Here is a 56008-nt window from a genome sequence, read left to right on the forward strand (position 1 = left end):
AGCGGGGCAGCGGGAAGCGCGATGATCGACGGTGCGGTCATGTCACGATCCAGGCCCGGATACAGCAGCACCTGCGCACAGATCGCCGGGCCGGAACGGTCACGTGCGGCCAGCGCAACCGCGGCCGCCAGCGACCCGCCTGCGCTGTCGCCGACTACCGCGATGCGGCCGGCATCGAGGCCAAGGTTGTCTGCGTTTCGCGATACCCACTCGGTGGCGGCGTAGGCATCGTCGAATTGCGCGGGCGGCGGCGATTCCGGGGCCAACCGATAGTCGACGGCCACGACGGTGGCACCCGACGCCGATGCAAGCTCGCGGGCCAGCGGTTCAAAAGAATGGTTGGAGCCCATGACGAGTCCGCCGCCATGAAAGTAGACCAGCGCGGGCTGACCGGAACCGCCTGTAGGACGGTAGATCCGGACGGAAATCGATCCGGCGGGGCCGGGTATTGCGGCATCGCCGATGCTTGCCATCGCGGGCATTTCATCGGGCAGCGGCGCGGATTCGACTGCGGCGCGCACGGCAGCCAAGCCGCGCTCGCGCATCGGCGGTATCGCTCCGAACGCCGCCACCCGCGCGGCGGCGTCGGGATCGAGTCGCGGTGTCATCTCAGCGCCGGACGGCGTTGTGCAGCAAGCACATTCGCGCGGTCTGCCATGGCTGACGCGACGGACTGCTGGGTGAGCAGATAGAAGCGGCCCGCCGCGGCCTGCTCGAACACCGTCTCGGCGGCCGCCAGCGGATCCATGGCCGTGGCCTTGATGTCCAGCATCGCGGAGCGCTGCGCCTCAGCGGCAGCGACATCACCGGCGTTCGAGTCGACGCCGCCCGCCGACTCGAAGATGTTGGACACCACCGCGCCGGGAAGCACCGCCTGCACGTGGATGTGGTGGTCGTGACCCGCCGATTGAACATCCAGGTGCAGGCATTCCGTCAGCGCGAGCACGGCGTGTTTGCTCATGATGTAGGGCGCCTGCAGCGGGATTGCGCGTACTGCACCGACCGATGCCAGGTTCCACACCCAGGCCTGCTCGTCGGTGGCCATCATCTTCGGGAGGAACGCGCGCACCCCGAAGAAGACTCCGCTGATGTTGATGTCGACGACGCGCCGCCAGTTGGGTACCGGTGTGTCCCACAGGTAGCCGAACTGTTCGACGCCGGCGTTGTTCACCAACAGACGTACCGGTCCGACTTCGCGGTAGACGCGGTCGGCGAGTTCTCCGACGGCGTCCGGGTCGGTAACGTCGCACTCGATGTCCAGCGCGCGGCCGCCCGCTGCGCAGAGTTCGCCGCGCAGCGCGGCGATGGCGACGGCGTCGATGTCGGCCAGGACCACGGTCATGCCCAGGCCGCTCGCATATCGTGCCAGTCCGGCGCCGATCCCGGCGCCGGCACCTGTGATGACGGCGACGCCGCCAGAGAATGTTTCGCGTGCGCTCACGAACCTGTGGCGCTGTCGGCGGCCAACTCCGATAGCAGGACGGAGTTTGTGGCATCGAGCACGACGTCCATCTCGGTGAACACCAGCCCGGTGGGTTCGCGCCGGACGCCGACGTTGACGACGCCGCTGGACACGGTGAAGGGTACGAAGTTGGCGATTTGGTTGACGAGGATATAGAAACGCGCGCGGGTGACGTCACCTTCGGTTCCGGTGCGGTGCACGTTGGTGGCGTGGTGGCGCAACGGGTATGGGCTCTGCTTGCGATGATCGGACAGCCATTCCATCACCGCGTCGCGTCCGTGCAGTTCCGGTGACATCAAGTCCTCGAACGGGCTGGCTCCGGAATCGCTGCGCGTCAGGTAACGCACGTCCTCGGCGTAGCTGGCCGCCAGCTCGTCGTAGTGCGCTTCGTCGTAGTGGTACCAGAAGCCGGCGATGAACTCTTGTAGCTCTGGCAACGCGATGTCGTGGCTCATGGAGCGAGTCAACCTCGGTGCGGCCCCGATAGGACCGTGGATGCCCGGTGAGTGGAACGGCGATCAGGTTGACGCAAGGGGTGACAGCGCGCCGACGATCACCTCGATGCCGGTGCGCAAAGCCCATCTCAAGTGGTCGAAGTCACCGTCCTCCACCCAGTAAACGTAGGCTTGCCTGCAGGTTTGGATCACCAGGTGAGCCGGCAGCTCGCGGCGGAACGGGTCGGCGCCGAGGTCGTAACGGGCGGCGAGAAAGTCTGAGATGGGGGCAGCGAGCCCTTCCCCCCAATCAAGCCAGCGCAGTCGATACTGCGGAGCTCGAAGCATCAGCTCTAAGAACCTTCGGTCGATCTCGACTTGTCCGCGCCGGGGTACCTCAGTGGCAAACGCCTCGACCAAGGTGTAAACGGTGTCGCTGTCGGGCGGGGCTTGTTGGAGCGATTGGACGCTCAGCCTGCCGAATTCGCGAAACAACGGCATGACAACGTCCTCTTTGACCGGAAAGTGTCGGTGGAACGTGCGGGGCGCAATGCCTACCGCCTCGCAGATGCGCTCGACGGTTGCCGAGGTCGAAGCTTCGGCAAGGAAGATGTCGCGCGCAGCCATAGCGATGTCCAACCGGAACTGCTCAGCGCGCCGTTCGCTCAGTGTGGGCCGGCCTTGCGCAGTCACGTCACGCTCCTTTGCTGCTGTCTGTCCCACTCAGTGGAAATGCCGCGTGATGCTCGAGGGCCCCCGTGCCTAGCATCGCTGTCAGATTATGACAGATTGTGCAGAATCTGACAGCCTCGCTGCCGAGGAAGGAACTGAAATGGCCACTGAAGAAGCCGACTTGAGCTACGACGACTACACACACGACTTCATGGGCAAAGTCGGTAACATCCAGGACTTCTCGCGCGACTTCCTGCTGGGACTGGCGCGTGTGTTCGAGGACACCTTGAACTTCGTTCCCTACGCGCACGTAACCACCTACGCCGACAAGGTCGGCATCAACACCGCGATGGACGTTGCCGCCGAGGTGTCACGCGCGGTCATGCGCCAGGTGATGCCGATGGGCCGCTTCATCGCGCCGCCCGGGTGGGATTGGAAAAACGCTCAGTACCAAGCGATTCCGTTTGACCTACACACCGACGACCTCACCAAACCAGCTCTGATGCGGCTGATCAAAACGTACTGGGATCAATACCTCAAGGGACACAACTACTTCATCGACCAGTGGACCAAGATCATCCCCGAAGACGAGGTGTGGCTTGGGTTGCCGGACATGTACCAGCTCATCATCGACTATGAATACCCGAAGCTGGCCAAGGTGCTCAAGATCGAACCCGTGCACGTCGTCGACTTCCTCAAGCTGGCGTGTCTCAGTATCGACGGCACCCTCGGCTACGGCGGCGAATACATCGTGCACAACCCGGATCACGTTGTGCTCAACATGCGCCGATGCGAAGTACTGCAGAAATACACCGACGAAGGCCTTTATCCGCCGGCGCGAGCCTGGATGAATTGCACGTTCGAACAGCGGATCTCCGCGCCGTTCTTTCCCGGCTGCAAGCTCGACATCAACCTGCCGCCAAAGGATTTCAAGTTCGCCCAAGGCGAGCCCTTCTGCGTGTGGACGTACACCCGGGGCGAGGAAAATCATCAGGCAGCCGCGGCCGCGCCGGATCCCCGTGCCAGCGCCATGAAGAAGATCCCCATCCTCCCGGTGTGAAGGGGATCGGTCACCTCATCGCTGATTCGACAGCTGTTGGTTGAGGCTGAAGCGTTCGCGCAGTTCGCGTTTGAGCAGTTTTCCGCTGGGGTTCTTCGGCAGTGCATCGACGAAGAAGATGCATTTCGGTGTCTTGAAGCCGGCCAGGTGCTCCCGGCAGTGGATCACCAGATCGTCCTCGGTCAGGGTGACTCCATCGCGGGGGACCACCGCGGCCACCACAGCTTCCACCCAGACCGGGTGCGCCACGCCGAATACCGCGACTTCCTGGACACCGCTGTGCCGGTACAGAACTTCCTCGACTTCGCGGCTGGCCACGTTCTCGCCACCGGTTTTGATCATGTCTTTCTTGCGGTCGACCACGTGCAGCAGGCCGTGTTCGTCGAAGTAGCCGAGATCGCCGGAATGGAACCAGCCGGCACGGAAGGCCTCGGCGGTGCGTTCAGGATCGTCGAGGTAGCCCAGCATCAAATGCGGGCTGCGGTGCGCGATCTCGCCGACGACACCAGTGGCCACCGGGATGTCGTTCTCGTCGAGAATTGTCGTTTCGACATTGATCACGGGGCGACCGGCTGCACCGGCGTGGGCGTCCTGCTCAGCCGGGCCGAGGGCTGATGCCAGTGGCGCTATTTCGGTCTGGCCATAGAAGTTCCACAAACTCAGATTGGGTAGCCGGGAGCGGATCTCGCTGAGGATCTCGATGGGCATTGCCGAGGCGCCGTAGTATCCCTTCCGCAGGCTGGACAAGTCCACCTCGCCAAAGACCGGGCAACGCAGCAGGCTGATCCATACCGTCGGCGGCGCAAAGTAATTGGTCACGCCGTAGCGTGCGATGGTGCGCAGCACCAGTTCAGGGTCCGGACGCGGGAGGATGATGCTGGTCGCGCCGAGATAGATGTCTGTGGCCAGAAAGTTGTCGAGCTGCGCGCAGTGGTAAAGCGGCAGCGAGTGGATCTCGATGTCGTCACCGGTCATCGACCCGGCGACGACGGTGCTGACATATTGCCACATCAGGCCGCGGCTGGAGTGCATGGCCGCCTTGGGCCGGGACTCGGTGCCGCTGGTGTACATCAGCCGCACGAGCCGGTCGTCGTCGATGGGCGGGTTGGGGGCCGCGGCGGTGGTCGTCAACCACGCCGCGAAATCTGCCCAGCCCGCCGGAGCGGTTGCCCCTACCGGCAGGACCCCGACTTTTGTTGTGACTGAGCCGTCCATCCGCATCGCTTGTTCGGCCGTCGCGATCAGCTCCGCTTCGACGACGAATCCGCGGACTCGGCTGTGGCCGAGAATGTAGCCGATCTCCTCAGCGGTGAGCATGAAGTTGATCGGCACCAGAACCACCGCGGCGCGGGCCGTCGCGAACGCCAGCACGGCGTACTGCCAGCAGTTGTGCGCCAGCAGCGCGATGCGATCGCCGGGTGCAAAGCCGTTGTCGTGCAACGCCGCCGCCGCTCTGTCGACCAGATCATCGAACTCGGCGAAGGTCAAGACCGTGTTTCCGTCAATGATCGCGGTCTTGTCCGGCTGGCGGCGGGCCGACCTGCGCGGAATATCGCCGAGTGAATGACTCCGAGCTTGGGCGATCACGGTGCCCAGCCGTTCGTCGAAGCGCACCCGGTCCATGTGTTGGAGGGTAGGCGAGGGGTGCCGCCGCGGGCCTACTCGTGTCCCGCTCAGTAGAAAGGTGGCCGCACGACACTCCCGGCCGACTCGATACTCGACGGTATGACCGCCGCCGCCAGGGAATCGACGTCGCCCACCGGTCCCGCCGCTCCTGACCCCGGCGAACTGCGGGACAACTTGCGCCAGGCTGACCCGGGCGTGCTGGTGGCGGTGCTGGCTCAGCTGACCGGCGACCCGTCGGTGATCGACGCGTACGCGCCCAGAATCTCGCACGTTCCCGACCCGCCCGAGCGGGCCGGCGTCACCGACCCCGATACCGCCGACGCACTGGTGAACGCCCTCATCGAGGCGCTGGAACAGCCCCGGCGCGCCGACCCGGTGGCCGCCGTCGACCGGGATTTGTTCGCCCGGCTGCTGCCGGTCGCACTGGGCTCGGAGGTCGACGACGAGCAGGTGGACCTGCTGCTCGAGCAGGGCGGCTTTCACCGCTCACAGCCGACGTTGCCGCGCACGGTGCCGATCCCGGACACCGTGAACGTCGCCATCGTCGGCGCGGGCATCGCGGGGATGAGCGTCGCGCTGGCGGCCGCAGCGGAGGGCGTGTCCTACGAGATCTTCGACCGTAACGAGGAAGTCGGGGGCACCTGGCTGACCACCACCTATCCGGGCATCGGCGTCGACACGCCGTCGGCGTACTACTCGCTGTCTTGGGAGGTCAACCCCGAGTGGACCAGCTACTACCCGCAGGGTGCGGAGTACCAACGCTATCTGGTGGCTCTGGCCGACAAGTACAAGCTGCGCGAGCGGACCCGGTTCGGCACCGAGGTCGACGCGTTGTGGTGGGACGCCGAGCGCAACCAGTGGCAGATCCATTCCGTCAATGCCGACGGCCGTCGCGACGTCAGCTACGCCAGCGTCGTGGTCACCGCGGCCGGCTACCTCAACCGTCCGCGCTGGCCCGATGTCAAGGGCCGGGAGGCATTCGCGGGCACCAGCATTCACTCGGCTCAGTGGGATTCATCGCTGGATCTCACCGGCAAGAGGGTGGCGATCATCGGGGCCGGCTGCACGGCGGTGCAGATCGTCGACGCATGCGTCGACCAGGTCGACCATTTGACGGTTTTCCAGCGTCAGCCGCACTGGGTGGCACCGCGCAAGCGGCCCACCGACGAGGTCCCCGCGCACAGGCGCTACCTTGGGCGCCACCTGCCGTACTACGCGAATTGGAACCGGCTGAAATCCTATTGGGGCACCGCGGACAACAACTATCCGGTCATCCTGCAGGATCCGGAGTGGGCCAAGGACCACCTGTCCATCTCTGCGGCCAACGACGTGCTGCTGCAGATGTGTCTGGAGTACATCGAGCAGACTTTCGGCAAGGACGCGGAGCTGGCCAAGAAGGTCACGCCGGACTTCGCGCCCTACGGCAAACGGATCATTCGCGATCCGGGCGGTTACTACGCGGCGTTGACCCGCGATCACGTCGACGTCGAGGCCAGTGAGCCTGCCGAGGTCAACGCGAAAGGCATTGTCACACAGGACGGTCGGCAGATCGATCTCGACGTGATCATCTACGCCACCGGCTACTACCTGGACTTCCTGTCCACCATCGACATCCGCGGCCGTGACGGCAAGAAGCTGGCCGAGGAGTGGGGCGACAGCCCGCGCGCCTACCGCGGCGGCACCGTGCCAGGCTTCCCCAACCTGTTCACCATGTCCGCGCCGAACTACAGTCCCGGTCACGGTGCGGGCGCGAACTTCTCGATGGAAGTGCTGGCGCACTACATCATCGAATGCCTGCAGTTGATGGCGCTGCGCGGCGCCACCACAATGGAAGTCACTCAACAGGCCTACGACGAGTATGTTGCGGCGATCGACGAGGCGATGAGCGGCACCGTGTGGTGCCATACGCCGAATGCACACACCTACTACCGGTCGGGATCGGGCCGGGTGGTGGTGGCCACGCCGTATCGACTGGTCGACGTCTGGCATCAGCATCGCGCGCCGATCGAAGACGATTTCACCTTACGATGAGCCAATTGCTCGCCGGTAAAACGGCTTTGGTCACCGGCAGCAGCCGCGGCATTGGCCGCGCAATCGCTCAGCGCCTGGCGGCCGAGGGTGCGACCGTCGCGGTCACGGCGCGCGCCTTCCAGCCGTCGCAGTCGAACCGGGCCGGGATCACTTCGGCGATACCGGGGACCATCGACGAGACCATCGCCCTGATCGAAGGGGCTGGTGGATCGGCGTTCGGGCTGACCGCCGACCTCGAAGACGGCGCCGCACGTGACAGTCTGGTCGACGCGGTGCTAAACCGGACCGGACGCATCGACATCCTGGTCAATAACGCCGGTTTCGCCGACTACTCGGTAATCGAGGACATGTCGCTGGAAACCTTTGACCGAACCATAGAGCATTACCTACGGACGCCGTTTGTGTTGACCAAAGCTGCTGTACCGCATATGCGTAAACAAGGCGGTGGGTGGATCGTCAACATCGGGTCGGTCACCGGTGTGGCCCCGGTGCGGCCATACCGTGACTACAACAAAACCTCCGGCGACGTCGTCTATGCGTCGTGCAAGGCGGCCCTGCACCGCTTCACCCAGGGCGTGGCTGCCGAGTTGCTCGACGCCAACATCGCCGTGAACTGCGTCGGCCCGTCGACGGCCGTTCGCACACCCGGTGCCGCACAGTTGATCCCGGAGACATTCTTCACCGAGCCGGTCGAGTATCTCGCCGAGACCGTGCTCGCAATGTCTTATCTGCCGGCCGCGCAGCGTACCGGCCTGGTGGCCTTCAGCCTGCACTACCCCTGGTCGCAACACCTACCGGTGCACAGCCTCGATGGGAAGTCCGAGCTGCCGCCGCTGGAGCCACCAGCGTCCGCCAACCCCAATGTCCTGCCTGCCGGCCTATAGCATCGACGTCTTCAACAGCTAGTCGGGCAAGGCAGCGTCGCATCGACAGAAGCTGTGGCACACCCGATCCCGCACGATCACTTCTGGACATTCCGGATCGAACCATCGGTCCACCACCGCCCAGTGGAACGGATGCATCAGGTAGGGGCCCATCAGTCCGTCGAGATCGCAGAACTCCTGCTCGAATACGTGCGTCCATTGCGACGTCCCGATCGCATCGTCGACACGGCTCAGCTGCCACGCTGTGATGGCCGGTATGTAGTGGGGCATCGAGGACAGCTCGTCTTCGAAACGTCCGCGGGTGATGGCGTCGGCGTCTGGTAGGACCCGCAACAACAGGGCGCGATAGACGGTGCCCGCGCCTGCGTCGCTGCGTGCCGGAACGCCGGGGTAAGTCGCTCCATTGATGCGGGTAATCGCTGGATCCATCAGCGTAGTAGCGAATTCATCTGCGGCCGAGAGCCATTGACTTCGTGAATTGAACCTCAAGTGGACCAGGACGTCGCCCCCGTTGCGCGACCCCGGCAGCGTCGGCTCGACGAGCCGGTGGTGTGCGTCGGTCGCTTCGGCTCCCGAACGTACGGCCGCCAGCACGCGATCCCGCTCTCCTTCGGCGATGTCGATGAGTCTGGTGACGCTATACATCGCAGAGGCCATCGACGTCGTCGGCGGCACCGGCGAAATGCCGGGACCGCTCGGTGACCAGTTCGCTGATCTGCGACCACCATTCGCCCAGTGCCGGGTCCGGCCGGCCCTTCCAGGTCATCTCCCACCAAGCCTGCGCGCTGGGCAGCGTCCAGCTGATAATGACGGTGTTGACGAGGTCTTCCGACCAGATCGGAGGACTGACGAGGACGTCGCGCAATGTCATACCGCGGGAACGCGCACCGGGCGCATATTCGGCGAGGTAGGTGTCGACGAATGTCCTGGCGCATCCGGGCTTCGTCACCACCCGGTCGATCACGAATACCTGACCGCCAGCCATGGCCCGACCGTAGCCGCTTGGCCGGACCTTGACGGGGTGTGTTCCCGGCCATCGGGAGAACCTCGTTGACCCCGACCTGGATGCGGGCGACGGTGGTCGGATGAGCGATCCGTTTAGCCCCGTTCAGCTCGGCCCCGTCACGTTGCGCAACAGGATCATCAAGGCCGCCACGTCCGAAGGGCGATCACCCAAGGGGCTGGTCACCGACGATCTGATTGCATTCCATCGGTCGTTCGCCGACGGAGGGGTCGGCATGACCACGGTCGCCTACTGCTGTGTATCGCCCGAGGGTGCCAGCGCACCCGGCCAGATCGTGATGAGTCCACAAGCTCTGCCGGGGTTGCGCAGGCTCACCGATAACGTTCATGAGGGCGGCGCCGCGATCTCCGCCCAGCTCGGCCACGCCGGGGTGGTGGCACCGAAGGCGCTGACCGGGGTAACGGCGGTCGCGCCGAGCCGGTTCATAAACCCCACGTCGTTCGCGTACTGCCGCGCCATCACCCGTGACGAGATCAGGACTGTCATCAATCAGTTCCGCACCGCGGCGCAGGTTGCGATCGATGGCGGATTTGACGCGGTCGAATTGCATTTCGGGCACCTGTACTTGCCGAGCTCCTTCATGAGCCCGCTCATCAACCGCCGCAAGGACCAATACGGCGGGTCCATCGACAACCGATCCCGCTTCGCACGTGAGATCGCCGAGCGTGTCCGCAACGTGGCGGACGGCCGGATCGCTGTCATCGCCAAGCTGGACATGGACGACGGACTGCCGGGCAGCATATGGATCGATGAGGCCTTGCGGACCGCGCAACTGCTCGACGCCGACGGCACGCTCGACGCGATCGAGCTGACCCAGGGCTCCTCGGTTTTCAAGCCGATGTACCTGTTCCGAGGCGACGTCCCGGTGCGGGAGTTCGCCCGCGTGATGCCAGCCGCCTTGCGGCCCACCGTCAGGTTGGCTGGAAAGCGAATAATGGGCAGCTACCCCTATACCGATCTCTACATGCTCGAAGCGGCACGGCAATTCGTACCGGTTGTGCGCAACACCAAGCTGATTCTGCTGGGCGGCATCACTAACCGCGAACATATCGAGACCGGGATGCGCGAGGGATTCGACTTCATGGCGATGGGCCGGGCGCTGCTGCGCGAGCCCGATCTGGTCAACAAGATGATCGTTGATCCCGCCACACGCAGCCGGTGCAACCATAACAACAAATGCATGGTCACTGTTTTCGGGCGCACGCACTGCGTACTCGATCCCGAACAGCGCTACGGCCCGGTGCTCGCGAAGGTCGCAGGCACTGCTGCGACTTCGGTTGCCGCGCGGCCGATCGATACCTGACCGGTTGAGGCGGGCCGTGGAAGGCACGTCCCGATGCAATCTCTCCGGTGATCGGCACAAACGTCGAATGCATCCCAGCCAGGGGATCGACCCTCCGTCGACTGGATTGGAATTGTTAGCGTGGCGGCCAATCATGTTGAGGGAGAAATGATGGACGCGTCAGATATCGATACGCCGGAGATCGCCAAATTCGATCCACTGTTGGTGGCACCCTCTCAGCGAAGCAGTTGAGCCAACTCCAGGCACGCCTGCCGCCGGGCTTGGTGCGCAATGTCGAGCATCGGCATCGTCATGAACCCGTGGATGCCGCCGTCGAAGGGGCATCGCACCGTGATCACACCCGCAGCTTCGAGTGCGTCGGCGTAGGCGTTGCCCTCGTCACGAAGTGGATCATGACCCGCGGTGACGATGACTGCGGGCGGCAGTCCGGCCAGGTTGGCTCGAAGCGGCGAGGCGTATGGGTCTTCCCGATCGGCAGGCGCCGGGACATACTGATCCCAGTACCATTGCAGCGCCGACTTCGGATTGTAGAAACCGTTGCCGAACAAGCGATAAGACTCGTTGTCGAAGTCGGCGGCGATCACCGGATAGATGAGCAACTGGCCCGCGATCGGGGGACCGCCGCGATCGCGCGACATCAACGCCGCGACGGCAGCCAGGTTTCCGCCCGCGCTGTCGCCGCCCACCACAACGCGCTGTGCATCGCCGTCAACCGCGTCGGCATTGTCGGCCGCCCACCGGGTGACGGTGTAGACGTCCTCGGCGGCGTCGGGCCACTGGCTTTCCGGCGCCAGCCGGTAGGCGACCGAAATGACAACTGCTGGAACATGATTGGCGATAGCACGGCACAGGCCGTCGTGACTTTCCAGGTCACAGAACACAAAGCCGCCACCGTGGGCGTACACCAGAATCGGCAGGCTATCGCCGTCGGGCCGATAGATCCGCACCGCGATGTCGCCGCCGGGCCCCGAGATGGATTCGTCTCGCACCTCGGCAACGGGCTCGAGCTTGGCGGGTGGCACGAAGCGGGAGCGGATGGTTGCCCTTGCCTGCGCACCGGTCATGGTGTGGACCGGCGGGAAGCCGGCGTCCAGCGCCTCGATTAGCGGTGCGATCTGTGGATCGAGGTTCACGCGTACTGCATCGAGGGCCGCGGCGCGGGCCGGGCAAGGCGCAACGGCCGCAGCGGCTGCAGCGTCGGCGCCACTCGCTGTGGGCCGCCTTCGACGTTGCGCCAGATCGCCATCGCCGTCATGCGTGCCGGGGCGGCCAGGCGCTGATCGAACATCATGCGATTCATGGGACCGCACACTGACACAGCCGCGACGGCCTCGCCCGGGCTCCCGATCGGCGCTGCGACACAACCGAATCCGAGCAGCGACTCCTCGCGCTCGAACGCGATGCCGTGTGCCCGCACCTTGGCCAATTCGATCGCCAGTTGAGAGCCGTTCGCGATCGAGTACTTTGTCTTGCGGATCTGCAGGTCCACCTCGGCATCCTCGTCACGGTAGGCCAGGATCGCCTTGCCGACGGCGGTGCAATGCGCGGGCTGACGGCTGCCCACGCGCGTGGGTATCGGCGCCAGCGGTGAGTCGCCCACCTTCTCGAGATAGACCACGTCGGGTCCGTCCAGAACCGCGAGGTGCACGACGAGCCCGGTGGCGCGGTGCAACTCGCCCAGCAACGGGCCCGCGGCGCGCACCAGGCGGTCCTGATGCACGGCCAGCGAGCCCAACTCGACCAGGCGCATGCCCAGTTCGTAGTCGCGGCCGCTGCGGCGCAGCCAACGCAGCTGCACCAGGCGCTCGAGCATGCGATGTGCCGACGAGCGCGGCAGGCCGGTGCGGCGCACGATCTGGGCCAGGGTGAGCCGCCCAGGCCCATCGAACGCGTCGAGCACCAAGGAGATGCGGTCGATGACAGCCGTGGGGGTGGCTGATTCGACGGTGTCAACGGTCGCGGTCATCGGCCCTCCAAGGCATTGCTATATCAAGATGGAATATTCCTATTAGGAATATATGTAGCACACCGGTGTGGCCGTTGTCACTCACCGCAAGAAAAGACCCCGCCGGGCGGGGTAGCGGCCGGCGGGGACGGGGGATTAGCGCGGGTCAGCCCTTGGCTGCGGAGCGGCCGGCGCGGCGACCGTAGAAGCTGCCGTCACCCAGCGAGACGCCGCTGGCATAGCCCCACGCGGCCAGGCCTGCGGTGCAGCGGCCGGCGGCAAAGAGTCCCGGAATGGGCGCGCCGCTGACGTGCAGCACCTCGGCGTCCAGCGTCGTGGCCAGCCCGCCCAGGGTGAACCCACCGGTGTTCTCGCGCAGGTCGACGGCGCCGACGGGGGAGCCGATCGGCTTGATCCACTCCGGCTTCTTGTGCAACAGCGGATCCTCGCCGCGCGCGGCGCCCTCGTTGTAGGCGGCAACGGTCGCCTGCAGCGAGCCGGGCGGCAGCCCCATGTCGCGTTCCAGGTCGGCAACGGTGTCGGCCACCCAGGTCGCCGGGCGCAGCATGAACTTCGGCGACCACGAGGCCATCGCCTCCTCCTGCGCATCGCCGTCGATGATCAGGTAGGCGACGTTGTCCTGCTGGTAGAGGGTGAGCTGTCCGATCCGGCCCGGGTAGGTGTCCTCGGCGACGTAGCGCTGACCGCGGCCGTTGACCAGGATGCCGCGCACCAGCTGCTGCGGGTCGATGAAGATCGCGACCTCGGTGGCGTCCATGTGAGCCAGGTCCGCGCCAAGGGCCTGCGCCATCCGGATCGCCTGCCCGTCGTGCTGCTCGATCGAGGCGGCGGGCCGGCCGGCGATCCGCGGCGCGTAGCGCTGGACCATCGCGTCGTTGTACGCGAAGCTGCCGGTCGCGAGGACCACCCCGGTGCGCGCCCGGATGTTCACCTCCGTGCCGTACTTTCGGGCGCGGATGCCGACCACCCGTCCGTCGGATTCGGTGATCAGTTGCTGCACCCGCACGTCGTACAGCGCCCGCACGTCGGCCGCGGTCGCGGTCTCCACGAGGGGTTTCATCAGCATGTAGCCGGCGCTGGCTTCGCCCTGCTTCTTGTTCTGCATCTGCGGCACGTGTCCGCGCGGGGCGGGGGAGGCGATGGTGTTGAACGGAAAGGAGTTTTCGCCGCCGCTGTACATCAGGCCCTGATCGCCCATCGGCTCCCACCCGGGCTCGGAGAAGAACTCCGCCTTGAACGGCACGCCACACGCGACCAGCCATTCGAAGTGGGCGACGCTGCCGGCGCAGTAATCGGCGATCCGGTCCTCGTCGGCGCCGGGCCCCATCGCCACGTTGAGGAAGGCCGCCATGTTGTCGACGGAATCATCGAAACCACAAGCCTTTTGGATGGGGGTGCCACCGCCGAGGTAGATGAACCCACCCGCCATCGACGCCGCGCCGCCCCAGGAGCCGGTGCGCTCCAGTACCAACACGTCGGCGCCGGATCGGGCCGCTTCGACGGCCGCGGCCGCACCCGCGATGCCGTAGCCGGCGATGACGACGTCGGCCTCGTCATCCCACGAGGTGATCGAGGACGCCGCAACCGGCGTCACGTCCATGTCGGTCATCGGGCGTCGAAATCCCTTCTATCGCTCGGGTCACCGGGAGGCGAGGTGTGACATTTTGCCCGCCTCTGAGCGACGACGCACGCCTGCGCCCGACGTGTCTTCGAATTGTCGCTCGCAGGCGGGCGCATTGCCATATCCCCGAACTCTGTGGCGCATGGGGTTTTGCGGCCCATCGACAGCGCAGGCGTCACAGCCGCATGGCCGCGGGCATTTCGCCGACCCACTGATGACCCCAGTAGCTGTCGGCGGTGATTTCCTCTGCGGTGTAATAGGTCTCGTCGACCCGCATCCCGTCGGTGCCGAATTCGATGTCCCAGTCGCCGGGCGCGCGGACGTAGAACGAGACCATCTTGTCGTTGGTGTGCCGTCCCAGGGTGGACGAGAGTTGGAACCCCTCGGCGTTGACCCGGTCGAGCGCCTGCCCCACGGCGTCCAGGGTGTCGACCTCCACCATGATGTGGACCAGGCGCGGGTCGCGCTGGTGTGCGGCCGGGACGATCGCCAGGCTGTGGTGTCGCTCGTTGATGCCGAGGAACCGAACCCTTACCGGGCCAAACTCTTTCGGTAGTGGCACCCGGAACGCCCCGCGGGCGCGGAACCCGAGGACCTCGGTGTAGAAGTCGAAGAGGCCGTTGGGGTCGGTCGCCGGTACCACCACGTGGCCCATGCCTTGGTCGCCGGTGACGAACCTTGCGCCGAACGGCGTGACGACCGGACTGTGATCGAGCACCGCGCCGTGGAAGACCTCGAGCGTGGTGCCGGCCGGATCCTCGAAGGTGATCACCTCTTCGACGCGCCGGGCCTCTGCCTCATCCGGGGACAGCTGTTTGTAGGCCACGCCCGCGCCGTCGAGGGTCGCCTGCACTCGCTGCAGGGCCGGGTGGTCGCGCACCTCCCAGCCGACGGTCAGCACTCGGTCCGTCTCACCCGGCACCACGATGAGCCGGGCCGCGCGCTCGTCCATCCGCAGATACAGCGCGGACGGATCCGGCCCCTTGCCCTGGGCGAAACCCAGCACGCCAAAGGCGAACTGTCGCCAGCGGTCGATGTCGTTGGTCGAGATGGTGATGTAGCCAAGGCTTTTCAGGTCGCTCACGAATGGGTCTCCTGCTCAGATCAGGGCCCGCAGCGGACCCTCGGGCGGGTCGATGCCGATCGAACTCAGCGCCGCCGCGTGGTAGGTGGTGCCGGGGACATGGATGGCATGCATCTGCCCGACGTGCACGTCGCGCCAATACCGTTGCAGTGGCTTGTCCATCCGGGCCGCGTTTCCCCCGGAGCGGGCGAAGATCTCGTCGACCGCCGACACGGCTCGCCACACCGCGCGCACCTGCGTGCGGCGGCCCGCCGCCCGGTCGGCGAACGACACCTCCTTGCCGGCGGCGACCATGTCGTAGATGCGGTCGGCGTTGGCCAGCAGCTCCTGGCGGGCGGCGTTGATGTCGGCGGCGGCCTCGCCGATGGCGTGCATGACGTAGGGGTCGTCCTTGATCGCGGTTCCGGTGGCGCCGACGCGCTCGCGCTGATAGTCCAGGTGCGCCGCCAGCGCCCCCTCGGCGATGCCGATGGTGGCCGCGGAGATGCCCAACGGGAACATCGTCGACCACGGCATCAGATACAGCGGCTCGGTCATGCCGGCCTCGCGCTGCGCGGTGCCGTCCATCACCTTGGTGGCATCCATGGTCCGGTAGCTCGGCACGAACGCGTCTTTGACGATGACATCCTTGGAACCGGTTCCGCGCAGCCCCACGACATTCCACGAGTCGTCGACGATCTCGTAATCCTTGCGGGGCAGAATCATGTGCAGCATCTGCGGCGGCATCAAGGGGATGCCCTTCTCGTCGCCGAGCATGGCGCCAAGGATGATCCAGTCGCAATGGTCGGTGCCCGAGCTGAACTGCCAGCGGCCGTTGAAGGTATAGCCGCCGTCGACGGGCTTGGCCACACCCTGCGGCGCGTACGGGGACGCCATCCAGGTGTCGACGTCGTCGGCCCAGATTTCTGCGGCGACTTTGGGGTCGGCATAGGCCAATTGGTAGGGGTGCACGCCGACGACACCGACGATCCAGCCGGCCGCCGGATCCAGCGCCGCGGTGGCCATCGTGGTCTCCGCGAACTCCCGGGGGTGGGCCTCGAAGCCCTGATACTGCTTGGTCTGCAGCAGCCGGATCAACCCGGCGGCCTTCATCAGCTTGACGGTGTCGTCGGTGAGCCGGCCGATGCGTTCGGCTTCGGCGGCTTGGTCACGCAGCTGGTCGGCCATGGCCACCACCTGGTCGAGTACCCGGTCGCTCATGTCGTTGTCCTTACGTGTGTGGGCGTAGTAATGGTCTACCGCAGACGCCGGCCGTCCCAAAGGAAATCCCGATGAGCGGACACCACGGGACTCAAAATTCGACGTGAACCGGTCGCCACGCACGAACCGCAGCGGCCCTCCCGGCAGGAGTGGGGCACGGCGATCCCCGCGTCCAGCAGTGTGTCGACCAGCGTTCGTCCGTGCGGCCAGCGCAAATGATGTCGCTGGCCGTCCAGTTCGACGTTGACGTGTGCGACGTCCGCCATGAGCCGATGGTCTGTGACGACGGCGCGGCGGCGTCCACGCACGCCCGGTGGCCGGGAAAGCTCGTTCGAAGCGTCCGGTGACCGGGAAGGCCGGTGCGAGGCGACGCACGGACCAATACCGTCGGTCCTTGTGGATCGGTATGTCGATGTCGTCGTGGTCGGAGCGGGGTTCGCCGGCCTCTACGCCCTGCACAAATTGCGCAGCCAGGGCCTCTCGGTGCGGGTACTCGAGGCCGCTCCCGAGGTCGGCGGGACCTGGTACTACAACCGGTATCCCGGCGCGCGTTGTGATGTCGAGAGCGTCGATTACTGCTACTCGTTCTCCGATGAGCTCCAGCAAGCGTGGCGCTGGACGGAGAAGTATGCAACCCAGTCCGAGATCCTCGAATACCTGAATTGGGTCGCCGACAAACTCGACCTCCGCCGCGACATCGCGTTCGACACCCGCGTGCTCTCCGCCGTGCTGGACGAGTCGACGCTGCGCTGGACGGTCACCACCGACACCGGGCGGGTGCTATCGGCACGGTTCTGCCTGATGGCTACGGGCCCGCTGTCGGCCGCAATGACCCCGAATTTCCCCGGCCTGAATACCTTCGCGGGCGAGATCTATCACACCGCGCATTGGCCGCACGAGCCTGTCGACTTCACCGGCAAGCGGGTGGCGGTCATCGGCACCGGATCCTCTGGCATTCAGTCGATCCCGGTGATCGCCGAGCGCGCCGCGCACCTCTACGTATTCCAACGCACCCCCAATTACAGTGTCCCGGCGGGCAACAAGCCCCTGACGACCGACGAGCTGAATGAGATCAAGGCCGGCTACGCGCAGCGGCGTGCCCTGTCGTGGTGCAGCGGCGGTGGCTCACCCCACATCACCGCCCCGAAGCCGACGATGCAGTTCACCGCTGACGAGCGCCGTGCCGCCTTCGAAACGCGTTGGCAGCTAGGGGGAGTGCTTTTCTCCAAGACCTTCCCGGACCAGATGACCGATCTGGAGGCCAACGAGGAGGCCCGCAGGTTTTACGAGGAGAAGGTCCGGGCCGTCATCGATGATCCGGCCGTGGCCGACCTGCTGATCCCCACCGACCACCCGATCGGAACCAAGCGAATCTGCACCGACAGCAACTACTTTCAGACTTTCAATCAGCCCAACGTGTCCCTTATCAGTGTCCGCAACACACCGATCGAATCGATCGACGCCGCGGGCATCAACACATCGAAGGCGCACTACAACCTCGACATGATCGTGTTGGCAACCGGTTTCGATGCGATGACCGGGGCGCTGGACAGCATCGACATCGTCGGACGCGGCGACGCAACGCTGCACGAGGACTGGGCGCACGGACCGCGCACCTATCTGGGATTGGGCGTCGACGGTTTTCCCAACCTGTTCCTGATCTCGGGCCCGGGAGCGCCCGCCGTGCTCGCGAATATGGTGCTGCACGCGGAGGCGCAAGTGAACTGGATTGCGGACGCCATCGCCTACCTCGACCAACACGGTTACGCCGCGCTGGAAGCCACCGTGGACAGCGTGGACGGCTGGGTCGCCGAATGCGCCCGTCGCGCCGAGGCGACGCTGTTCACCAAGGCGAACTCCTGGTACATGGGCGCGAACGTGCCCGGAAAGCCAAGGGGCTTCATGCTGTTCGTCGGTGGGTTCGCCACCTACAACGACATCTGCGCCGAGGTGGCCGACGCCGGCTACCGCGGCTTCGATCTAATCGAGCGATGACTGGATTAGTCGGCAAGGTCGTCGCGGTCACCGGCGCCGCCAAGGGGACCGGCCGGGTGCACTGCGAGCGCTTCGCCGACGAGGGCGCCGACGTGATCGCGCTCGACGCGGAGGCCGCGGCCGACGAGTTACGAAGCACTGCAATGGAAGTCGAGAGCCGCGGTCGACGGTGTGCCACCGGCCTGGCCGACGTCAGCGACCTCGCGGCGGTGGCGGCCGCCATCGAGGCGGGCGTGGCCGAGTTGGGCCGGCTCGACATCGTCGTGGCCAACGCCGGGGTACACCTGCCCGGCGCGCCGTCCTGGGAACTCGACCCGCAGGTGTGGCAGCGCACGCTCGACATCAATCTCACCGGGGTGTGGCATACGATCCGGGCGAGCGTGCCGCACATCGGGGACGGCGGTGGCTCGGTGGTCATCATCAGCTCCACCAGTGGGCTTCGCGGCCTGCCCAACACCGCGCACTACACGGCCAGCAAGCACGCGGTGGTGGGGTTGGCGCGCACCTTGGCCAACGAGCTCGGGCCGCGCGGCATCCGGGTGAATACCGTGCACCCCGGCCCGGTGGCCACCCCGATGGTGCTGAACGAGGCCACGTTTCGGCGCCTGCGGCCGGACCTGGACACCCCGACCGCGGCAGATGCCGCGGAGGTGCTGCAAGAACGAAACCTGCTTCCGGTGCCGTGGGTGGAGCCCGTTGACGTCGCCAACGCCGTGCTGTTCTTGGCCTCGGATGCGGCCCGCTACATCACCGGCACCCAGCTCGTCGTCGACGCCGGTCTGACGCAGAAGACGACATGACCGGACGGCTGCACAACAGGGTCGCCCTGATCACCGGTGCGGCGCGAGGGATCGGTCGTGCGCAAGCCGTCCGGTTCGCGCAGGAGGGCGCCGACATCGTCGCGCTCGACGTGTGCGGGCCGGTCGACACGGTGCTCATCCCGCACAGCACCCCGGCCGACCTCGACACCACCGCGTCGCTGGTGAGGGAGGCGGGCGGGCGGGTGCATGCCGAAATCGTCGACGTGCGCGACCTTTCCGCCATGCAGGCGGCCGTCGACCGTGGCGTCGGGCGGTTCGGCGGCCTGGACGCGGTCTGTGCGACCGCGGGAATCACCTCCCGGGGCATGGCGGTCGAGATGGACGAAAGCACCTGGCGCACAATGCTCGACGTCAACCTCACCGGCGTGTGGTACACCTGCCGCGTCACCGCGCCGCACCTGATCGCGCGTGGGGCGGGGTCGATGATCCTGACGAGCTCGATCGCGGGGCTGCGCGGGCTGGTCGGCGTCGCGCATTACACCGCGGCCAAGCACGGCGTGATAGGCATGATGCGCAGCATGGCCAATGAGCTTGCGCCGCACAGTGTCCGGGTCAACTGCATCAGCCCGACCAACGTCGACACACCGATGATCCAGAACGACCCCGTCAGTAGCGCGTTCCGCCCCGACTTGGACCGCCCGCCGACACGCCCGGAATTCGCCGAGGCCGCGCGCTCGATGAACATGCTCGCGGTGCCGTGGGTGGACGCGGTGGACGTGGCCAACGCGGCGCTGTTCCTGGCCTCCGACGAGGCGCGCTACATCACCGCGATCGTCCTGCCGGTCGACGCCGGGGCCACGCAGCGATGAGGCGCGCCGCGCGCACGATCGCCGCCGACTAGCTGCGCGAAAGGAAGGCGAGCACGGTGCTTTCGAACGCGTCCTTGGCCTCGATCATCGCCCAGTGCCCCGAGTTGGGGAAGATGTGCAGTTCCGCGTTGGGGATGGTGCGCATCGGGATCAGCGCCATGTCCGGAGGGCTCACCCTGTCGTCGCGGCCCCACGTCAGCAGCGTGGGAGCGGTGAGCTTGTGCATGGTGGCCCACGGCAGCGGCCGGTCGGAGGCGTTCAGCGCGGCGTTCATACCGGCGAATGCCGCCCTGCCATACATGCGTCGCGCCGCGGCCAGGGTTTCCGGGTCGGTGGCCAGCTGCCAGCGCTCCTCGATCAGCTGTTCGGTGACCAGCGCCTGGTCGTAGACCATCGACTTGAGCCAGTCGACCAGGCGTTGCCGCGTGGGGTCCTCGACGAACTCCTGCAGCAGCCGAATGCCTTCGCTGGGGCTGGGACTGAAGATGTTGGTGCCGATGCCGCCGATGGTCACCAACCGGCCGACACGCTCCGGATTATGGGTTGCAAAGTTGACCCCCACACCGCCGCCCATCGAGTTGCCGACGATGTGCACCTTGTCGACGCCGAGCGTGTCGAGGAAGGGCGTCACCGTGCCGAAAGCGGTGACCATCGGGTGGCCGCCGAAATCGTCGCTGACCCCGAAACCGGGGAATTCCAAGATCAGGCATCGGTAGTGAGCGGCGAAGGCGGGCAACACGCCACGGAAGTTGCGCCAGCCCGTGACCCCGGGACCGGACCCGTGCAGGAACAGCAGCGCCGGAGCGGACTCCGGGCCGCCGCTGTCGTAGTAGCGCAAAGTGCCCTTTTCAGTGCTGATTTCACGCAGATCTTGCGCCGTGCTGGTCGTCGGTTCGGAAGTGTCTGCCACGGATGTCACCCTGCCATGCCGCCGCGGCGATGGCGGACCGGGTTCCGCTGACCGGGCCGATCAGAGCGGGGCGTGGACGTCCTCGCCGCAATTCAACAGTTCTTTGAGCGCGGCGGGGAACGCGTCGGCAAGGTCCCACAGGTCGGGAACGAGGTCGGGGCAGGAGATGATGCCGACGCCGAGCCGGCCGTTGAGCGACATCACCGTGATGTTGAGCGCTGCGCCGGCAATGATCGGGCCGAGCGGATACATCGCGTCGAGTCGGCACCCCAGGAAGTAGAGCTGCTCCTGTGGGCCGGCCACGTTGGACATGACCAGGTTGTGTGGCGGCTTGTCGGGCAGCGGCACGCGTGGCAGCAGTTTCCTGACCGCGCCGAACATGGTCTGTCCGGCGACTTGTGTCCAGTCGTGCAGCAGGGTCGGGCCCAGCGCCGCGGAGTGGTCCTTGGCGGCGGCGTTGCCCGCGGCGATGCTCGCCAACCGTTCGACGGGGTCTTCGATGTGCGTTTCGAGCCGGCAAAGCATCCAGGTCATCTGGTTGCGCCCCGCCCGTGTCGATTGGTCGCGGACGGACACGGGCACGCTGGCGACCAGGGGGAGGTCCGACAGCGCGTCGCGCTCCTGGAAGTACTGTCGCAGCGCCCCCGCGCACATCGCCGTCACGACGTCGTTGACCGTCACCCCGAACCGGCGTTTGACGGTCTTCACGTCCTCGAGGTCCACGCTGGTCAGGGCGATGTTGCGGCGCCGGCTGAATGAGCCGTTGAACGCCGTCGGAGGCGCGGCGAACGGTGCCGCCATCGTCTGCCCGCCGCCGCGCGCACGCAGGACCGTTTGCGCCAGCGTCAACGCCGTCGACGGCACGACTTTGGCCAGGCGCCACGGGCGCAATGCGGCGCCGATCAGTCCACCGGCGGCGATCTGCAGCGGATTGGCCGGGCCGACGCGCTCGGCCGGTTTCGGCGGCGCGGCGTCAGGCACGGTACTGCACAACTGCGCGAGCAGGGTGGCTCCGCCGACGCCGTCGACCACCGCGTGGTGGACCTTGAGGACGACGGACAGTGCGTCGGTGCCGTGCAGGCCTTCGACTACCCACATATCCCACAGCGGACGATCCCGATCGAGTGAAAGCCCGGCGACGTGGCCGCAGATGTCCGCTAATTCTTTGGGCCCGCCCGGCGCGGGCAGGGCGACGCGGTGCAGGTGGCGAGACAGATCGAAACGGTCGTCGTCCACCCACACCGGATGGTCGAAGTTCAGTTGGTTATCGGCCAGCTTGAGGCGAAATTCGGGCACGGCGTCCAACCACACCGACAGTGCTTCTTGGAAGCGATCGAACGTGTAACCCCCCGGCATCGTCGTGGGGTCCAGTTCCAGGACGCAGCAAATATTCAAAGGCTGCGTCGGCGATTCCAGGTACAAAAAGAACGCGTCTAACCCACTGAGTCGTTGCATGTTTGCTCGTCTCTTTTGCGCAGCCATGACCGCTGGTCACGTGACCGGCGGTCACCCCGGAACTCCTGAGAGGACATACCGTCAGGGCGGCCGCAATCTTTTGGTGTGACTCTTATCTGTAGCCGTTGGGGCCGATTCGGCAAACATTTCGCCGGTACATTTGACGAAATCGCCACCCCGCGGTCGCCCGGGGGATCTAGCCAGGAGGTACGCCAGGGCACGGTCGATGTCGGGCCCGGCCACGATCGGGCCCGCTGGATGGACTCGATTGATGTTGGAACGTCGCGGGCAAGAGATTTGGTGCGTCCGGAAGCCCCGATCACCGCTCCGTTGCGGAGGGCCGGCGGGCCATCGCCGAGCCCGGCGCCGCCCAGTCCGTCGAGACCTTGCGGTGCTTGATCAGCCAGGCGTCATCCTCGGGGACCAGGGTGTCGCGGTAGCGCCCGTAGTGGTCGAGCCCGATGTGGGTGACCACGGTGAAGTAGGAGTCAACCCGCGCCTGGTCCGGTGTCACCTCGGTGAACAGAACGTTGGCGACGTTATGGCGCACAATCGGTTTCACGTCGGCCGCCAGCGCGATCCGTCCGGTGACACCGGCCAGGAAAGCCGCGATCTCCGGGCGTCCGCGCAGCGGCTCAGAACCCCGTATCTCGAGGATGCCGTCTGAGCAGAACGTTTGAGCCAGGCCATCGAGTAGTCCGGCGTCACCGGACCAGTTGTAGCGCGCCAAGGTGTCCCGGATGCGCTCGCGGGCGATCAGTTCCCACATGTCCACGGGTCCAGACTCCTCGCGTCGCCACCGACTCCCCGGCGCATCAGCGTATTCGCAGGCGGTGACCTGTGGCGAAGGCAACTCGCCGAACACGTTTCGAGAATTCGCAGGTTGGGCATTAAACGGGGCGAGCGCGCGGCACGGGCGTCGTGCGCCACACGGAGGGAGAACCCATGTCGGACAAGAGTGGTCCCGCGGAAGCCGTCGAGGGCGTCGTCGAGGGAGTCAAGGGCAAGGTCAAGGAAGTCGCCGGCGCAGTGGCCGGGCGTGACGACCTGCTGCGTGAGGGCCAGGCTCAGCAGGACAAGGCCGACGCGCAACGAGAGGCGGCCAAGAAAGAGGCGGAGGCCGAAAGCGCCCGCAAGGCCGCCGAAGTCAACGAAGCTCGCCAGAAAGCCGAACAGTAGCGGCAGTCGACGGTGGCCCGGTCGCAGGAGTGGCCGGGCCACCGCATTGTCGCGGCGCTGTATCGCGGCCCGAAATCGCCCGGAATCGGGCTGGTTGGGCCGGAACTGGGAATGAAACGCCGCGCGCGGGCGTAGAACGACGCATGAGACTCAACCACGCCGCCCGCGACCTCATCGGCAAGGGTGCGGATGCCACGCTGGTCACCGTCGACCCCGACGGCAGCCCGCAGGTGAGCGTGGTGTGGGTGGCGTTGCGATCGACGCCGAACGGCGACGAACTCGTCAGCGCCCACCTTGCCGAGCACAAGAAGGTCCGCAACGTCCGCCGCGATCCCCGAGTGGCCGTCACGATCGTGTCGCTCGACGCGACCGGCCAGGGGATGCGGCCCTACCTCTCGCTGTACGGGACCGCCCGGATTACCGAGGGCGGTGCCGCCGAACTACTGGCGGAGCTCAATCCGGTGCTGGGTGACCCCAACGCGAAATTCCCGCCCGACAATGCACCGCCGGGCTACCTCACCCACATCCACGTCGACAAGGTCGGCGGCATCGGGCCCTGGGCGGGCTGATCCCGAATCCCGAATCCCGGCACTTCCGCTACCCGTGGTAGCGGAATACAGTGGGTGGATGAAACCGGGCGAAGACGGCACGCACCTGCGCACGTGCCCGTTGTGTGAAGCCATGTGCGGCTTGGAAATTCAGGTCACCGACGGCAGCGTCACCGGCATCCGCGGCAACCCTGACGACGTGTGGAGCCGCGGACATCTGTGCCCCAAAGGCACCTCGCTTGCGGCACTGCACGACGATCCGGACCGCATCCGCGAGCCAATGATCAAGGTCGACGGACAGTGGCGTGAAGTCAGCTGGGACGCGGCGTTTCGCCGCTGCACCGAGTTGCTGACCCCGGTGATCGACAAGTACGGCATCGGCGCGGTCACCGCCTACACCGGCAACCCGCTGGCGCATTCGTTCTCGCTGGCCCGCTATGCCGGTGTGCTGATGGGCATGTCCGGCATGCCGGTCACGTATTCGCCGGGCACGGTCGACCAATGGCCGAAGAACCTGTCGTCGCACCTGATGTACGGCCTGTGGTGGAACTTCCCGGTGCCCGACATCGAACGCACCGACCTGCTGGTGATCATGGGCGCCAACCCGGCGGCGTCACAGGGTTCGCTGCTGGCCGCGCCCAACGTGATGGGACTGATCGACGGGATCCGCAAACGCGGCAAGGTGATCGTGATCGACCCCGTGCGAACCCTGACCGCGGCGCGCGCCGACGAGTGGCTGCCCATCGTGCCCGGAACCGACGCGGCCCTGCTGATGGCCGTCACACACACCCTCTTCGACGAAAACCTCATCAACCCGGGCCCGCACGTCGACGGCGTCGACACGATGCGGCGCGCCGCCGCGGACTGGCCACCCGAACGGGTCAGCGCCGTCACGGGCATCGACGAGGACCGCATTCGCCGGCTGGCCCGCGAACTCGCCGGCACCGAAAAATCGGTGGTATACGGTCGAATCGGTCTGTGCAACCAAGAGTTCGGCAGCCTCGCCAGTTGGCTCGTCGACGTCGTCAACATCCTCACCGGGCATTTCGACAGACCCGGCGGGGCGATGTTCCCCAAACCGGCGGCATGGTCGATCACCACCCAGCCGCTTCCCGGATTGGAGGGCGGCGCACCGGAATTCGGTCGTTGGCACACCCGGGTCCGCGGCGCCAAGGAGGTGCTCGGACAGGCGCCGGTGTCGTGCATGGCCGAGGAGATCGCCACACCGGGCGACGGGCAACTCAAGGCGCTGATCACGGTCGCGGGCAACCCGGTGCTCTCCACCCCCGCAGGTGACAAGCTCGACAAAGTGCTGCCGATGCTGGAAGCGATGATCTCCGTAGACCTTTGGCTCAACGAGACGACGCGGCACGCCGATGTGATTCTGCCCGGCCTTTCCCCGCTCGAACAGCCGCACCACGACGATCTGATCCTGCTCTTCGCCATTCACAGCATCGCGAATTATTCTGCGCCGGTGTTCGATCCGGGCGATCGCCCGCACGAGTGGGAGATCTTGATCCGGCTGACCGGCCTGTGCACCGGAACCCCCGCCGAGGACGTCGACGTCACGGCCATTGACGACGGCTTCTTCGACTACCTGGCCTTCACCCGCGGGCTCGACGGTGGACAGATCCGCAAGCTCTACGAGCACGGCGGACCGGAGCGAATGCTCGACCTCACGCTGCGAACCGGCCCCTTCGGCGACCACTACGGCGAGATCCCGGGCGGGCTGACTCTCGATATGCTCAAGGCCAACCCGAACGGCATCGACTTCGGGCCGATGGTGCCGCAGCTGCCCGGTCTCCTCGGCACCCCCGACAAGAAGATCCGGCTCGCCCCAGAGTATTTGCTCGACGACCTGCCGCGTCTGGCCGCGCGCATGGAGCGGCCGGCCGAGCCGCTCGTCCTGGTGAGCCGGAGGCACCTGCGATCCAACAACACCTGGCTGCACAACGTTCCTGCGCTGATGAAGGGAAAGGATCGGTGCACGTTGCTGATTCACCCCGAGGACGCGGCTCGTTGCGGCGTCACCGACAACGACATCGTGACCGTGAAATCGGAGGCCGGCGAGATCAAAGTTCCGGTCGAGATCACCGATTCCATCAAGCCCGGTGTGGTGTCGATGCCTCACGGCTGGGGGCACGGCAAGCCGGGCACCCGTATGGCGGTCGCCAACAACTCACCGGGAGCGAACACCAACGTACTGTCGCCGCCAACGCTCATCGACGAGCCCTCCGGCAACGGTGTGCTCAACGGCATCCCGGTCATGATCATCGACGATCAGGCCCGATTCCGGCCGGCGTCGATGCTCTGAGATTGATTGACCCACAAGGCTTTTCACCGGTTTACCTCCGCGCGAAGCGGTCGCTTGGGTGCCGCCGGTCAGGGGGCGATGGGCCGATTCGTCCACTGACGGTCGGGCCGGCGCGTGGACCGGAACCATCCGCCCGCAGCGGCGGTACCGCCGTCGGTGGGGATGATGTGGCCGGTGACGAATCCCGAGAGATCCGAGGCCAAGAACAGGATGACCCTGGCCTGATCCTCGGGCAGCCCCATTCGGCCCACCGGAACCCATTGCGGCCATTGCGCCTGTTCCTCGCCCGAAAGCCATTGCGAATAGGGCACTTGCAGGGACTCGGTTACGTCCGGCGCCACGGCGTTGACCCGCACCCCGTCGTTGCCCACCTGGACCGCAAGGCTGCGAGTGAACGCGTTGACGGCTGACTTGAACGCGGCATACACCGGGTCCTCCGGGTAGCCCCGCAGCCCCTCGACCGACGAGACGTTCACGATCGCACCCGCGCGCCGCTCGACCATGGCGGGCAGAAACGCGTGCGTCAGCAGGAAGACGTGATGCAGGTTGATCCGGTAGAGCTCGGCCCACAGTTGCGGGTCGGTGTCGACGAAATCCCCAGGGTGACGCAGCCAGTGGCCCACGTTGTTGACCAGCACGTCGACCCGCCCAGACCGGTCCAGCACCGTTCGGGCCAGGCGCGCGACCTGGTCGGGATCTCGGACGTCGGTGACGACGGCTGAAGCCGACCCACCGGATTCGGTGATCGATGCTGCCGTGGCGCCGGCGAGGTCGGCGTCGATATCGGCGATGACCACGTCGGCACCGTGTTCGGCGAACAGTCGCGCGGTCGCCGCGCCGATGCCACCCCCGGCGCCCGTGACGACCGCAACCCGGTCGGTCAGCAGCGGATCGGGAGGTTTAGCGTGTGCCATCGCTCATATATAGGCCAGATGGGGCGTGGGCAACAGCCGGTCCGGACGGATTACGCCCACGCGCCAACCGCAAAAGAGATAACGGAGTGATACCCATCTCTGTAGCCAGCAAACAGTGATGTAGGCAACATTTCTCGCGCGTTAATTTGCAATTAACCCCCCGCAAGGCAGGGTATCCGCCCTCCACTTAGGAGGTTGAAATCCACATGGTGAGCGCGATCGAACCGACACATATATTGCCGAGTGTGGCGACGACGCGGCGCGTCCACCATCGCCATAGTCCGCAGTCGGTTGCGGTAGGGCTCGCCAGTCGGCTCATCGTGAAGAACACCGTCCGCGCGTGGGCCATGACGCCGAACCTGCAGTGGCCGTTCGAGTACGTCGACGGCGTCGCGGGCCTTATCCCGCAATTCGGGTCAAGGGCCGAAATCGACCGGGTGCGGTTGGACAACTGCGCCGCCGAATTGGTTCGGGCTCCCGGCGTATCGGGGGAGCGGGCGATCCTGTATCTGCATGGTGGCGCGTTCCTAACCTGCGGTCTCAACACCCACCGCTCCATGGTGACCCACTTGTCGAAGGCGGCCGATGCCGCAGTACTGACCGTCGCGTATCGAAAGTTGCCCGCCCATCAGATCACCGACGCCATCGACGACGGCATCAGCGGCCTGCGCTGGCTGCTGGATCGCGGTTACGACGGCGACCAGATCGTCGTCGGCGGCGACTCCGCGGGCGGATACCTGGCGTTCATGACCACCCTTCTGGCGATCAACGACGGCATCGTGGAACCGGCGGGCGTAGCGACCATCTCGCCTTTCACCGACGCCGACCCGATGCGAAAGCTCAAGCACCGCAACGCACGTAAGTGCTCCATGTTCACTCGTCGCGCATTCTCGATGTTCGCGCAGTATCTCAGCAAAGCACAGGTTGTGGAAGGGCGAGGTGATTCCACCGTCGCGTCGCCGGTCGACGCGGACCTGTCCTCGATGCCGCCGGTCACCATTCACGCAAGCTCGGACGAATTGTTACTCGCCGACGCCGAATTGATGGCGAAGCGCCTGGAAGCCAGTGGGATCCATTGCGATCTGCACCTGTGGGACGGGCAGATTCACGACTTCCCGATAGCGGCCGACATCTTGCCCGAGGGCAGGCGGGCCCTCAAGTACGTCGGTGATTTCGTCAAGGACGTCACCGCCTCCCGCAGCAAGATCCCGAGCGTACGGAATCTGCGCCACGCCGCAGTTGCGGGTTGAAGCCGAAAGCTAATACACCCCAAGGTAATTCGTCCCTTCATTGCTTTCATCAGCTTGTGGGACCGCAACCTCGGCGCCGGTCGAGCCCGTCGTGACGTCGGGTGACCCGGTGTCGGCGAAGAACCCGGCGCATAAGCCGCGCCTCTGCCGTTACAGTTGGTCCTGATGACTCCACCAGCCCCGCCTGCGCTGACCGTGCGGTACGAGGGATCCGAACGCACCTTCGCGCCGGGCAACGACGTAGTGATCGGGCGTGACCTTCGCGCCGACCTGCGGGTGGCCCACCCCCTGATCTCCCGTACCCACCTGATCGTGCGGTATGACCAGGGCCGATGGATCGCAGTCGACAACGGCAGCCTCAACGGTCTTTATGTCCACAACCGCCGGGTCCCGGTCGTCGACATCCAGGATGGGCTGCGGGTCAACGTCGGCAACCCGGACGGCCCGGCGCTCACCTTCGAGGTCGGCCGCCACCAAGGCTCGGCCGGGCGGCCCCCGCTGACGACGTCGATACCGATTGTCAGCAACCCCAACGAACCGCCGGCACGGGCGCCGCAGAGCCCGCCATTCGGCACGCAGCACCCCGGCCAGCCGCAGCAGCCGGCGTCCGCGTCGTTCCGGCACACCGTCCATCCGCCCGCCACCGCGCAGGCCCGGCCCCCGACCGGCGGTCCGCCGAGCCCCCCGCCGAGCGGACCCCAGCACGCACCGCAGATTTACCGGTCGCCGTCGGCGCACGCGGCGCCGCCGACCGGCGCGGGGCCGCTGGCGCCCCAGACGGGACGCGTCGGCGCCGACTCGTCGGTCATCGCGACGTCGATGATGAAGATTTTGCGGCCGGGCAAGGCCGGGCCGGACGTGCCGGGCGCGATCAAAATCGGTCGCGCCAACGACAACGACATCGTCATCCCCGAGGTGCTGGCATCGCGCCACCACGCCACCCTGGTTCCGACGCCCACCGGCACCGAGATCCACGACAACCGCAGCATCAACGGAACGTTCGTCAACGGCGTCCGGGTCGATTCGGCCGTACTGCACGACGGCGACGTGGTCACCATCGGCAACATCGACCTGGTCTTCCACGGCGGCAACCTGGCCCGCCGCGATCAGACGGTGACCGCGACGCGCAGTGGCGGCCTCGATGCACGCGGGGTTACCTGGACGATCGAGAACAACAAAACGCTGCTGGACAACATCTCGCTGGCCGCCCTGCCCGGCACGCTGACGGCCATCATCGGGCCTTCCGGTGCCGGCAAGTCGACCTTCGCGCGGTTGATAGCGGGGTACACGCACCCGACAACGGGGACCGTGTCGTTCGAGGGCCACAACATCCATGCCGAGTACGCCTCGTTGCGCAGCAGGATCGGGATGGTGCCGCAGGACGACGTGGTGCACGGGCAGCTGACCGTGCAGCAGGCGTTGATGTACGCCGCGGAGCTGCGGCTGCCGCCGGACACCACGAAGGACGACCGCGCCCAGGTGGTGGCACGGGTGCTCGAAGAACTCGAGATGACCAAGCACCTGCACACCCGGGTGGACAAGCTGTCCGGCGGCCAGCGCAAGCGCGCGTCGGTGGCACTCGAGCTGCTGACCGGGCCGTCGCTGCTGATCCTCGACGAGCCGACCTCGGGCCTGGACCCGGCGCTGGACCGGCAGGTGATGACCATGCTGCGGCAGCTGGCCGACGCCGGTCGGGTGGTGCTGGTGGTCACCCACTCGCTGACCTACCTCGACGTCTGCGACCAGGTGTTGCTCCTGGCTCCCGGCGGCAAGACGGCGTTCTGCGGGCCGCCCAGCCAGATCGGTCCCGCCATGGGCACCACGAATTGGGCCGACATCTTCAGCACAGTCGCCAACGATCCCGACGGGTCCCAGGCGCGCTACCTGGCCCGAACGGGCCCGCCGCCCGCACCGCCGCCGGCCGAGAAACCGGCCGAGCTGGGCGATCCCGCGCATACCAGCTTGGTCCGGCAGTTCTCCACGATCGCCAGACGCCAGATGCGGCTGATCGTCTCGGACCGCGGCTACTTCGTCTTCCTCGCGCTGCTGCCGTTCATCATGGGGTCGCTGTCCATGTCGGTGCCCGGCGATGTCGGCTTCGGGATACCGAACCCGATGGGCGCCGCGCCCAACGAGCCAGGGCAGATCCTGGTGCTGCTCAACGTCGGCGCGGTCTTCATGGGCACCGCCCTGACCATCCGCGACCTCATCGGTGAGCGCGCGATCTTTCTGCGGGAGCAGGCGGTCGGCTTGTCCACGTCGGCGTACCTGTTGGCCAAGGTCTGCGTGTACACCGTCTTCGCGATCGTCCAGTCGGCAATCGTCAGCATCATCGCGGTGCTCGGCAAGGGCGCCCCGACCCAAGGTGCCGTGGCGCTGGGCATGCCGGGCCTCGAGCTGTTCGCCGACGTGGCGCTGACGTGTGTGGCGTCAGCCATGCTGGGGCTGGCCCTGTCGGCCGTAGCCAAGTCGAACGAGCAGATCATGCCGTTGCTGGTGGTCGCGGTCATGTCGCAGCTGGTGTTCTCCGGCGGGATGATTCCGGTCACCGCGCGCATCGGCCTCGACCAGATGTCGTGGGCAACACCGGCGCGGTGGGGATTCGCGGCGTCGGCCTCGACCGCCGACCTGACCAAGCTCGTGCCCGGTCCGCTGACCCCGAAGGACTCGCACTGGCGGCACACTCCCGCGACGTGGTGGTTCGACGTCGGCATGCTGTTCGTCATCAGCGCCGTGTACCTGGGCTTCGTGCGCTGGAAGATCCGCCTGCGTGGCGGCTGACGCCTCAGGCGCCCTTGCGGACCATCTGCTCGGCCGCGGCACGCATGCGGTCGGACAGTTGCAGCAGATCGTGCTCGCCCACGCCCAACGGCAGCGTGTACGCCAGCTGCCGCAATTCGACGGCGTAATTTCGCAGATTTTCGCGGAGGCGCATCTCAGCAGTGGGCATGGCTTCTCCCTGGGGTTGGGCAGGATGCCTGGTCCCCGTCGACCGGCCGATCTGTAAATCTTCGCAGCCGGTCCGAAAGACCGCGAGAGGGTCGACGTGTTTTAACGGGAGTTTGACAGCGTATTTACAGTTCGGGGCGCGGGCCCGCGGCGATCGAGCATGACGCAACCCCCGAAATCGCCGGCGCCCTCTCGCCGTGGCGTTACGCTGACGGCGCTCGGTGAAAAGCATGCGGAAGGGCACAGGCGCCGGAATGAATTTCGAACTCGACGCTGAGCAGCGCGCCTGGCTCGCCGAGGTTCGTGAATTTCTGCACGACAACGTCACCCCGGAATTGCGCGCCGAACTCGCCGAGCACGACTTGGAGTTTCCCGACGGCGAAGTCGCCCGTTTCCGGCGCAAGATCGGGGCCAAGGGCTGGTTCGGACTGAACTGGCCGCGCGAGTACGGCGGACTGGGCCTCGGCGCGACGCACCTGCACCTGCTGATGAGCGAATTCGAGTATTGGGGCGTCCCCGGTCCCGACCTGACGGTGACATCGGTGGCGCCGATGATCATGCGGCACGGCACCGAGCGCAATAAGAGCGACTGGCTGCCGCTGATCGCCAGGGGCGAAATGATCTGCGCGGTCGGCTATTCCGAGCCCGATGCGGGAACCGACCTCGCCAGCCTGCGGACCAGCGCCACCCGGGACGGCGAAGAATGGGTGATCAACGGCACCAAGACCTGGAACAGCGGCGCCCAGCGTGCCACGCACGAATGGCTCTGCGTCCGTACCGATCTAACTGGTGCCCGGCATCGCGGCATTTCGGTCGTCATCGTGCCGATCGACAGCCCGGGTGTCGAAATCCGCCCGCTGTACGCGTGGTCGGGCTATCGCACCAACGAGGTGCACTTCCGTGACGTGCGGGTGCCGGCCACCAACCTGGTGGGCGAGGTCAACCGCGGCTGGACCTACATCACGGGTGCGCTCGATCTCGAACGCGGGGCGCTGACCAACGCCGGAGACCTCCGGCGCGCTGTCGAGGAATTGCACGAGCTGGCACGCGGCCCGCGGCGCGACGGGACCGTGCCCGCCGACGATCCGTCGCTTCGCCGGCGGCTGGTGCAGGCCGAGGCCGACGTCGCGGTGGCCGTCCTGATGGGCTACGAGGCGGCGTCGATCCTGGATTCGGGCGTGATACCTACCGTTGAGGTCAGCGTGGAAAAGGTGTTCACCAGCGAGCTGCGCCAGCGCATCGCCGATTTGGCGCTCGACCTGTTTGGTCCCGATGGCCTGCTGGCGCATCGCAGCGAAGAGGCGCCGCTGGCAGGCAAATTCGAGCGGCTCTACCGGGCCGCCCCGCTGATGCGATTCGGCGGCGGTACCAACGAGGTGCTGCGCGACATCATCGCTCAGCGCGGGCACGGAATCCCCTCCTACGGACGCTGACTGAAGAGCCCGAGCTTCGCAGATGAAGACGATGCCCACCGCCGAACAGCGCGAATTCGCCGCGGCCTTACGCTCACTGCTGGCCGCGGAGAACCCGATCGGTCTGGTGCGCGCCATGGACGAACCCGGTGCCGACCGCCGCACGCCGGCATTGTGGAAGGCGCTGGCCGATGCGGGCGTCTTCGGCCTGGCCATCACCGAGGAGTACGGTGGGGCCGGCGGCTCGCTCGACGACCTCGCCGTCTTCTACACCGAGGCCGGCCGCGCGCTGTGCCCGACCACGGTGCACAGCAGCGTGCAGGCCGCGCTGGCCATCGACCAGCTCGGCTCCCCGGACGCGAGGTCACGCTGGCTGCCGCCGCTCGCGTCCGGGACCACCCGGGCCACCACCGCGCTCTGGAACGCGCGCGACGCCGCCCTCGTCGCCCCCACGCTGCGCGCCGACGCCGCCGGAGAACGGTGGCGGCTCAACGGAACCGCGGACTATGTCCTCGATGCCGACGTCGCCGATCTCGTCGTGGCGTCGGCCGCAGCGGACGGGCGCACGCTGGTCGTCGTCGTCGACATCCGCGGTGTCGACGTGGAATCGCTCGACATGGCCGGTGGGCTCCGGGCGTTCACGCTGCGCTTCGACGACGTCACCGCCGACGCGGCGCTCGACGGAGTCACCGCACCGGCGCTGCGCCGGATCGCGAACACCGCGGTGGCGCTGGGATCACTCGACCTGGTCGGCGTCGGCCAGGCGGTGCTGGACCGCACCGTCGACTACACCAAGCTGCGTCACCAATTCGGCAGGCCCATCGCGTCGTTCCAGGCCGCGCAGCACCTGATCGCCAACATGCACATCGCCGTGTCGGCCGCGCGATTGGCCGCGCACGCGGCGGTGTTCTGGCTGGGCCGCGGCCGCGCGGCTACCAGGGAGACGGCCATCGCCCGCATGCATGCGGCCACCGCGGCCCGGCTGATCACGCTGGACGCCCATCAACTGCACGGTGGGATGGGATACGTCACCGAGACCGACCTGCACCTGTGGAGCGAGCGGGCACGGCTCGGGTCGACTTTCGGCGGCGGAGCCGACGTCGCCGCGGGCTGGCTGGAACGGAGTCCGCACGAGACAGACGAAGGAGAGCGCCGTTGAGCGAGGACAGTTTGATCGACGCCGAATCGGCGGCGCGCGTCGGCACGGTCGCCGCGTCGGCGACCGGCGAGGTGAATCGGCGCGATTGGCAACGCTGGGCGGCGGCGGTCGGGGACCACAATCCGCTGTATTTCGACCCCGATCACGCGAGGGCGAACGGGTATCGCGACATCATCTGCCCCCCACTGTTTCTGCAGTATGCGATCCTCGGCGTATCGCCGCTCGGGTCGCTGCGTCCCGACGGATCGTCCGGCGCGGTCTCGGGCAGTTTGGCGTTTCCCCGAGCCCCCAAGCGGATGGCCGGCGGGGAGAGCTTCACCTTTCACCTGCCCGCGTATGACCGCGACGAGATCGACATGGTCCGAACCATTTCCTCGATCGTCGAAAAGCAGGGCCGCTCGGGCGCATTCGTTCTCGTCACCTGGCACACGTTGTACCGCAACCAGCATCGCGACCTGCTGGCCGAAGCGTCGACGTCGATGATTGCCCGCCCCTAGAAAGGCTTTGTGCGCCATGTCCGATCAGCAGCCATTCTTCGAAGACGTCGCCGTCGGCGAGCACATTCCCACGCTCACCGTCTCCGTCGACGAAACCCAGATGTTCTTCTTCAGCGCCGCTACCTACAACGGCCATCGGATTCACTACGACAAAGACTGGGCGCGCGACACCGAAGGTTACGACAACGTCCTGGTTCACGGCCCCCTTCAGGCGGCGCTGCTGGCCCGCACCCTCGGCGACTGGATCGGTGGCCGCGGCCGGCTGGTGTCGTTCTCGGTGCAGAACCGGGCGGTCGCCTATCCCGGCGAATCACTGAGTTTCGGAGGTGAGGTCACCGGTAAACGGCTGAGCGACACGGGGATCGGGCTTATCGATCTCGTCATCGCCGGCCGGCGCGACGACACGATCCTCATGCCGGGGACTGCGACCGTCGAATTGCCGATGCGGGGAGCCGGCTGGTGACCGGGCTGCGCGGCGAGGCGGCCATCGTCGGCATCGCGGAGTTGCCCGCGCAGCGGCGCCCCACCCGAGCGCCCCTGTTCACCCTCGACCAGTACGCGGTGTTGGCGAAGATGGTGATCGACGACGCCGGAGTCGATCCCCGCCGCATCAACGGCCTGCTGACCCACGGCGTCGCCGAGTCGGCGATGTTCGCACCGGCCACCCTGTGTGAATACCTGGGTCTGGCGCTGGATTTCGGTGAGCGAGTCGATCTCGGCGGAGCCACCGCCGCCGGAATGATCTGGCGGGCTGCGGCGGCCGTCGAACTCGGCATCTGCGACGCCGCGCTCGCGGTCGTACCCGGCTCGGCGTCGGTTCCCCAATCTGGGCGCCGACCCGCACCCGGCCCGAACTGGTATGGGGCGTCCTCGAACAACTATGGCTCGCCGCAGGCCGAATTCGAGATCCCCTACGGCAACGTCGGCCAGAACGCGCCCTACGCGCAGATCGCCCAGCGCTACGCGGCGGAATTCGGTTACGACCCCGCCGCGGTCGCCAAGATCGCCGTCGACCAACGGACGAACGCGTGCGCGCATCCAGGAGCCGTGTTTCACGGCACCCCCATCACGGTGAACGACGTGCTGAACAGCCCGATGATCGCGGACCCCATCCGCATGCTGGAAACGGTGATGCGCGTGCACGGGGGAGTGGGCGTGCTGATCGCCAACGCCGACATCGCCCGCCGCGGCCGCAACCGCCCGGTCTGGATCAAGGGCTTCGGCGAACACATCGCCTTCAAAACCCCGACCTACGCGAAGGATCTGCTGTCCACCCCGATCGCGCGCGCCGCCGACCGCGCGTTCGCGATGGCCGGGCTGGACCGGTCAGATGTCGACGTCGCGTCGATCTACGACTGCTACACCATCACGGTGCTGATGAGCCTGGAGGACGCGGGATTCTGCGCCAAAGGCGAAGGCATGTCGTGGGTCGGCGAGCATGACCTGACCCACCGCGGCGACTTCCCGCTCAACACCGCGGGCGGACAGTTGTCGTTCGGCCAGGCCGGAATGGCCGGTGGCATGCACCACGTGGTGGACGGCGCACGCCAGATCATGGGCCGGGCGGGCGACGCCCAAGTCCCCGATTGCCACACGGCGTTCGTGACCGGCAACGGCGGCATCATGAGCGAACAGGTCGCGCTGATCCTGCGGGGGGACTAGGCATGAATCATCCCGTCCCTGAGCCGACGCCCGTCTCGCGGCCGTTCTGGGACGGCCTTGCGCAGCACCAGATCCTGGTCCAGTACTCGCCGTCGGCACGGCGCTACGTGTTCTATCCGCGCACGCTGGCCCCGGGCATACTGGCCGACGACCTGGAATGGCGCCAAATCGACGGTGCCGGAACGCTGTACACCTTCACCATCGCCCGCAGGCCCACGGGGCCGCCGTGGGCGGACGCGCTGTCGCAGCTGCTCGCGGTGGTGCAGTGGGATGCCGGACCGAAATTCAGCACCGAGCTGGTCGACGTCGACCCGGGCGACATCCGGATCGGGATGCCGGTGGTGCCGGTGTTCTACGATCTGCCTGAAGAGGGCCTCACCCTCTTGAGGTATCGGCCCGCATGACCTTGGCGACGAGGTCGGAGGTGCACATGGACGACCCGCTCAACGGCGTGGTGCAGGAGCTGCTCGACCAGTTGAACGCCGGATTCCCGCGCGTCGAGAACATGACCGGCCCGCAGGCCCGCGCTGATACCCATGAGGGCCTGGCTCCGGCGGTGATCGTGACGGCCGGGTCGGATCCGCTGCACAGCGAGGGCTGCGACTACGCGCGCCGGTTGCGTCGCGCGGGAGTCCCCGTGGTGCACCGGGACTTCCCCGGGCTGTTCCAAGGCTTCATGACCATGCAAGCGCTTCCGCCGGCAACATCGGCACAGCATCTGGTCTTCGGCGACCTGCGCGAGCTGCTGCATCCGGCGGACCGGAGCGCGGTGTCGTGACCGAAGTCAGCGACGTCATCGTCATAGGTGCCGGGTTCGCCGGGCTCTACGCCGTGCACCGGGCGGCCTCGTCGGGCCTGTCGGTGACCGCGATCGAGGCCGCGCCCGACGTGGGCGGCACCTGGTATTGGAACCGCTACCCCGGCGCGCGCTGCGACGTCGAAAGCGTGGACTATTCTTACTCTTTCGACGAAGGACTACAGCAGAGCTGGCAGTGGACCGAACGCTTCGCCGCCCAACCGGAGATCCTGGCCTACCTGCGACACGTTGCCGACCGCTTCGATCTGCGGCGCCACTATCGGTTCGGTGTCGACGCCGTCGGCGCCACGTTCGAGCGGGGTCTGTGGCATGTCGAGACCGCCGCCGGGGACGTGTACGCCGCGCAATTCCTGTTATGCGCGACCGGTTGCCTGTCGGCGGTGAATCGGCCGAATATCCCGGGCGCTCACGACTTCTCGGGTGAGGTGTATTTCACGGCCGCTTGGCCCCGCGAAGATCCCGAGCTGCGCGGCAAGCGGGTGGGCCTGATCGGCACGGGATCGTCCGGCATCCAGGTGGCGCCGATCATCGCCGCACGCGCCGAAAGCCTGGTGGTATTTCAGCGGTCCGCGAACTACACCATCCCGATGCCCAACCGGCCATGGTCGGTCGAGGAACAGCGAGAAATCCAGGAGCAGTACCCGGAGCGTCGCCGGGCCTCCGCCTATGCGGCGGCGGGCACACCGCACGGCACCTACCACAAGAAGGCCCTCGACACCGAGGCTCACGAACGGTCCGAAGCGCTGTGGAAGCGCTGGCGCGAAGGCGGCGTCCTGTTCGCCAAGACCTTCCCGGACCAGACCAGCGACCTGTCCGCCAACGACGTCGCCAGGACGTTCGCGGAGGAGCGGATCCGGGAGATCGTCGCCGATCCCTTGGTGGCAACGGATCTCATCCCGGTCGATCACCCGATCGGAACCAAGCGGATCTGCACCGACGACGGCTACTACGCCACCTTCAACCGCGACAATGTTCGGCTGATCAACCTGCGCCGTGAGCCCATCGACGCGATCACCGCCGACGGCGTACGAACCGGCGAGGCGACGTACCCCTGCGACGTGCTGGTCTTCGCGACCGGATTCGACGCCATGACCGGGGCGTTGACCCGAATCGATCCCAAAGGTCCGGGGGGACAACGACTGCGCGACATCTGGGCCGACGGCCCGGTGACCTTCCTCGGTCTGATGGTGCCGGGGCTGCCGAACCTGTTCACCATCAGCGGGCCGGGCAGCCCCTCGGTGCTGGCGAACATGGTGCTGCACGCCGAGGTTCAGGTCGACTGGGTCACCGAACTGGTGCGAACCGCACACCGGCGAGGGGTCAGCGAGGTCGAGCCACGCCGCGATGCGGCGCTCGCCTGGACCCAGCACGTGGCCCAGGCGGCCGAGCGCACGCTGTTCCCCAAGGCGGCATCCTCCTGGTACCTGGGCGCCAACATCGAGGGCAAGAAGCGGGTCTTCATGCCCTACATCGGCGGCTTCGGCACCTACCGGCGCCACTGCGATGCGGTGGCCCGCAGTGATTACGCGGGGCTGGTGCTGACCACCCGATGAAGACGAGGAGGTGAACGCATGCCGGAGACGGTTCAGCAGCTACTGCGCCAGCGTCGCGGCGACGACACTGTGGCCCTCGCCTACGGCGACAAGACCTGGACCTGGCGCGAGCACCTCGCCGAGGCAGAGGCGGAAGCCGCGGCGGTCATCGCGCTCGCGGACACGGCACGACCGCTGCACGTCGGTGCGCTGCTGGGGAACTCGCCGGCCATGTTGCGGGCCATGGCGGCGGCCGGGCTCGGCGGCTACGTGCTGTGCGGGATCAACACCACGCGGCGCGGGACCGGACTGCTGACCGACATCCGGCGATCGGACTGCCAGATGCTGCTCGTCGACCCCGAGCATCTCGAGCTGCTGGACGGGTTGGAGCTCAACGGCATTCAGGTACTCGACGTGACCGGCGGCTGCTACGCCGAAGCCGTCGCGGCCGCGCCCCCGCTGGTCCCGGTCCGCGAGGTGGCGTCCGCCGATACCCTGATGATGATCTTCACGTCGGGCACCAGCGGTGACCCGAAGGTGGTCCGGTTCGCCCATGGCATGGCGATCATGTGCGGTGCCAGCCTGATTTACCAATACGAAGTCACCGCCGACGATGTCTGCTACCTGTCGATGCCGCTCTTCCATTCCAACGGTGTCGCCGCGGGCTGGGCGGTCGCCATCGGGTGCGGCGCCACCATGGTGCCGGCGCGGTTTTCGCCGTCCCGTTTTCTGGACGACGTTCGCCGCTACCGGGTGACATACCTGAACTACGTCGGCAAGCCGCTGGCACTGATCCTCTCCACCCCCGAACGTCCCGACGACGCCGAGAACACCCTGCGGGTGGCGTTCGGCAACGAGGCCACCGATCGCGATATCGCCGAATTCGCAAGGCGTTTCGGGTGTCGCGTCATCGACAGCTTCGGCTCCAGTGAATTCGCGGTCATCGTGGTGCGCGAGGACGGTACCCCGGCGGGCTCCATCGGCAAGCCGTATCCCGGGGTGGGCATTTACAACTCGACCACGTTGCGGGAGTGCGAGGCCGCACGGTTCGACGCCCACGGCGCGCTGATCAACTTCGACGAGGCCGTCGGTGAGCTGGTGAACACGCAGGGTGCGGGGCCCTTCGCCGGTTACTACAACGATCCGGACGCCACCGCCGAGCGGATGCGGCACGGGATGTACTGGTCGGGTGATCTGGCCTACCGCGACGCGGCGGGCTGGATTTACCTCGCCGGGCGGACGGCCGACTGGATGCGGGTGGACGGGGAGAACCTGGCGGCCGGCCCGATCGAGCGGATTCTGGCGCGGCTACCCGAAGTCAGCCAGGTCGCCGTCTATGCGGTCCCCGACGAGCGAGTGGGCGACCAGGTGATGGCGGCCCTGGTGCTGCGGCCCGGGGCAAGGCTGAGCCCGCATGATTTCGAGAGATTCCTTGCCGCGCAGGCCGACCTGTCCCCGAAGGCGTGGCCGCGTTATGTGCGCATCAATGATCAGCTGCCCGCGACCGCGACGAACAAGATCCTCAAGCGCGCGCTGATCGCGGCGGGAGTCACCGCAGGCGACGGCCTATTGTGGACGCGCCCCGCACGCGGCACCGGCTACGCGCCGGTGGACGGAACCGTCGTCCCCCGCGCGGCATCCGCCCTTGGAACATGAGCTTTGCGGGCGGCCTCAGCCCACTTCCTCAACTGGTTCGGGCTGGGGCGCTTCGCCGAAGCGCGCCAGCACCAGTGTTCCGCACACGGCGACGGCGAACCCGGCGACCACCAGCCAGCCGAGCCCGGCGCGAGCGGCGTCGCCCAGCCACGCCACCCCGACGAGCGCGGGTGCCAGCGTCTCACCCACGACCATTCCGGCGACGGCCGTGGTCACCGATCCGCGATGCAATGCGGAGGTGAGCAATAGGAACCCCGCGGCGCCCCCCGCTGCGGCCGCGTACAGGGCCGGGTTGGCGTAGAAGGAGAGTTTGGTGGGATCGATCGCCTCGATGAGGCGCACGGCCACCTCGACCACGCCGAATCCAGTTCCGGCGCCCAGCCCCAGCACGAGCGCACGCACCCGGTCGGGCAGACGCCCCGCGGCCGCCCCGCCGACGAACATCGCGGCCACCACGCCCAGCAGCGCCCACCCGAGGCCGGCCGGGGCGTGCCGAAAGTGGCCTGGCCCGGCGGCGAGGGCGAGGACGACCAGGCTGACGCAGACGACGCCGACGGCCGTCCACTCGGTCGCCGACAAGCGCGCCGACAGCACCCATGCGGCGACGACCCCGGTGACGGCGATCGACGCGGCCAGCGCCGCCGCGACCACGTAGATCGGTACCAGGCGCAGCGCGGCGACCTGCAACGCAAACCCGACGACGTCGAGGCCCACCCCGACCAGATAGCGCCACTGCCGGACGGCTCGCAACAGCAACACCGCATCGACCCCCGACCCGCTGCCCGCCTCCACCGATCGCGTTCCGGCCGCTTGCAGCACGGTCGCCGTTCCGTAGCAAAGCGAGCAGCCCAGCGCGAGGAGGAAGCCGATCAGCACATCAACCGACACTAGGCGTCGCGGTGACCGGCTGCTGGGTCGCCTGACCGCCCGAAACATCTGAACAAACGTTTGGGCGACCCTCGGTCTGGGCATCTCCCAGGTATCCATCGCAACAGGCCCCAATCGAGCGCCGAACGGCCAGTGAACGGCTGAGATACCGGTGTGAGCACTTCACGCATACGTTTGGCATTGTGCAACAACGACATTCAAAATAATGTTTAGAGTCGGTGTACACCTGTGTACTCTGGCGGCATGGCTGAACGTGGCGCGGAACCGCGCGTACCCCGGGGACGCCGGTTGTTCCTGCGAGCGGTGCGCCGGCTGTTCAGCCCGCTGCAGCCCGACGACTACCTCGAGATGATCAACCCGCTGTGGACCACCAAGGAGCTGCGCGGAAAGGTCGAGGGCATCGAGGCACAAGGTTCCGAGGCGGCCAGCGTGCTCATCCGTCCAGGGTATGAGTGGCCCGGCCACAAGCCCGGCCAGTACGTGCGCCTCGGCGTGGTGATCGACGGGGTCTACCACTGGCGCGCGTACTCACTCACTTCGGACCCCAGGCCCGACGACGGTCTGATCAGCGTCACGCCGAAAAGGGTCGACGGCGGAGTCGTATCGCCCTATCTCGTGCACAAGATTCAGCCGGGGGATCTGGTACGGCTCGGGGAGATCGAGGGCGTGTTCACGCTGCCCCAGCCGCTGCCGTCCAAGCTGCTGTTCATCAGCGCCGGAAGCGGCATCACGCCGATCATCAGCATGCTGCGCGACCTCGACCATCGCGACGAATTGGACGACGTGGTGGTCATTCATTCCGCGCGCACCCGCGAGCAGGCGATGTTTCTCGCCGCCCTGGAGGAGCTCGAGGAACGCCACGAGGGAATGCGGCTGGACCTGCGCCTCACCTCCGAGCAGGGGCGACTGACACCCGAGGACCTCGATGACGTGTGCCCGGACTGGCGCGAGCGCGAGGCCTTCTGCTCTGGTCCCGGTGAGATGCTCGACGCGCTGATCGAGCACTGGGAAGCGAACGGCGATTGCGAACGCCTGCACTTCGAGCGGTTCCAGCCCAAGATCGGCGGCGACGCGAACGCCGGCGAGGGCGGCACCGTCTGCTTCCTCGACAGCGAAAAGGAAGTCGAATGTGACGGCGGCACATCGATTCTCGAAGCCGGCGAAAAGGCCGGCCTCAATCTCGCGTTCGGCTGCCGAATCGGTATCTGCCACACCTGCGTCGGCACGCTGAAGTCGGGCAAGCTGCGTGACCTGCGCTCCGGCGATGTGATCGAGCCGACGGAGCAAGACGTGCGGATCTGCATCAACACCGCCGAAGGCGATGTCGAACTCGAACTGTGATCGAAAGGAGCGGCCCGTGACAACTGCCGTGAAGAAGTCTGGGGAAACACCGCTTTCCCGCCTGGGGGAACAAGAGCTGGAAAAGCTCGCGAAGGAATTCGACGCGATCCACGACGAGGTGTTCGCTGACCTCGGCGACCGCGACCGCCGATACATCAAGAACGTCATCTCGGCACAGCGACAGATAGTCGTGGTAGGCCGGGTGTTGTTGCTGGCGTCGCGCTCGAAAACCGCGTGGCTGCTGGGCACCGCCTGCCTCTCCATGGCCAAAATCCTGGAGAACATGGAGATCGGCCACAACGTGATGCACGGCCAATGGGATTGGATGAACGATCCCGACATCCACTCCTCGGTGTGGGACTGGGACACGGCGTCGACGGCCGAGTCGTGGAAGCACTCCCACAACTACATTCATCACACCTTTACGAACATCCTCGGCAAGGACAAGGATCTCGGCTACGAGATCATGCGGATCGACCCTAACCAGAAGTGGGAGCGCCGCTTTCTGTTCCAGCCGCTCTACAACCTGCTGCTCACGCTGCTGTTCGAATGGGGCGTCGCCGTCCATGACATGGACATCGACGCGATACGTAAGCGCGAGAAGCCGTGGTCGGAGGTGCGAAAGGACCTGCGGGGCATCGGCGTCAAGGCCCGCGCGCAAATCTACAAGGACTACCTCGGCTGGCCGGCGATCAGCGCCGGCGCATTCGCCCTGACCCAACTGGCGTTGCGCGGCCGCCTCGAACAGCCGGCGAAGTCACGGTTGGGCAGGAGGCTGCGCAAGGTGTCCAGCGGCGGGCGCATCGGCGCCGCCGCCAATTTCCTCGACAAAGTCGCGCCGGGCGTCGAAAGTACCTATCTGCGCACCCTGGTCGCCGATGCGATCGCGAACGTCATCCGCAACGTGTGGGCGCACGCGATCATCTTCTGTGGCCACTTCCCGGACCAGACCTACACGTTCACGCAGGAAGAGACCGAGAACGAGACGCGCGGGGGTTGGTACGTGCGCCAACTGCTCGGCGCAGCGAACATCGACGGCAGCCCGCTGTTCCACATCATCAGCGGCAATCTCGGTTACCAGGTCGAGCACCACCTCTACCCGGACATGCCGAGCAGTCGGTACTCCGAGATTGCTCCGCAGGTCAAAGACATTTGCGAGCGTTACGAGCTGCCCTACAACTCCGGCCCCTTCGGCAAGCAGTGGTTCACGGTGCACCGCACCATCTTCCGGTTGGCATTCCCCGGTGGGAAGCCCCGGCCGAAGCCCGGTCCTTACCACGGCAACGTCCATCGGCCCGACCCCGAACGCCCCAGCGAGGGCACCAGGTTCCGTGACCGCGTCCCGTCCGAACACCCCGCCGCGGGCCCGGAACACGGGTCCACCGGTGTCGAGGTGCAGCCGCCGCCGCGGGGCAAGGACTGATACTGACGTCCGTCCGTCAAAACTGAACCCGCCGCAACGCGCCATCGTGAATGATCTTTGACAGCACGGCACACGTGTTCGTGATGCGCGGGTGGGGGGCGGATGAGGCCAGCAGAGACGACCGGCACGTCCGCTGCCGACGACGGGGACGGCGCGAAGGCGAGCCGCGGCGATTTCGCCCGGCTGTGGCGCAGCCCCTTGCGGGGACCGTGGCTGACGTCGGTGTTCGGCTCGGTGCTACTGGTGACGCTGCCGATCGTCATTATCACCGGCCTGTTGTCCTACATCGCCTACGGGCCGCGGTTCGGACAGGCCATCCCCACCGACGTCGGCTGGCTCAAGCTGCCGACCTTCGACTGGCCCACCGATCCGTCGTGGCTGTACCGGCTGACCCAGGGACTTCATGTCGGGCTCGGGCTCATCCTCATCCCCGTGGTGCTGGCCAAGCTGTGGTCGGTGATCCCCCGGCTGTTCGTGATTCCGCCGGCACGGTCCATCGCCCAACTGCTGGAACGGATTTCATTGCTGATGTTGGTCGGCGGGATCCTGTTCGAGATCGTGACCGGCGTGCTCAACATCCAGTACGACTACATCTTCGGTTTCAGCTTCTACACCGCGCATTACTTCGGCGCCTGGGTGTTCATCACCGGCTTCGTCATGCACGTCGCGGTCAAGAGCCGGCGCATGTGGGCCGGCCTGCGCTCGCTGTCACCCCGTGACGTGCTGCGCAGCGGGCGCGCCGACACCAAGGCCGAGCCGTGGCAGCCCGACGGCCTTGTCGCCGCCGAACCCGGCCCGGTCACGATCAGCCGCCGCGGCGCCCTGGCGCTGGTGGCCGGCGGCGCCGTTTTCCTGGCGTTCCTCACCGCGGGGCAGACGCTGGGTGGTTGCGCACGGCCCGCCGCCCTGTTGCTGCCGCGCGGGCGCCGCGCCGGCGATGCACCAGGGGACTTCCAGGTCAACCGGACCGCGGCGGCGGCCGGCATCTCCGAACAAGACACGGGGGAGCGCTGGCGGCTCACCCTGACCGGCGGCCCCCGTCCGGTGACATTGGACCGCGCGGCCGTGCTGGCGATGCCGCAGCACACGGCTGTCCTGCCGATCGCCTGCGTCGAAGGTTGGTCCACCACCCAAACGTGGAGCGGCGTGCGACTGGCCGACCTCGCCCGGCTCGCCGGTGTGTCGGCACCGGAATCCGCACGGGTGTCGTCGCTGGAACGGTCTGGCGCCTTCACCGGCGCGACGCTGCAAACCAACCAGGTGCTGCACCCGGACGCGCTGCTGGCGCTGCGCGTGAACGGCAACGATCTGTCCCCGGATCACGGCTTCCCCGCGCGGATCATCGTGCCCGCGCTACCGGGCGTGCACAACACGAAATGGGTGGCCTCCATTGCCTTTCGGGCTGCCGCACATGCGTAGCGCATTCGCACGGATTTACGGATCCCACCCCCTGCACCTGCTGACGATGATCGCCGGGTTCGCACTGCTGGGCTACGTCATCGTCGTCATCAGACCGGTCACCCTGTGGAACACACACGTCTGGTGGCAATCGATCATCGTGTGGTTCGCCGCTGCCATCATCGCCCACGACCTGCTGTTGTTTCCCGTCTATGCCTCTGTCGACCGGTTGCTGTCGCGCGGCCATGCCCAGCCTTTTCCGGCGCGTGCCGAAGCCGGTGTGCCGGTGCTCAATTACCTTCGGGTGCCCGCGCTGGGCGCGGGGCTGACACTGCTGGTGTTCCTGCCCGGCATCGTGGAACAGGGGGCCGCCACCTACCGGGCCGCGACCGGCCAGAACCAGGACCCGTTTCTAGGTCGCTGGCTGCTGTTGACGGCCGCGATGTTCGCGGTCAGCGCCGGAATCTACGCAGTAAGGCTGGCGCTGGCGCACAAACGAACCCGGCCACACCGGCCTCCTCGCCCCAGATGATGAGGTGACGCCACGTCCGCGCAGCCGGCGCGTCTACTGACGGGCGATTACTCTGGTGCGTTATGGGGAGCCAGAACGCCACGGCACGTGCCGCGCTGTGCGGGTGGGTGACCGGGTTCGTCCTGGCGGCGGGTCTCGCGACGGGTGCCGCGCCGGCGGCCATCGCCGGTTCGTCGGTCCCGCCACCGGCTCCGGGCGGCGCCACGCCGGTGCAACCCGTTGGGGGAGGTGGCTGCATCATCGGGCTCAATTGCGGGTGCACTCGCAACTGTCACCCGCCGCGACCGCACCCTCCGGACGTTGTCGACAACAACCAGCACGCCCCACCCGCCCCGCCGAATCCCTAGCGCGGAAACCGCCGGTGGCTTTCCTATCATTTGGTGATGAGCGTCGGTGGGCTGGAAACCATGGGCTCGCCGGCATTCACCGGCGAGGACTCGGCCCGGTTTCGGGCCGCCGGCTGGTGGTGCGATTCGACGCTGTCGGACGCGGTGCGTCGCAACGCCCAACGAACACCGGATCGTCCCGCCTACCTCGATTACGGCGACTCGGCGTTAACCTGGCGTGAATTCGACCGCGCTGCAACGCGATTAGCCGAGGAGCTGGCCGGGATTGGCGTCGCCCGTGGAGATCGGGTGGCGGTATGGCATGGCGACTCCGCGGCCATTCACGTGCTGTTCGTGGCGATCGAACGCTGCGGGGCGGTGGTTGTCGGCCTCGGCGCGCGCGCCGGCACCCGCGAGGCGTCGGCGGTCCTGCGCAGCGCCCAGCCGAAAATCATGATCACCGATCCGGGCCACGCCGGGGCCGCCGCGCAAGTTGCCGACGAACTGGGAGTGCCCGGGATGGTTTTGCGCCGCGACGACGGGACACTCCGCCTCGATGTCGAGGCCCAGCCCAAGGCGCTGGCGGGCGGCCGCGGACTCGGCCCCGACGACGTGTTCCTGATCAACTCGACGTCCGGGACCACCGGGCTGCCCAAGTGCGTCGTGCACACCCAGAACCGTTGGCACTACTTCCACCAGAAGGCCGTCGTCAACGGGCGGCTGGCCGGCGACGAAGTATTCCTGCCGGTCATCCCCACCCCATTCGGATTCGGGCTGTGGACCAGCCACACCACGCCGATCTACCTCGGCGCCACTGCGGTGATTCTGGGCCGGTTCACCGCCGAAGCCACCTGCGAGGCGATAGCCCGGCACAAAGTCACCGTATTATGTTGCGTCAGCACGCAATTGACCATGCTCCTGGCGGATGCGGCCAGTCGCCGCCACGACCTCAGTTCCCTGCGCGTCGTCTACACCGGCGGGGAGGCGTTGCCGTATCGGCCCGCGGCCGAGTTCGAGGAACTCACCGGCGCGAAAATCCTGCAGTTCTACGGCTCCAACGAGACCGGACTGCTCAGCGCGACCACCCTCGAGGACTCCCGCGAGCGGCGGCTGCGCACCGGCGGCCGTCTCGTCCCCGAAATGAATGTCCGGCTGTTCGACGGAGACCGGGACGTGACCGCAACAGGACGCGGACAGCCCGCGTGCCGCGGGCCGGCGACCAGCCTCGGGTACCTTGGCGGCACCGACCACGACAAGCTGTTCACCCGCGACGGGTGGATGCGCATGGGCGACATCTGTGAAGTCGACGCCGACGGCTATCTGCGTGTCACCGGGCGCACGTCCGATTTCATCGTGCGCGGCGGCAAGAACATCAGCGCGAGCCAGGTCGAAGACGCCGTCATGTCGCATCCGGCCATCGCGATAGCGGCGGCGGTCGCCATGCCCGATCCGGTGTTCGGCGAAAAGGTCTGCCTCTACGCCGAACTCATGCCCTCCGCCTCCGTCGACCTGCCCGGCCTCGTCGAACACCTGCTGGCGCTGGGGGTTTCCAAGGAACTGCTGCCCGAACGGCTCATCGTTCTCGCCGAGCTGCCCCGGTCATCCGGCGGAAAGATAGCCAAAGGGCGGCTGCGCGAGGATATTGGAGCCAGAATGGAGGCTGGTCATGAACGCTCCTAACGCACGCCGTGGCGGGTTGGAAGTCTGGGCGCCGTCGGTGGTTCCGCCCATCGGCGTCGACCTCTCCGACGAGCAGGCGCTGGCCATCGCCTTCCGTCACCTGGCCGGCGTCGGGTTCGCCGAGAACATGGCCGGGCACATCACCTGGCAGCTCGACGGGCGGACCGACATGTTCGTCAACCCGTGGGGACTGTGGTGGCAGGAGATCACCGCCTCCGATATCTGCGTGGTCGACGGTGACGCCCGCGTGGTCAGCGGGCGCTGGGACGTCACCCCGGCCATCCACATCCACACCGAACTGCACCGGGCGCGCGACGACGCCCGCGTGGTGATCCACAACCACCCGTACTACGCGTGCGTGCTGGCCGCGCTGGGCAGGCTGCCGGAGCTGGTGCACCAGACGGGTTCGCTCTTCCTCGACGACCTGTGCCTGGTCGACACCTACGACGGCGAAATCGACGGCCCCGCGCGCGCCGCGGAACTCGCTGCCCGGATCGGCGGCGCCAACCTGACGATCCTGGCCAATCACGGGGTCATCGCGACCGGCCGCAACCTGCCCGAAGCCGTCTACCGCGCGGCGTCCATCGAGCGCGTCTGCAAGCTGGCCTACGACGTGATGCTCACCGGGAGGGATCCGCTGAGCATGAATTGGTCGGACATGGCCGGCATGCAACGGTCGCTGATCGAACGCGCCGCCGACGTGTACTGGGCCGGGGCGGCGCGCATGACCATCAAGGCCGACGCCGATGTGCTCACCTGAGGTTCACCCAAAGCCCCCACGGCACACTCGATGACACCGCGGAAGGCGCCCGAATGAAATCGATCGACGAGCTGGCCACCGACCTGAACTTCACCACGGCGAAGACCGGCGCCGAGCGTTCGGTCACCTTTCTGCCGGATCCGCCCCGCGCCCCGCGCCGCTACACGGTGATCTCGGTGGATGACCACATCGTCGAGCCTCCGGACACGTTCACCGGCCGCCTGCCCCGCAAATTCGCGGACCGTGCGCCGAAAGTCGTCGAGACCGACGGCGGGGGACAGACGTGGGTCTACGACGGGAAGGAGCTGCCCAACGTCGGCTTCAACGCGGTGGTCGGACGGCCGGTGGCGGAATATGGTTTCGAGCCGGTGCGATTCGACGAAATGCGCAGGGGTGCATGGGATATCCACGCCCGGGTCAGGGACATGGACCTCAACGGCATCTACGCCTCGCTGAACTTCCCGTCGTTCCTGCCGGGCTTCGCCGGGCAGCGGCTGCAGCTGGTGACCACCGATCGCGACCTGGCGCTGGCCTCAGTGCGGGCATGGAACGACTGGCATTTCGACGTCTGGGCGGGGTCGTATCCCGACCGGATCATTCCCTGCCAGCTGCCGTGGCTGCTCGACCCCGAACTCGGCGCGAAGATGATCCGCGAGAACGCCGAACGCGGCTTTCACGCCGTCACGTTCAGCGAGAACCCGGCGATGCTCGGATTGCCCAGCATCCACACCGGCCACTGGGATCCGATGATGGCGGCCTGCGCCGAAACCGGCACCGTGGTGAACCTGCACATCGGTTCATCGGGGTCGTCACCGTCCACCACGGCGGACGCGCCACCGGACGTGCAGGGTGTGCTGTTTTTCGCCTACGCGATTTCCGCCGCGGTCGACTGGTTGTACTCCGGACTGCCCAGCCGGTTCCCCGACCTCAAGATCTGTCTGTCCGAGGGCGGAATCGGTTGGGTGGCGGGGCTCCTCGACCGCCTCGACCACATGCTCAGTTATCACGCGATGTACGGCACCTGGCAGTCGTTCGGTGAGCCTCTGACCCCCGCGGAGGTGCTGACCCGCAACTTCTGGTTCTGTGCGGTCGAAGACAAGTCTTCGTTCGTGCAGCGCGAACGGATAGGTGTGGACAACATCATGCTGGAAGCCGACTACCCGCATTGCGACTCCACCTGGCCGCACACCCAACAAACGATCCACGAGCAAATCGGTGACCTACCGGCCGATGTCATCCGGAAATTCAGCTGGGAGAATGCATCTCGCCTGTACCGGCACCCGGTTCCCGCCGAGGTGCAACAGAACCCCGAGGCGTTCTGACCCGGATGGCGACGGACAAAGTCGACTTCAGTTCGGTGCCTTGGGGTTCGGTGGAGTGGACCAACCTCGTGACCCTGTATCTGCGTGCCCACGAAAGCCGCACGGAAAGGCCGATTCTGGGGGATAGGCCGGCCGCGGAAGCGGTGGATCGGATCGCGTACGACTTCAAGCGAATCCACCGGACGTCATGGCCGGCGGCCAATCAATACCTGGTTACTTTGCGGGCCAAACGGCTCGACAACTGGTGCGCCGACTTCCTCGCCCGCCATCCGGATGCCGTTGTGCTGCATCTGGGTTGCGGCCTCGACGGGCGCGCGTTCCGGCTTGCCGTACCGCCGACCGTGTTGTGGTTCGATGTCGACCAGCCGAGCGTGATCGGGCTACGGCGTCGGCTCTACGTCGACACCGAGCGCTACCGGATGATCGGCTCGTCGGTGACCGAACTGCAGTGGCTCGATCAAGCCCCGACCGGACGCCCGACTCTGATAGTCGCCGAGGGCCTGCTGATGTACCTGCACGAGCGGGAAGTGCGGCGGCTGCTGCAGCGCCTGACCGACCGATTCGCCAGCGGCGAAATGCATTTCGACACGCTCTCGGCCCTGGCGCCGCTGATGTCCAAGTTCTTCACCAGGGGAATCATCAAGTGGGGCATTCGGGACGCGCGCGAGATTGCAACCTGGAACCCCCGGCTGCGGTTCCTCGAGCAGACACCCGTGCTGACCGACTACAAGCGAATTCCCTCGGCCGCGGTGCGGTTGATCTACCAGTTCACGTGGCTGACGGCCGGTCGCCACTACGACGTGCTCAACCGCTTCGAATACTGACCAGCTGATCACAGGTCGGATGCCAGTCGGCACAGAATGTCGCAGGCGGGCTCCGCGGTCGCGTGCCGGTATCCGGTGCCCGCCCACAGGTGCACGTAGTCGGGCTTGCCCGCCGCCGCGGCGGCCTTGCGCAGCGGGCTGGTCAGGTAGTGGATGGCGGGATAACCCGCCGGCGCCTCGGCTTCGTGGGCGTCGATGAACGCGTTGCGCAGGCCGCGGGCCGGCCGGCCGGTGAATGCCCGGGTAAGCACCGTCTCGGTGTAGGCGGGATCGGCCAGTGCCGCCTGATGAGTCGCAGAGGCGCCGCTCTCGGTGGCACGTAGCAGCACGGTGCCGACGGCGGCCGCGGTCGCACCCGCGCGGATCACTTCGGCCACCGCGGCGGGGGTGGCCAGCCCGCCGGTCGCCATCACCGGCAGGGGCACTTTCGCGACCACTTGCCGCACCAACTCGACGATCGGGACCGGTGTCAACACCCGCTGCGGGGTAAGCGTGCCGGAATGGCCGCCGGCGGCGGCGGCCTGCACGGCGAGCATGTCGACGCCGGCGTCGTGCGCCTCGCCCGCCTCCTCAGCCGTGGTGACCGTCTGGACCACGACGCTGTTGGCGCGTTGCAGCGCGGCGATCACGTCGCGCGGCGGAATGCCGAACGTGAAAGACACCATGGGAACCGGGTCGTCGAGCAACAGCGCGATCTTCTCGTCGAATCTGTCGTTGTCCTCGATGGGCTCGGGCGGCAGCGTCACCCCGAACTGGTCGGCCTCGGCCTGCATGATCTCGGCGTAAGCGTGGTAACGCTGCGGGTCCACCGGCACCGGATTGGGTGCGAAGACATTGACCCCGAACGGGATTCCGTCGGCGCGAACGGCTTTGATCTCACCCTCGATGGCCTCGACGGTCTTGTATCCGGCCGCTAGCAGGCCAAGCGCACCCGCGCGGTTGGCGGCCGACACCATGGCCGGGGTGGTCGGGCCGCCCGACATCGGGGCCGCCACCAGCGGAACGGACATTCCAAACTGCGCCAACATCGCCATGTCCTTTCGCTGTTCGGTGGCCTTGCCTGCCTCGACAATATCGGCGTCGAGCCGGTGCGGCAGCATTCCGCCCCGGCGACCGACCTGGCAGGATGCGTGAGCGTGACACGCCCCAATTTCCTCGTGATCGTTGCAGACGACCTCGGGTTCTCCGACCTCGGTGCCTTTGGCGGCGAGATCGAGACGCCCAACCTCGATCGGCTGGCGCACGCGGGTATCCGGCTCACCGATTTTCACTCGGCGCCGGCCTGTTCACCGACCCGGGCGATGTTGTTGACCGGGACCGACCATCACATCGCCGGCATCGGCACGATGCTCGAGGTCGCGGCGCCGAACTTCCGCGGCGCGCCCGGGTACGAGGGTTATCTCAACCAACGGGTCGTCGCGTTGCCGGAACTATTGCGCGACGCCGGCTACCTGACCCTGATGTCGGGTAAATGGCATCTGGGCGCAACGATCGAGACTTCGCCGTGGGCGCGCGGTTTCGAGCGCTCGTTCGCCCTGCTGCCGGCCGGTGCCAGCCACTACGGCGGCTCGGGGGCGCGCGGATTCTCACCCGTGCCAACGCTCTACACCGAAGACGACCGATTCGTCACCGTCGACGACGACTTCTATTCCTCGGACTCCTATACCGACACACTGTTGCGCTACCTCGAAGAGCGCGCCCCCGAAGACGACCGGCCCTTCTTCGCCTACCTGCCCTTCCAGGCCCCGCACTGGCCCCTGCAGGCGCCCGACGAATCCATCGCGAAGTATCGGGGCCGTTACGACGCCGGGCCGGACGCGCTGCGTGAGGAGCGCCTGGGCGCACTCAAGCGGCTCGGTCTATGTCCACCCGATGTCGTCGCGCACCCGGTGGTGGCCGACGGCGCCCCCGAGTGGGCCGACATGACCGACGAGCAGCGCGCAGTGTCGGCCCGCAGCATGGAGGTCTACGCGGGGATGGTCGACCGGATGGACTACAACGTCGGCCGGGTGATCGACTTCCTCTCGGCGAGCGGCGAACTCGACAACACCGTCGTCATCTTCATGTCCGACAACGGCGCCGAGGGCGCGATCGTGGAGGCGATGCCACTGCGCGGTCCCCAGATCGCCGCACAGATCGAAAAGCATTGCGACAACAGCCTGGACAACCTCGGCCGGCCCACGTCGTTCATCTGGTACGGCCCTCGCTGGGCCCAGGCCGCCACCGCCCCGTCGCGACTGCACAAGGCGTTCACCACCCAGGGCGGAATCCGCGTCACCGGCTTCGTCACCTGGCCCGGATTCACCCGGCAACAGCAGATCGGCACCGCGTTCAGCACGGTCATGGACATCGCGCCGACCCTGCTCGAGCTGGCCGGGATCACGCACCCGGGCAGGTCTTACCGAGGCCGCGAGGTGGCCGCGATGCGCGGCCGCTCACTGGTGGATTACCTGACGGGCGCCGCCGAGACCGTGCACGACGCCGGCGCCGGCACCGGCTGGGAGCTGTTCGGCCGCCGCGCCGTCCGACAGGGCGACTGGAAGGCGCTGTACCTGCCGCCACCGTACGGCCCGGGCAGCTGGCAACTCTACGATCTGGCCTCCGACCCCGGCGAGATCGACGACCTGGCCGCGTCGCGTCCCGACAAGCTGGCCGAGCTGCTGACGTTGTGGGATCGCTACGTCGAGGAAACCGGCGTGATCCTCGACCCAGTCTCCGTGTATGACGTTCAACTGTGAGGATTTCGGTGCCGCTTATGCTTGAGCGTTGATGGTCGAGACAACGACGTGCGCGGTCGTCGGCGGCGGCCCGGCTGGCATGGTGCTGGGTCTGCTGCTGGCCCGGGCCGGCATCGAGGTCACCTTGCTGGAAAAGCACGGCGACTTCCTGCGTGACTTCCGCGGCGACACGGTGCATCCGACGACGCTGCAGCTGCTCGACGAACTGGGCTTGGGGGAGCGGTTCGCGGAACTGCCCTACAGCAAACTCCGCAGGGGCACTTTGGAATCCGGCGGCCGCTCGGTGACCTACCTGGACTTCGAGCGGATCCGGCAACCGCACAAATACATCGCCATGGTGCCGCAGTGGGATCTACTGAACCTGCTTGCCGAAGCGGCCCAGGCCGAACCCACTTTCACCTTGCGCATGCGCACCGAGGTCACCGGGCTCCTCCGGGACGGCAACCGCGTCACCGGGGTGCGCTACGACGGGGCCGACGGCCCCGGCGAACTCAGGGCCGAATTGACGGTCGCCTGTGACGGCCGGTGGTCGATCGTGCGTCAGGTGGCCGGGCTCAACGCGCACGAATACCCGGCGAACTTCGACGTGTGGTGGTTCAAGCTACCGCGCGATGGCAACGCGGATCATTCCTTTTTGCCACGGGTGGGTCCGGGCAAGGCGCTGGCGGTGATCCCGCGCGAGGGCTACAACCAGATCGCCTACATCGGCCCCAAGGGCGGCGACGCCCGGCTGCGCGCACGGGGGATCGAGGCGTTCCGGCGCGACCTCGATGCGCTCCTGCCGGATATGCCCAACTCGGTCGCCGCCTTGCAATCCATGGATGACGTGAAGCACCTCGACGTGCGCGTGAATCGGTTGCGCCGCTGGCACACCGGCGGGCTGCTCTGCATCGGCGACGCGGCCCACGCGATGTCTCCACTGGGCGGGGTCGGCATCAACCTGGCCATCCAGGATGCCGTTGCCGCCGCGACCGTGTTGGCCGAACCCTTGCGGCGCCGCCGCGTCACCGAGCGCGACCTGGCCGCGGTCCGCCGTCGCCGTGGGCTGCCCGCCGCGCTGACCCAGACGGCTCAGCGAGTGCTGCAGACCGTGTTGCTGCGCCCGGTCTTTCGTGGCGCGGATCCCAAACCGCCCGCGCTGCTGCTGCATGTGCTGCGCCGGCTGCCGTGGCTGTCGGCGGTGCCCGCCTATTTCGTCGGCGTCGGGGTCAGGCCCGAGCATGCGCCGGCATTCGCCCGACGGGGACCGCAGGGACGCGATGGCTGACACCGCGATACGCATCGGCATCCTGGGGGCGGCCAGAATAGCGCCGCTGGCGTTGATCAATCCCGCCACGAAGAACCCGGAGGTCGTCGTGGCGGCGGTCGCGGCCCGCGACGTGGCGCGCGCGCGGGCGTTCGCGGCACAACACGGCATCGCTGCGGTGCACGGCGATTACGGGGCGCTGATCGCCGACCCCGGTATCGACGCCATCTACAACCCGTTGCCCAACGGCCTACACGGACGTTGGACCCGGGCCGCACTGGCCGCGGGCAAACACGTGCTGTGCGAAAAGCCGTTCACCGCCAACGCGGCCGAGGCGCGTGAAATCGCTGAACTGGCGGCCGATTCGGACCGCGTGGTGATGGAGGCCTTCCACTACCGCTATCACCCGCTGACGCTGCGTGCCGAGGAAATCATCGCCTCCGGCGAGCTGGGCGCCCTGCAGCACGTGGAGGCCGCGCTGTGTTTCCCGCTGCCGAAGTTCTCCGACATCCGCTACAACTACGAGCTTGCCGGCGGGGCGACGATGGACGCCGGATGCTACCCGGTGCACATGGTCCGCACGTTCGGTGGACCCGCCGCCCCGGAAGTCGTTGCGGCACAGGCCAAATTGCGAGACGGCCAGATCGACCGCGCCATGACCGCCGACCTGAGGTTCCCGGCGGGCCACACCGGTCGGGTGCGCTGCTCGATGTGGTCATCGCGGTTGCTGCAGATCAGCGCTCGGGTGATCGGCGAACACGGGGAGCTGCGAATTCTGAATCCCGTGCTGCCACACTACTTCCATCGGCTCTCGGTGCGGTCGCGGCGGGGAAAACGGGCGGAACGGTTCGGGCGGCGTCCCTCCTACGCGTATCAATTGGATGCATTCGTCGGGGCCGTGCTGCGCGGCGAACCGATCAAGACCACGCCGAGCGACGCCATCGACAACATGACCGTCATCGATGCGATCTATCGCGCCGCGGGCCTCCCGCTGCGCTACCCGAGCTGAACTTCCGACAGCAATCGGCGCGCGGCCTCGACACACGGACGCAGGCGGTCGATCGGGCTCACCCCAGCCAGCGCCAATGACCGCCTGGGAACTTCGATTTCGAGCACGGTATCGACGGGAAGCGCGGACAGAAGGTCGTGCAGCGGAAGTTCACCTTCGCCGGGAACCAAGCGCTCGAACATGGCTTCCTCCAGGTAATTGCCGGTGCGCGGCCGCAGCGTGGCGTCGTTGAGCTGGGCGTAGCCGATCTGATCGGCATCGACGGCGGCCAGGTC

General features: G+C 66.9%; 54 protein-coding genes and 1 pseudogene (2 of these 55 only partly in view). 34 read left to right on the forward strand and 21 right to left on the reverse strand.

The genetic code is table 11. From position 1 onward, the window contains the following. The 4 genes from AC5Y4H_RS15610 to AC5Y4H_RS15625 all read right to left on the reverse strand — a co-directional run. Window positions 1-608 carry the 5' portion of an alpha/beta hydrolase gene (locus AC5Y4H_RS15610; protein WP_499983085.1) on the reverse strand. 373 nt of this gene lie to the left of the window's left edge, so 608 of the gene's 981 nt are visible here — the first part of the coding sequence; the start codon lies at window positions 606-608; its stop codon lies off the left edge, out of view. Further along, a complete protein-coding gene (locus AC5Y4H_RS15615; protein ID WP_499983086.1) occupies window positions 605-1441 on the reverse strand; it encodes an SDR family NAD(P)-dependent oxidoreductase in 837 nt (278 codons plus the stop codon). The genes AC5Y4H_RS15610 and AC5Y4H_RS15615 overlap by 4 nt, the downstream gene beginning before the upstream one ends. Beyond that, window positions 1438-1917 (reverse strand): nuclear transport factor 2 family protein, encoded by a 480-nt coding sequence (locus AC5Y4H_RS15620; RefSeq protein ID WP_499983087.1) that lies wholly within the window; start codon window positions 1915-1917, stop codon window positions 1438-1440. The genes AC5Y4H_RS15615 and AC5Y4H_RS15620 overlap by 4 nt, the downstream gene beginning before the upstream one ends. Before the next feature lie 63 nt (window positions 1918-1980). Next, window positions 1981-2589: a TetR/AcrR family transcriptional regulator gene (locus AC5Y4H_RS15625; protein WP_499983088.1), complete on the reverse strand. Its 609-nt coding sequence runs from the start codon at window positions 2587-2589 to the stop codon at window positions 1981-1983. Between the two features lie 139 nt (window positions 2590-2728). Between AC5Y4H_RS15625 and AC5Y4H_RS15630 the strand changes: the two genes are divergently transcribed. Continuing rightward, window positions 2729-3628, forward strand: a complete 900-nt coding sequence (locus AC5Y4H_RS15630; RefSeq protein ID WP_499983089.1) for a hypothetical protein — start codon at window positions 2729-2731, stop codon at window positions 3626-3628. A 15-nt stretch (window positions 3629-3643) separates the two neighbouring features. On the opposite strand, the gene AC5Y4H_RS15635 is transcribed toward AC5Y4H_RS15630, so the two are convergent. Further along, complete coding sequence (locus AC5Y4H_RS15635) at window positions 3644-5251, reverse strand: acyl-CoA synthetase (RefSeq protein ID WP_499983090.1); 1608 nt, start codon at window positions 5249-5251, stop codon at window positions 3644-3646. A 102-nt stretch (window positions 5252-5353) separates the two neighbouring features. Between AC5Y4H_RS15635 and AC5Y4H_RS15640 the strand changes: the two genes are divergently transcribed. Further along, a complete protein-coding gene (locus tag AC5Y4H_RS15640) occupies window positions 5354-7285 on the forward strand; it encodes a flavin-containing monooxygenase (protein ID WP_499983091.1) in 1932 nt (643 codons plus the stop codon). After that, the gene (locus tag AC5Y4H_RS15645) at window positions 7282-8169 is read left to right on the forward strand and encodes an SDR family NAD(P)-dependent oxidoreductase (protein WP_499983092.1); all 888 of its coding nucleotides are present in this window, start codon (window positions 7282-7284) and stop codon (window positions 8167-8169) included. The genes AC5Y4H_RS15640 and AC5Y4H_RS15645 overlap by 4 nt, the downstream gene beginning before the upstream one ends. An 18-nt stretch (window positions 8170-8187) precedes the next feature. Here the strand turns inward: AC5Y4H_RS15645 and AC5Y4H_RS15650 are convergent, their stop codons facing one another. Further along, on the reverse strand, window positions 8188-8814 hold the full coding sequence (locus AC5Y4H_RS15650; protein ID WP_499983157.1) for a Dabb family protein: 627 nt from the start codon (window positions 8812-8814) through the stop codon (window positions 8188-8190). Continuing rightward, a complete protein-coding gene (locus AC5Y4H_RS15655; protein ID WP_499983093.1) occupies window positions 8807-9154 on the reverse strand; it encodes a hypothetical protein in 348 nt (115 codons plus the stop codon). Before AC5Y4H_RS15655 ends, AC5Y4H_RS15650 begins: the two co-directional genes overlap by 8 nt. Before the next feature lie 100 nt (window positions 9155-9254). Here AC5Y4H_RS15655 and AC5Y4H_RS15660 point away from each other — a divergent pair, with 100 nt between their 5' ends. Then, the gene (locus tag AC5Y4H_RS15660) at window positions 9255-10496 is read left to right on the forward strand and encodes an NADH:flavin oxidoreductase (RefSeq protein ID WP_499983094.1); all 1242 of its coding nucleotides are present in this window, start codon (window positions 9255-9257) and stop codon (window positions 10494-10496) included. Between the two features lie 215 nt (window positions 10497-10711). Here the strand turns inward: AC5Y4H_RS15660 and lipP1 are convergent, their stop codons facing one another. From lipP1 to AC5Y4H_RS15690, 6 genes and pseudogenes are all read right to left on the reverse strand, one after another. Further along, on the reverse strand, window positions 10712-11629 hold the full coding sequence (gene lipP1, locus AC5Y4H_RS15665) for a LipP1 family hormone-sensitive lipase (RefSeq protein ID WP_499983095.1): 918 nt from the start codon (window positions 11627-11629) through the stop codon (window positions 10712-10714). Beyond that, a complete protein-coding gene (locus tag AC5Y4H_RS15670; RefSeq protein WP_499983096.1) occupies window positions 11626-12462 on the reverse strand; it encodes an IclR family transcriptional regulator in 837 nt (278 codons plus the stop codon). The genes lipP1 and AC5Y4H_RS15670 overlap by 4 nt, the downstream gene beginning before the upstream one ends. A 145-nt stretch (window positions 12463-12607) precedes the next feature. Then, window positions 12608-14071 (reverse strand): FAD-dependent oxidoreductase, encoded by a 1464-nt coding sequence (locus tag AC5Y4H_RS15675; protein WP_499983097.1) that lies wholly within the window; start codon window positions 14069-14071, stop codon window positions 12608-12610. Window positions 14072-14258: 187 nt separating this feature from the next. Continuing rightward, on the reverse strand, window positions 14259-15167 hold the full coding sequence (gene bphC, locus AC5Y4H_RS15680; RefSeq protein WP_499983098.1) for a biphenyl-2,3-diol 1,2-dioxygenase: 909 nt from the start codon (window positions 15165-15167) through the stop codon (window positions 14259-14261). 15 nt (window positions 15168-15182) lie between these two features. Next, the gene (locus tag AC5Y4H_RS15685; protein WP_499983099.1) at window positions 15183-16367 is read right to left on the reverse strand and encodes an acyl-CoA dehydrogenase family protein; all 1185 of its coding nucleotides are present in this window, start codon (window positions 16365-16367) and stop codon (window positions 15183-15185) included. A gap of 110 nt (window positions 16368-16477) precedes the next feature. After that, a pseudogene (locus AC5Y4H_RS15690) lies at window positions 16478-16633 on the reverse strand (2Fe-2S iron-sulfur cluster-binding protein); the annotation flags it as partial. Between AC5Y4H_RS15690 and AC5Y4H_RS15695 the strand changes: the two are divergent. From AC5Y4H_RS15695 to AC5Y4H_RS15710, 4 genes are read left to right on the forward strand one after another with little or no spacing between them, the layout of a single operon-like run. Beyond that, the gene (locus AC5Y4H_RS15695; RefSeq protein WP_499983161.1) at window positions 16568-16714 is read left to right on the forward strand and encodes a hypothetical protein; all 147 of its coding nucleotides are present in this window, start codon (window positions 16568-16570) and stop codon (window positions 16712-16714) included. The pseudogene AC5Y4H_RS15690 and the gene AC5Y4H_RS15695 overlap by 66 nt on opposite strands. Window positions 16715-16763: 49 nt before the next feature. Further along, window positions 16764-18362, forward strand: a complete 1599-nt coding sequence (locus AC5Y4H_RS15700; protein WP_499983100.1) for a flavin-containing monooxygenase — start codon at window positions 16764-16766, stop codon at window positions 18360-18362. Beyond that, complete coding sequence (locus tag AC5Y4H_RS15705) at window positions 18359-19162, forward strand: mycofactocin-coupled SDR family oxidoreductase (RefSeq protein WP_499983101.1); 804 nt, start codon at window positions 18359-18361, stop codon at window positions 19160-19162. The genes AC5Y4H_RS15700 and AC5Y4H_RS15705 overlap by 4 nt, the downstream gene beginning before the upstream one ends. Next, window positions 19159-19992, forward strand: coding sequence for a mycofactocin-coupled SDR family oxidoreductase (locus AC5Y4H_RS15710; protein WP_499983102.1), 834 nt, complete (start codon window positions 19159-19161; stop codon window positions 19990-19992). Before AC5Y4H_RS15705 ends, AC5Y4H_RS15710 begins: the two co-directional genes overlap by 4 nt. Window positions 19993-20020: 28 nt before the next feature. Here the strand turns inward: AC5Y4H_RS15710 and AC5Y4H_RS15715 are convergent, their stop codons facing one another. From AC5Y4H_RS15715 to AC5Y4H_RS15725, 3 genes are all read right to left on the reverse strand, one after another. Next, on the reverse strand, window positions 20021-20902 hold the full coding sequence (locus AC5Y4H_RS15715; protein WP_499983103.1) for an alpha/beta fold hydrolase: 882 nt from the start codon (window positions 20900-20902) through the stop codon (window positions 20021-20023). Window positions 20903-20962: 60 nt separating this feature from the next. Further along, window positions 20963-22357 (reverse strand): WS/DGAT/MGAT family O-acyltransferase, encoded by a 1395-nt coding sequence (locus AC5Y4H_RS15720; protein ID WP_499983104.1) that lies wholly within the window; start codon window positions 22355-22357, stop codon window positions 20963-20965. Window positions 22358-22676: 319 nt separating this feature from the next. Beyond that, the gene (locus AC5Y4H_RS15725) at window positions 22677-23132 is read right to left on the reverse strand and encodes a nuclear transport factor 2 family protein (protein ID WP_499983105.1); all 456 of its coding nucleotides are present in this window, start codon (window positions 23130-23132) and stop codon (window positions 22677-22679) included. Window positions 23133-23302: 170 nt separating this feature from the next. Here AC5Y4H_RS15725 and mbp1 point away from each other — a divergent pair, with 170 nt between their 5' ends. From mbp1 to AC5Y4H_RS15740, 3 genes are all read left to right on the forward strand, one after another. Beyond that, window positions 23303-23536, forward strand: a complete 234-nt coding sequence (gene mbp1, locus AC5Y4H_RS15730) for a microaggregate-binding protein 1 (RefSeq protein ID WP_499983106.1) — start codon at window positions 23303-23305, stop codon at window positions 23534-23536. A gap of 143 nt (window positions 23537-23679) precedes the next feature. Continuing rightward, on the forward strand, window positions 23680-24105 hold the full coding sequence (locus tag AC5Y4H_RS15735; protein ID WP_499983107.1) for a TIGR03618 family F420-dependent PPOX class oxidoreductase: 426 nt from the start codon (window positions 23680-23682) through the stop codon (window positions 24103-24105). Window positions 24106-24163: 58 nt separating this feature from the next. Continuing rightward, a complete protein-coding gene (locus AC5Y4H_RS15740) occupies window positions 24164-26398 on the forward strand; it encodes a molybdopterin-dependent oxidoreductase (protein ID WP_499983108.1) in 2235 nt (744 codons plus the stop codon). Between the two features lie 68 nt (window positions 26399-26466). On the opposite strand, the gene AC5Y4H_RS15745 is transcribed toward AC5Y4H_RS15740, so the two are convergent. Further along, the gene (locus AC5Y4H_RS15745; RefSeq protein ID WP_499983109.1) at window positions 26467-27312 is read right to left on the reverse strand and encodes an SDR family NAD(P)-dependent oxidoreductase; all 846 of its coding nucleotides are present in this window, start codon (window positions 27310-27312) and stop codon (window positions 26467-26469) included. 206 nt (window positions 27313-27518) lie between these two features. Here AC5Y4H_RS15745 and AC5Y4H_RS15750 point away from each other — a divergent pair, with 206 nt between their 5' ends. Continuing rightward, a complete protein-coding gene (locus AC5Y4H_RS15750; RefSeq protein ID WP_499983110.1) occupies window positions 27519-28562 on the forward strand; it encodes an alpha/beta hydrolase in 1044 nt (347 codons plus the stop codon). Window positions 28563-28727: 165 nt separating this feature from the next. After that, window positions 28728-31343: an ATP-binding cassette domain-containing protein gene (locus AC5Y4H_RS15755; protein ID WP_499983111.1), complete on the forward strand. Its 2616-nt coding sequence runs from the start codon at window positions 28728-28730 to the stop codon at window positions 31341-31343. 4 nt (window positions 31344-31347) lie between these two features. On the opposite strand, the gene AC5Y4H_RS15760 is transcribed toward AC5Y4H_RS15755, so the two are convergent. Further along, a complete protein-coding gene (locus AC5Y4H_RS15760; protein WP_499983112.1) occupies window positions 31348-31512 on the reverse strand; it encodes a hypothetical protein in 165 nt (54 codons plus the stop codon). A 253-nt stretch (window positions 31513-31765) separates the two neighbouring features. Here AC5Y4H_RS15760 and AC5Y4H_RS15765 point away from each other — a divergent pair, with 253 nt between their 5' ends. From AC5Y4H_RS15765 to fadD1, 9 genes are read left to right on the forward strand one after another with little or no spacing between them, the layout of a single operon-like run. Continuing rightward, entirely contained in the window at window positions 31766-32944 is a 1179-nt protein-coding gene (locus AC5Y4H_RS15765; RefSeq protein WP_499983158.1) for an acyl-CoA dehydrogenase family protein, read from the forward strand. Between the two features lie 22 nt (window positions 32945-32966). Beyond that, window positions 32967-34082, forward strand: a complete 1116-nt coding sequence (locus AC5Y4H_RS15770) for an acyl-CoA dehydrogenase family protein (protein ID WP_499983113.1) — start codon at window positions 32967-32969, stop codon at window positions 34080-34082. Then, window positions 34079-34579 carry a MaoC family dehydratase gene (locus AC5Y4H_RS15775; RefSeq protein WP_499983114.1) on the forward strand — a complete coding sequence of 167 codons (501 nt, stop codon included), beginning with the start codon at window positions 34079-34081 and terminating at the stop codon, window positions 34577-34579. Before AC5Y4H_RS15770 ends, AC5Y4H_RS15775 begins: the two co-directional genes overlap by 4 nt. Before the next feature lie 16 nt (window positions 34580-34595). Then, window positions 34596-35042, forward strand: coding sequence for a MaoC family dehydratase (locus AC5Y4H_RS15780; RefSeq protein ID WP_499983115.1), 447 nt, complete (start codon window positions 34596-34598; stop codon window positions 35040-35042). Next, window positions 35039-36241 carry a thiolase family protein gene (locus AC5Y4H_RS15785; protein ID WP_499983116.1) on the forward strand — a complete coding sequence of 401 codons (1203 nt, stop codon included), beginning with the start codon at window positions 35039-35041 and terminating at the stop codon, window positions 36239-36241. Before AC5Y4H_RS15780 ends, AC5Y4H_RS15785 begins: the two co-directional genes overlap by 4 nt. A 2-nt stretch (window positions 36242-36243) precedes the next feature. Further along, on the forward strand, window positions 36244-36645 hold the full coding sequence (locus AC5Y4H_RS15790) for a Zn-ribbon domain-containing OB-fold protein (RefSeq protein ID WP_499983117.1): 402 nt from the start codon (window positions 36244-36246) through the stop codon (window positions 36643-36645). Continuing rightward, window positions 36642-37019 (forward strand): alpha/beta hydrolase, encoded by a 378-nt coding sequence (locus AC5Y4H_RS15795; RefSeq protein WP_499983118.1) that lies wholly within the window; start codon window positions 36642-36644, stop codon window positions 37017-37019. Before AC5Y4H_RS15790 ends, AC5Y4H_RS15795 begins: the two co-directional genes overlap by 4 nt. Beyond that, window positions 37016-38611: a flavin-containing monooxygenase gene (locus tag AC5Y4H_RS15800; protein ID WP_499983119.1), complete on the forward strand. Its 1596-nt coding sequence runs from the start codon at window positions 37016-37018 to the stop codon at window positions 38609-38611. Before AC5Y4H_RS15795 ends, AC5Y4H_RS15800 begins: the two co-directional genes overlap by 4 nt. 18 nt (window positions 38612-38629) lie before the next feature. After that, entirely contained in the window at window positions 38630-40246 is a 1617-nt protein-coding gene (fadD1, locus tag AC5Y4H_RS15805; protein ID WP_499983120.1) for a fatty-acid--CoA ligase FadD1, read from the forward strand. A 15-nt stretch (window positions 40247-40261) separates the two neighbouring features. On the opposite strand, the gene AC5Y4H_RS15810 is transcribed toward fadD1, so the two are convergent. Then, window positions 40262-41134, reverse strand: a complete 873-nt coding sequence (locus tag AC5Y4H_RS15810; protein WP_499983121.1) for a DMT family transporter — start codon at window positions 41132-41134, stop codon at window positions 40262-40264. Between the two features lie 243 nt (window positions 41135-41377). Between AC5Y4H_RS15810 and AC5Y4H_RS15815 the strand changes: the two genes are divergently transcribed. From AC5Y4H_RS15815 to AC5Y4H_RS15855, 9 genes are all read left to right on the forward strand, one after another. Next, complete coding sequence (locus AC5Y4H_RS15815) at window positions 41378-42475, forward strand: ferredoxin reductase (RefSeq protein WP_499983122.1); 1098 nt, start codon at window positions 41378-41380, stop codon at window positions 42473-42475. A 28-nt stretch (window positions 42476-42503) separates the two neighbouring features. Beyond that, a complete protein-coding gene (locus AC5Y4H_RS15820; RefSeq protein ID WP_499983159.1) occupies window positions 42504-43898 on the forward strand; it encodes a fatty acid desaturase family protein in 1395 nt (464 codons plus the stop codon). Window positions 43899-44000: 102 nt separating this feature from the next. Further along, a complete protein-coding gene (locus tag AC5Y4H_RS15825) occupies window positions 44001-45317 on the forward strand; it encodes a molybdopterin-dependent oxidoreductase (protein WP_499983123.1) in 1317 nt (438 codons plus the stop codon). Next, complete coding sequence (locus tag AC5Y4H_RS15830; RefSeq protein ID WP_499983124.1) at window positions 45310-45828, forward strand: hypothetical protein; 519 nt, start codon at window positions 45310-45312, stop codon at window positions 45826-45828. Before AC5Y4H_RS15825 ends, AC5Y4H_RS15830 begins: the two co-directional genes overlap by 8 nt. Window positions 45829-45890: 62 nt before the next feature. Beyond that, entirely contained in the window at window positions 45891-46175 is a 285-nt protein-coding gene (locus AC5Y4H_RS15835; protein ID WP_499983125.1) for a hypothetical protein, read from the forward strand. 36 nt (window positions 46176-46211) lie between these two features. Next, complete coding sequence (locus AC5Y4H_RS15840; RefSeq protein WP_499983126.1) at window positions 46212-47834, forward strand: class I adenylate-forming enzyme family protein; 1623 nt, start codon at window positions 46212-46214, stop codon at window positions 47832-47834. Further along, complete coding sequence (locus AC5Y4H_RS15845) at window positions 47821-48594, forward strand: class II aldolase/adducin family protein (RefSeq protein ID WP_499983127.1); 774 nt, start codon at window positions 47821-47823, stop codon at window positions 48592-48594. Before AC5Y4H_RS15840 ends, AC5Y4H_RS15845 begins: the two co-directional genes overlap by 14 nt. 53 nt (window positions 48595-48647) lie before the next feature. Next, on the forward strand, window positions 48648-49916 hold the full coding sequence (locus tag AC5Y4H_RS15850; RefSeq protein ID WP_499983128.1) for an amidohydrolase family protein: 1269 nt from the start codon (window positions 48648-48650) through the stop codon (window positions 49914-49916). 5 nt (window positions 49917-49921) lie between these two features. Beyond that, window positions 49922-50740 carry a class I SAM-dependent methyltransferase gene (locus tag AC5Y4H_RS15855; RefSeq protein ID WP_499983129.1) on the forward strand — a complete coding sequence of 273 codons (819 nt, stop codon included), beginning with the start codon at window positions 49922-49924 and terminating at the stop codon, window positions 50738-50740. A gap of 8 nt (window positions 50741-50748) precedes the next feature. Here the strand turns inward: AC5Y4H_RS15855 and AC5Y4H_RS15860 are convergent, their stop codons facing one another. Further along, the gene (locus AC5Y4H_RS15860; protein ID WP_499983130.1) at window positions 50749-51768 is read right to left on the reverse strand and encodes a nitronate monooxygenase; all 1020 of its coding nucleotides are present in this window, start codon (window positions 51766-51768) and stop codon (window positions 50749-50751) included. Window positions 51769-51876: 108 nt separating this feature from the next. Here AC5Y4H_RS15860 and AC5Y4H_RS15865 point away from each other — a divergent pair, with 108 nt between their 5' ends. Genes AC5Y4H_RS15865 through AC5Y4H_RS15875 form a run of 3 tightly spaced genes read left to right on the forward strand, consistent with a single transcriptional unit; the run spans window position 51877 to window position 55733 of the window. Further along, window positions 51877-53478, forward strand: coding sequence for an arylsulfatase (locus tag AC5Y4H_RS15865; protein ID WP_499983131.1), 1602 nt, complete (start codon window positions 51877-51879; stop codon window positions 53476-53478). Between the two features lie 31 nt (window positions 53479-53509). After that, the gene (locus AC5Y4H_RS15870) at window positions 53510-54745 is read left to right on the forward strand and encodes an FAD-dependent oxidoreductase (RefSeq protein WP_499983132.1); all 1236 of its coding nucleotides are present in this window, start codon (window positions 53510-53512) and stop codon (window positions 54743-54745) included. Next, window positions 54738-55733: a Gfo/Idh/MocA family protein gene (locus AC5Y4H_RS15875; RefSeq protein ID WP_499983133.1), complete on the forward strand. Its 996-nt coding sequence runs from the start codon at window positions 54738-54740 to the stop codon at window positions 55731-55733. The genes AC5Y4H_RS15870 and AC5Y4H_RS15875 overlap by 8 nt, the downstream gene beginning before the upstream one ends. Here the strand turns inward: AC5Y4H_RS15875 and AC5Y4H_RS15880 are convergent. Then, window positions 55721-56008, reverse strand: partial view of a sugar phosphate isomerase/epimerase family protein gene (locus tag AC5Y4H_RS15880; protein WP_499983134.1) — the 3' portion only. Its footprint extends 552 nt past the window's final position; only the last 288 of its 840 coding nucleotides appear in the window; the start codon falls outside the window, past its right edge — the gene reads right to left on this strand; the stop codon is at window positions 55721-55723. The genes AC5Y4H_RS15875 and AC5Y4H_RS15880 overlap by 13 nt on opposite strands.

This window comes from Mycobacterium sp. NGS58 (assembly GCF_059812385.1).

What these genes read in the sequence shown, in the direction of transcription:
- AC5Y4H_RS15620 (WP_499983087.1), bottom strand. Translation starts at nt 1,917, where the DNA reads ATGAGCCACGACATCGCGTTGCCAGAGCTACAAGAGTTCATCGCCGGC.
- AC5Y4H_RS15630 (WP_499983089.1), top strand. Translation starts at nt 2,729, where the DNA reads ATGGCCACTGAAGAAGCCGACTTGAGCTACGACGACTACACACACGAC.
- AC5Y4H_RS15635 (WP_499983090.1), bottom strand. Translation starts at nt 5,251, where the DNA reads ATGGACCGGGTGCGCTTCGACGAACGGCTGGGCACCGTGATCGCCCAA.
- AC5Y4H_RS15640 (WP_499983091.1), top strand. Translation starts at nt 5,354, where the DNA reads ATGACCGCCGCCGCCAGGGAATCGACGTCGCCCACCGGTCCCGCCGCT.
- AC5Y4H_RS15645 (WP_499983092.1), top strand. Translation starts at nt 7,282, where the DNA reads ATGAGCCAATTGCTCGCCGGTAAAACGGCTTTGGTCACCGGCAGCAGC.
- AC5Y4H_RS15650 (WP_499983157.1), bottom strand. Translation starts at nt 8,814, where the DNA reads ATGTATAGCGTCACCAGACTCATCGACATCGCCGAAGGAGAGCGGGAT.
- AC5Y4H_RS15655 (WP_499983093.1), bottom strand. Translation starts at nt 9,154, where the DNA reads ATGGCTGGCGGTCAGGTATTCGTGATCGACCGGGTGGTGACGAAGCCC.
- AC5Y4H_RS15660 (WP_499983094.1), top strand. Translation starts at nt 9,255, where the DNA reads ATGAGCGATCCGTTTAGCCCCGTTCAGCTCGGCCCCGTCACGTTGCGC.
- AC5Y4H_RS15670 (WP_499983096.1), bottom strand. Translation starts at nt 12,462, where the DNA reads ATGACCGCGACCGTTGACACCGTCGAATCAGCCACCCCCACGGCTGTC.
- AC5Y4H_RS15675 (WP_499983097.1), bottom strand. Translation starts at nt 14,071, where the DNA reads ATGACCGACATGGACGTGACGCCGGTTGCGGCGTCCTCGATCACCTCG.
- AC5Y4H_RS15685 (WP_499983099.1), bottom strand. Translation starts at nt 16,367, where the DNA reads ATGAGCGACCGGGTACTCGACCAGGTGGTGGCCATGGCCGACCAGCTG.
- AC5Y4H_RS15705 (WP_499983101.1), top strand. Translation starts at nt 18,359, where the DNA reads ATGACTGGATTAGTCGGCAAGGTCGTCGCGGTCACCGGCGCCGCCAAG.
- AC5Y4H_RS15710 (WP_499983102.1), top strand. Translation starts at nt 19,159, where the DNA reads ATGACCGGACGGCTGCACAACAGGGTCGCCCTGATCACCGGTGCGGCG.
- AC5Y4H_RS15720 (WP_499983104.1), bottom strand. Translation starts at nt 22,357, where the DNA reads ATGCAACGACTCAGTGGGTTAGACGCGTTCTTTTTGTACCTGGAATCG.
- mbp1 (WP_499983106.1), top strand. Translation starts at nt 23,303, where the DNA reads ATGTCGGACAAGAGTGGTCCCGCGGAAGCCGTCGAGGGCGTCGTCGAG.
- AC5Y4H_RS15735 (WP_499983107.1), top strand. Translation starts at nt 23,680, where the DNA reads ATGAGACTCAACCACGCCGCCCGCGACCTCATCGGCAAGGGTGCGGAT.
- AC5Y4H_RS15740 (WP_499983108.1), top strand. Translation starts at nt 24,164, where the DNA reads ATGAAACCGGGCGAAGACGGCACGCACCTGCGCACGTGCCCGTTGTGT.
- AC5Y4H_RS15745 (WP_499983109.1), bottom strand. Translation starts at nt 27,312, where the DNA reads ATGGCACACGCTAAACCTCCCGATCCGCTGCTGACCGACCGGGTTGCG.
- AC5Y4H_RS15750 (WP_499983110.1), top strand. Translation starts at nt 27,519, where the DNA reads ATGGTGAGCGCGATCGAACCGACACATATATTGCCGAGTGTGGCGACG.
- AC5Y4H_RS15755 (WP_499983111.1), top strand. Translation starts at nt 28,728, where the DNA reads ATGACTCCACCAGCCCCGCCTGCGCTGACCGTGCGGTACGAGGGATCC.
- AC5Y4H_RS15760 (WP_499983112.1), bottom strand. Translation starts at nt 31,512, where the DNA reads ATGCCCACTGCTGAGATGCGCCTCCGCGAAAATCTGCGAAATTACGCC.
- AC5Y4H_RS15765 (WP_499983158.1), top strand. Translation starts at nt 31,766, where the DNA reads ATGAATTTCGAACTCGACGCTGAGCAGCGCGCCTGGCTCGCCGAGGTT.
- AC5Y4H_RS15770 (WP_499983113.1), top strand. Translation starts at nt 32,967, where the DNA reads ATGAAGACGATGCCCACCGCCGAACAGCGCGAATTCGCCGCGGCCTTA.
- AC5Y4H_RS15780 (WP_499983115.1), top strand. Translation starts at nt 34,596, where the DNA reads ATGTCCGATCAGCAGCCATTCTTCGAAGACGTCGCCGTCGGCGAGCAC.
- AC5Y4H_RS15790 (WP_499983117.1), top strand. Translation starts at nt 36,244, where the DNA reads ATGAATCATCCCGTCCCTGAGCCGACGCCCGTCTCGCGGCCGTTCTGG.
- AC5Y4H_RS15795 (WP_499983118.1), top strand. Translation starts at nt 36,642, where the DNA reads ATGACCTTGGCGACGAGGTCGGAGGTGCACATGGACGACCCGCTCAAC.
- fadD1 (WP_499983120.1), top strand. Translation starts at nt 38,630, where the DNA reads ATGCCGGAGACGGTTCAGCAGCTACTGCGCCAGCGTCGCGGCGACGAC.
- AC5Y4H_RS15815 (WP_499983122.1), top strand. Translation starts at nt 41,378, where the DNA reads ATGGCTGAACGTGGCGCGGAACCGCGCGTACCCCGGGGACGCCGGTTG.
- AC5Y4H_RS15825 (WP_499983123.1), top strand. Translation starts at nt 44,001, where the DNA reads ATGAGGCCAGCAGAGACGACCGGCACGTCCGCTGCCGACGACGGGGAC.
- AC5Y4H_RS15830 (WP_499983124.1), top strand. Translation starts at nt 45,310, where the DNA reads ATGCGTAGCGCATTCGCACGGATTTACGGATCCCACCCCCTGCACCTG.
- AC5Y4H_RS15835 (WP_499983125.1), top strand. Translation starts at nt 45,891, where the DNA reads ATGGGGAGCCAGAACGCCACGGCACGTGCCGCGCTGTGCGGGTGGGTG.
- AC5Y4H_RS15840 (WP_499983126.1), top strand. Translation starts at nt 46,212, where the DNA reads ATGAGCGTCGGTGGGCTGGAAACCATGGGCTCGCCGGCATTCACCGGC.
- AC5Y4H_RS15845 (WP_499983127.1), top strand. Translation starts at nt 47,821, where the DNA reads ATGAACGCTCCTAACGCACGCCGTGGCGGGTTGGAAGTCTGGGCGCCG.
- AC5Y4H_RS15850 (WP_499983128.1), top strand. Translation starts at nt 48,648, where the DNA reads ATGAAATCGATCGACGAGCTGGCCACCGACCTGAACTTCACCACGGCG.
- AC5Y4H_RS15855 (WP_499983129.1), top strand. Translation starts at nt 49,922, where the DNA reads ATGGCGACGGACAAAGTCGACTTCAGTTCGGTGCCTTGGGGTTCGGTG.
- AC5Y4H_RS15860 (WP_499983130.1), bottom strand. Translation starts at nt 51,768, where the DNA reads ATGTTGGCGCAGTTTGGAATGTCCGTTCCGCTGGTGGCGGCCCCGATG.
- AC5Y4H_RS15870 (WP_499983132.1), top strand. Translation starts at nt 53,510, where the DNA reads ATGGTCGAGACAACGACGTGCGCGGTCGTCGGCGGCGGCCCGGCTGGC.
- AC5Y4H_RS15875 (WP_499983133.1), top strand. Translation starts at nt 54,738, where the DNA reads ATGGCTGACACCGCGATACGCATCGGCATCCTGGGGGCGGCCAGAATA.